This window comes from Azospirillum sp., assembly GCF_035627195.1.
In the GTDB taxonomy this organism is placed as follows: Bacteria; Pseudomonadota; Alphaproteobacteria; order Azospirillales; family Azospirillaceae; genus Azospirillum.
In genome coordinates, this window is sequence record NZ_DASPMG010000359.1 from 1 (window position 1) to 57,000 (window position 57,000).

A 57,000-nucleotide genomic window follows, 5' to 3' on the forward strand; every position below is an offset into this window, starting at 1 on the left:
CAGGTTCATCACGGCGCACTTGAAGGTCATCCAGAACGCCAGCGTGGTGACCTCCTCGACGCTGGAATTCGGGTGGTAGCGGATGCCGCCCTTGGTGGGGCCGCGCGTGTCGTCGTAGCGGCAGCGCCACGCCGGGAAGGACCGGCGCGAGCCGTCGTCCATGCGCACCGACAACCGGACGCTCAGGGTCTCCTTGGCGTACTTCAGCTTTTCGAGAACTTCGGTGTCCACATCGACGTACTTCGCCGCTTCGTCCAGGCGGCTCAGCGCCCCCGTCAACAAATCGTCCATCGTTCCATTCCTTGTGATCACGGTCCGGAGCGCCGAGGAGGGGAGCCCGTCCACCCGGCATAGTCCCGCCGTTGTAATCAGGGAAACCCCGGACCGGAATATCCGTACGAATACGGAGCGCTCTTAAATATTTGATTCCAATCATTAAATTTCCGGATGTGCAGGCCGTTCGCCGGGCTTCCGTAGTCATACGGATGGAAGCTCCCGGCTGATACGGGCAGCGTTGGCCGCGATGGGCGACACGACGGTCGTGCATAGGGGGTCGCGCATAGGGGGGGGATGCTGTTGATGAACGACAGGGATGAACTGCCGCCGATCTGGATCGGCCTCGCCGACTACGCCCGCCTGCTGCGGGCAATGGAGCATCTCGCGGCGCAGGCGCCCGAGGTGTCCGCCTTCCTGTGCAAGGAGCTGGACCGCGCCATCGTCCGTCCGGACGGGGAACTGCCCCGCGCGGTGGTGCGCATGGGAGCCCGCGTACTGTTCCGCCGCGCCGAAGACATGGACGCCGAATGGGGCGAACTGTCGTACCCCGAACAGCCGCCTGCGGGCGGGCGTGTGTCCATCGCGTCGCCCGTCGGGGCCGCACTGCTTGGCCTGCGCCAGGGCTCCGGAATGACCTATGTGGACGGCGGCGCGAGGCGGCAGCTCACCGTCGAACGCGTGCTGCCGCCATGATCACCCTGCCGCCCTACGCCTTACAGGACCGCGCCATGAATTCCTTGTCATCGTTCCTATCGCCTTCCTGCGACCTGCCGCCGATCACCCTGACCCGGACCGTTCATCAGCGCCTCTCCAGCCTGTCGGCGGTCGCGGCCGATCGTCTGCCGGAGGTGGCGGAGTACCTCGACCGTGAGCTGGACCGCGCCCGCGTGGTGGCGGACGACGCGCTGCCCGAGGCGACGGTCACCATCGGATCGCCGCTGGCGTTCCTGGACTGCGACACGGACCAGCGGCACGCCGTCACCCTCGTCTGGCCCGCGGAGGAGGATTCGGCGCACCAGCGCCTGTCCGTCATGACGCCGGTGGGCGCGGCGCTGATCGGGCTGCGCGCCGGCCAGGGCATCGCATGGCGGAACCGCGCCGGCGTCTGGCGCCGGCTGCGCGTCGAGCATGTCGGCTGTGTTCGGTAGCCGGGACCGCCGATCCAAGGCCGTCAAGACGATGGTGAAGCGGCGGCCGCCGGCTGGCGGCGCAGGACCAGCCGCCAGTCGCTTTCCATGACCGTCTCGCCGCGCTGGTTGACGGCGGTCCGGCGCATCAGCACGGCGCCCCGGTCGGGCTTGCGGGACACCTCCTTGCCGACGATCTCCAGCAGCACGTGGATCGTGTCGCCGATGAAGGTCGGCCGCGTCCAGCGGCACTCCAGCCCGGCGAGGCCGAGGATGGTCCGCTCCATGAACGTCATCAGCGGCAGGCGGCTGCACAGGCCGGACGCGATGGACAGCACCAGCAGCCCATGGGCGATGCGCTGCCCGTGCGGGGTCTCCCTGGCGTACTCCGCGTCGGTGTGCAGCGCGTTGTAGTCCGCGGACAGGGCGGCGAAGGACGCGATGTCGGCCTCGGTGACCGTCCGCCCGGCCGTCCGGAAGCGGTCGCCGACCGCCAGCGTCTCGAAATAGACGGTAAAGTTCTCCAGATCCTTCAGCATTCTCTTCCCCGATCCTTCACCAGGTGTCGATCATCGTGCGGCGCCGGGTTCCCGGTGGAACCGGGTCCGGCGGCAGGGTGCGCAGCGCCTGGGCCAGCCAGTGCCGCGTCTCGGCCGGGTCGATCACGTCGTCGATCTCGACGAAGGAGGCGACGTTGGTCGCCTTGCCCTGCTCGTAGAGTTCGGCCACCAGACGGTCGAACAGCGCCTTGCGCTCGCCCTCCGGCGCGGCGGCCAGTTCGCGGCGGTAGGCGAGGTGGACCGCCCCCTCGATCCCCATCGGCCCCATCTCGCCGGTGGGCCACGCCACCGTGAAGTGCGGGCTGTGCAGGTGCCCCGCCGTCATGCCCTGGGCGCCCAGGCCGTAGGCCTTGCGCAGGATCACCGTGAACACCGGCACGCTCAGGCTCGCCCCCGTCACGAACAGGCGGGAGAAGTGGCGGACGGTCGCCGTCCGCTCCGCCTCCGGCCCCACCATGAAGCCGGGCGTGTCGCACAGGCTGAGCAGCGGGATGCCGAAGGCGTCGCACAGCTGCATGAAGCGCGCCGCCTTGTCCGCCCCGTCGGCGTCGATGGCGCCGCCCAGGTGGGTGGGGACGTTGGCGATCACCCCCACCGGCCGCCCCTCGACGCGGGCCAGCGCCGTGACCATGCCGCACCCGAAGGCGGACCGCAGTTCCAGCACCGAATCCGTGTCGGCCAGCAGGGCCAGGACGGCGCGCACGTCGTAGACGCGCAGGCGGTTCTCCGGCACCGCGCGGCGCAGCAGGCGCTGGTCGGCGCAGGCATAATCGCGGGTCCGGCCCTGGAAGTAGGACAGGTAGCGCTTGGCGACCCGCACCGCCTCCGCCTCGTCCTCCACCACGATGTCGATGACGCCGTTGGGCGCCTGCACGCCGACCGGGCCGACCTCCTCGGCGGTGACGCGGCCCAGGCCGCCGCCCTCGATCATCGCCGGCCCGGCCATGCCGATGGAGGAGTTGCGCGTGGCGATGATGGCGTCGCAGGACCCCAGCAGGGCCGCGTTGCCGGCGAAGCAGCGCCCGTGGTTGATGCCGACCCGCGGGACGAGGCCGCTGAGCCGCGCGAAGTGGCTGAAGGTGGTGAATTCCAGCGCCGACACGCCGGTGTAGTCGGTGTCCCCCGGCCGGCCGCCGCCGCCCTCGCTGAACAGCACGAAGGGGGTGCGGTTGCGCTCCGCCATGTCCACCGCGCGGTCCATCTTGCGGTGCGCCATGAAGCCCTGGGTGCCGGCGAACACCGTGTAGTCGTAGGCCATCACCGTGCAGCGCGTGCCGGCTTCCCCGAACAGCGCGCCGTTCACCGTGCCGATGCCGGTGACCACGCCGTCGGCCGGCGCCACGCGCAGCAGTTCGTCCAGCGGGCGGCGGCTGCGCTGCATGGCGGTGGTCAGGCCGCCGAACTCGACGAAGCTGCCCTCGTCGCACAGGTCGGCGATGTTCTCGCGCGCGGTGCGCCCGCCCAGGGCGTGGCGCTTGGCCACCGCGTCCGGCCGCGCCGCGTCCGCCAGCAGGGCGCGGCGTTCCAGCAGGTGGGCGAGGTCGGGGCGGATGGCGTCCAGGTCGACGGATTCCGCCTCCGCCGCCGTGGCCCCGTCCGCCTCGGCCGGTTCCAGCAGCAGGATCGGCGCGTCCACCGCCACCGTGGCGCCGCGCCCGGCGAGCAGGCGGCGGACGATGCCGCCGGTCGCCGCCTGCACCGTCATCTCCACCTTCATCGCCTCGATGACGGCCACGGCCTGGCCGGCGCGCACGCGGTCCCCCGGCGCCACGTCCAGCGCCACGATGGTCCCCGGCATCGGCGCGCGCAGCGCCACCATGCCGACCGGCACGGTCTCCGCGTCCGCGCGGTCCGGGCCGGTCCAGCCGGCCGGCAGCCCGGCGTCGTCGAAGTAGAAGCGCGGGTGCGGCTCGCGCAGGGCCAGCAGGTCGGCGATGCGGGTCTCGACGAAGCGCGTGTCCACCCGGTTGGTCACCACGTCCGGATGCTTCAGCAGCGCCTGGAGGAAGGGGACGTTGGTCTCCGTCCCCTCGATCCGGAACTCGGCCAGCGCGTGGTACGCCTTGGCCAGCGCGTCGGCGTAGTGGGGCGAGCGGGAGTGGACGATCAGCTTGGCGAGCAGGGAGTCGAAGCTGCCCACCGTCGTGTAGCCGGCGTAGGCGAAGGTGTCGACGCGCACGCCCGGCCCGGAGGGAATGTCGAAGGCGCTGAGCGTACCGCCCGCCGGCAGGGCGCGGCCGTCGGCGTCCATGGTCTCCAGGTTGATGCGCAGCTGGATGGCGTGGCCGGCGGGGTGCGGGATGCGCGGCTGGTCGATCCCGGCCTCCGCCAGGGTAGCGCCGCGCGCGAGGCGCAGCTGGGCGACCACGAGGTCGACGCCGGTGACCTCCTCCGTCACCGTGTGCTCGACCTGCAGGCGCGGGTTCGCCTCGATGAAGATGAAGCGGCCGGTGCGGCCGTCCACCAGGAACTCGAACGTGCCCAGGCTGTCGTAGCGGGCCGCCTCGGCCATGCGCAGGGCGGCGCCGATGATGGCGCGGCGCAGCTCCTCGGGCAGGCTGGGGCTCGGCGCCACCTCGACCAGCTTCTGGTGCCGGCGCTGGAGCGTGCATTCCCGCTCCCACAGGTGGCTGACGCGGCCGGTGCCGTCGCCGGCCACCTGCACCTCGATGTGGCGGGCGTCGGCGACCAGCTGCTCCACGTAGACCTCGGCGTTGCCGAAGGCCGCCAGCGCCTCGGAGCTGCAGCGCTCGTACGCCTCCTCCAGCTCGGCCGGGCCGCGGACGATGCGCATGCCGCGCCCGCCGCCTCCGGCCACCGCCTTGATCATCACCGCACCACCGGGGCCGAGCGAGTCCAGGAAGGCCCGCGCCTCCTCAAGGCCCGTCGGCCCGGTGGTGCCGGCGGCCAGCGGCACGTCGCAGGCGGCGGCCAGCGCCTTGGCGCGGACCTTGTCGCCGAACAGGGCCAGCACCTCCGGCCGGGGTCCGACGAAGCGCACGCCGGCCTCGGCGCAGCGTTCCGCGAACGCGGCGTTCTCGCTGAGGAAGCCGTAGCCGGGGTGGACGGCGCCGCACCCGGTGTCGCGCGCCGCCGCCAGGATGGCGTCCATGGACAGGTAGGCGGCGGCCCCCCGGCCCGGCAGAGCCACGGCGGTGTTGGCCTTGCGCACGTGCAGGGAGCGGGCGTCCTCCTCCGCATAGACGGCGACCGTCCGCAGGTCCGCTTCGGACGCGGCGCGCGCGATGCGCACGGCGACCTCGCCCCGGTTGGCGATCAGGAGGCTGCTGAATGGCATGGAGTCATCCTGGTTTGAATCCTGCAAAGCTCCTCTCCCCTCGCTCTCGCCGGATCTTTGATCCGGCTGACGCGACAGGCGGGTCCTTTGGACCCGCTGAGAGCGGGAGAGGGGTTGGGGAGAGGGGGATAGCCGCCGGCAGGCGGGATAGCCGCCGGCAGGCGGAACATGGCTCTCTTCCGCCCTGCCGGGCGTAATCACCCTCTCCCCAACCCCTCCCCCGTCAAGGGGGAGGGGCTTTGCAGCGGTGCAGCCGTCACTTCGCCGCCACGTGGGGGCACTTGCCGTCCGCCAGGGGACGGTAGGCCTCCTCCCCCTTCGCGGTGCTGATCAGCCGGTAGAGATCCCACTCGCTTTTGGACTCGTCCGGGGCCTTCACCTGGAACAGGTGCAGGTCGCGCAGCACCTGGCCGTCCTCGCGCACCTTGGCGCCGTGGGTGAACATGTCCTCAACCGGCAGCGCCTTCATGGCGGCGGCGACCGCCTTACCCTCGTCCGTGCCGGCCTTGGCGACGGCCTTCAGGTAGTGGGTGACCGCGCTGTACACCCCGGCGTGGATGCTGTTGGGCATCATCTTCGTGCTCTCCATGAAGCGCTTGGAGAACGCCCGCGTCTTGTCGTCCAGGTCCCAGTAGAACGGTTCGGCCAGATAGAGGCCGCGGGCCAGCCTGGTGCCCAGCGCGCGGACGTCCTGGACGAAGACGACGACGCCGGCCAGCGCCTGCCCGCCGTCGGCGATGCCGAACTCGCCGGCCTGCTTGACGGTGTTGACGAAGTCGGCACCGCCGGCGGCGACGCCCACCACCTTGGCCTTCGACGCCTGCGCCTGCAGAAGGAACGACGCGAAGTCGGTGTTGCCCAGCGGCATACGCACCGACCCGGCCACGGTGCCGCCCGCGGCCTCCACGAACTTGGTCATGTCGGTCTGGATGGCGGTGCCGAAGGCGTAGTCGGTGGTCAGGAAGAACCACGTCTTGCCGCCGTTCTTCACCACGGCGGAGCCGATGACCTTGGAATTCGAATAGGTGTTGTAGGACCAGTGGAAGCCGGTGGGCGAGCACTGCTCCCCCGTCAGGGCCGGCAGGGCGGCGCCGGAGACGATGTCCACCTTGCCCCGCTCCCGCGACAGGGCGCGCACCGCCAGCGCCACGGCCGAGTTGCCGAGGCCGGTGATCATCTTGACGTCCTGGGCGTCGTACCAGCCGCGCGCCGTGCTCGACGCGATGTCGGCCTTGTTCTGGTGGTCGGCCGTCAGGAGTTCGATCTTGCGGCCCAGCACGCTGCCGCCGAAGTCCTCGACGGCGAGGCGGGCGGCGGTCACCGACCCCTGCCCGGTGATGTCGGCGTAGACGCCCGACATGTCGTCGATCAGGCCGATCCTGAACGTCCCGCCGGCGGTCTGGGCCAGCGCGGGCGCACCCGCGAACGCACAGCCGGCCAGCATGGCCATGGCCGCAAAAGCCCGTCGTTTCATTGCCGCTTCCTCCCCTTTGTTGTCCGTTGTCGTTCCATCAGGCGGTCACGCGTCCGGCGGCGTCTCCCCGGTGAGGAAGGCCGCCTCGGTGCCGCCGTAGGTCTTGCGCAGGGTGCGCTTCAGGATCTTGCCCGACGCGTTGCGCGGGAATTCCGCCGCGAAGATCACGCGCTTGGGCACCTTGTAGTAGGCAAGGCGCCGGCGGCAGTCGGCGATCAGCTCCTCCTCCGACGCCGTCTGGCCGGGGCGCAGGACGACCACCGCCGTCACCGCCTCGATCCACTTCGCATCGGGAAGACCGATCACCGCCACCTCGCTCACCGCCGGGTGCTCGAACAGGGCGTCCTCCACCTCGCGGGACGCGACGAGCACGCCGCCGGTGTTGATGACGTCCTTGATGCGGTCGACGATGAAGAGATACCCCTCCTCGTCCATGTAGCCGAGGTCGCCGGAATGGAACCAGCCGCCGGCGAACGCCTCGGCCGTCGCCTCCGGGTTGTTCCAGTATTCGGTCAGCAGGTGGGGGGAGCGGTGGACGATCTCCCCCACCACGCCGGGCGCCACGTCGTTCATCGCCTCGTCCACGATGCGCGTCTCCACGTTCAGCACCGGCCGCCCGGCCGAGGCGGGGCGGGCGTCGTGCTCCTCCGGCCGCAGCAGGGTGGCCAGCGGCCCCACCTCGCTCTGGCCGTAGCAGTTGTAGAACTGCACCCCCGGCAGGCGGCGGCGCAGCTCCTGCACCACCGGCACCGGCATGATGGAGGCGCCGTAGTAGACGTTGCGCAGGCACCCCAGGTCGCGCGTGCCGAAATCCGGATGGCGCAGCAGGCTGACCCACACCGTGGGCGGGGCGAAGAAGGAGTCGATGCGCTCGCTCTCGATCAGCCGCAGCACCACCGGCGGCTCGGGCCCGCGGATCAGCGTGGCGGTGGAGCCGACCAGCAGCGAGGGCATGGTGAACACGTGCATCTGCCCGGCGTGGTAGAGCGGCAGGGCCGACAGCACCCGGTCGCGGCCGGAGAAGTCGCACTCGTGGATGCAGCTCTGGTAATGCGTCATCAGGGCGTCGTGGGACATCGCGACACCCTTCGGCAGGCCGGTGGTGCCCGACGTGTAGATGATCTGCGCGATGTCCCCCTCCGCCACCGGCCAGACGCCGTCGCCGGGCAGACCCCCGTCGCGGGCCAGGGCCAGCACGTCGATCTCCCCGCCGCCCTCGAACCGGCCGCGCCGCACGGGGCGGGGAAGCTGGTCGAGGACGTGCAGCTCGCCCTCCATCTCCGGATCGGCGATGACCGCGGCGGCGCCGGACTGCTCCAGGATGAAGCGCAGCTCCTCCCCGGTCAGGCCGAAATTGACGGGGACGTGGATCAGCCCGGCGCGGGCGCAGGCCAGCCACAGCAGCAGGTAGGTGTCGGAATTGCGGCCATAGGCGGCGATACGGTCGCCGACGGCGAACCCCGCCGCCAGCAGGCCGTGCGCCACCCGCCCGGCCGCCTGCTCCAGCTCGGCGAAGGTCCAGCGCCGATCGCCGTAGAGGATGGCCGGCTTGTCCCGCCAGCGGCGGGTACAGCGCCGCAGCGCGTCGCCGATGGTGTTCCGGCGGATGAGCGGATCCGCGTCAGGCATCACGGATGTCTCCCTTGGATGGGCCCCTGGATAGGCCGGCGGCCCGTGACCGTCAGGCGATCGCCTGGCTGATGTACTTGGTGGTGAGGTAGGCGCTGATGGCCTCCTCCCCGCCCTCCGACCCGTAGCCGGAGTCCTTCACGCCGCCGAACGGCAGTTCGGGCAGGGCCAGCGTGATGGAGTTGATCGCCACCATGCCGCTCTCGATCCGCGCGCCCAGCGTGCGCGCGGTGCGCGCCGACCCGGTGAAGGCGTAGGCCGCCAGCCCGTAGTCGAGGCGGTTGGCCTCCCCGATCGCCTCGGCCTCGGTGGCGAAGGGGCGGATGGCGGCGATGGGGCCGAACGGCTCCTCGTTCATGATGCGGGCGGTCTGCGGCACGTCGGCCAGGACGGTCGGCTCGAACAGGAAGCCGCCGCCCGCGACGCGGCGCCCGCCGGTGACGAGGCGCGCGCCCTTCTCCAGCGCGTCGGCGACCAGCGCCTCCATCGCCTCGACCCGGCGGGCGTTGGCGAGCGGGCCCATGCGCGTTTCCTTCGCCATGCCGTCGCCCACCGTGTAGCCCTTGGCGGCAGCGGCGAACTTCGCCACGAACGCGTCGTACACGCCCTGCTGGACGAGGAAGCGCGAGGGCGACACGCAGGCCTGCCCGGCGTTCCAGAACTTCTGGATGGACAGCAGCTTGACCGCGAGGTCGAGGTTGGCGTCGTCGAAGACCAGGGCCGGGGCATGCCCGCCCAGCTCCATGGTTACCCGTTTCATGTGCCGCCCGGCCAGCGACGCCAGATGCTTGCCCACGCTGGTGGAGCCGGTGAAGGAGATCTTGCGGATCGCCGGGTGCGGAATCAGGTGTTCCGACACCTCCGACGGCACGCCGTAGACGAGGTTCAGCACGCCCTCCGGCAGGCCGGCGTCGGCGAAGACGCGCACCAGGGCGGCGACGCTGCCCGGCGTCTCCTCCGGTCCCTTCAGCACCACCGAACAGCCGGCGGCCAGTGCGGCGGAGATCTTGCGGACCGCCTGGTTGATCGGGAAGTTCCACGGCGTGAAGGCGGCGACCGGCCCCACCGGCTCGCGCACCGCGACCTGCGTGACGTCGGGCGAGCGGGAGGGGATGAGCTGGCCGTAGGCGCGGCGCCCCTCCTCGGCGAACCACTCGATCACCTCGGCGGCCGACTGCGCCTCCAGCCGCGCTTCGGACAGGCGCTTGCCCTGTTCCAGCGTCATGACGCGGGCGATCTCGTCGGCGCGCTCGCGCAGCAGGCCGGCGGCCTTGCGCAGCAGGTCGGAGCGCTTCAGGGCGGGCGTCTCCCGCCACACGGCGAAGCCGGCGACGGCGGCGGCCACCGCCGCGTCCAGGTCGGCCGGGCCGGCCAGCGGCACCGCGCCGATGGCCTCCCCCGTCGCGGGGTTCAGCACCGGCTGGGAGCCGCCCTCGGCCGCGTCGCGCCAGATGCCGGCGATGTAGAGCTGAATGGTCGGGTACACGGTCTGTCTCCACCCAAGGCGCACGGGCACGCCGGACCGGCCGCACCCGTGGGTCCGTTTCGTTGCAGAGTCGTTGGCGGGAGCGGTCGGAGCCCGGCGTTGGGTTTTCGGCTTCGCCTCAACCCAACCTACGAAGACGCCCGTAGGCTGGGTTGAGCCTCAGCGAAAACCCAACGTCAGCGCCCTAATCGACCAGCACGGCGCGGCCACGGATGCGGCCGGCGCGCAGGTCGTCCAGCGTGGCCTGCACGGCGTCCAGCGGCCGCGTTTCGATGGGCATCGGGCGCAGCGCGCCGGTGCGGGCGAGCGCCACCAGCTCGGTCATCTCCGCCAGCGACCCGACGTAGGAGCCGGCCACGCTGATCGCCCGCAGCGGCAGCGTCGGGATGGGCAGCGTCACCGCCCCGCCGAACAGGCCGACCACAATGACCCGGCCGCCCTTGCGCACCACCGACAGGCCGTACTCCACCGTCGCCTGGGCGCCGACGAAGTCCACCACCGCGGCGACACCGCCGCCGGTCGACTTCAGCAGCGCCTTGCGGGCGTCCTTGTCGTTGGGGTCCAGGGCGGCCGACGCGCCGGCCTCCAGCGCTGCGGCGCGCTTGGCCGGGTCGATGTCGGCAACCACCGGGCCGACGCCGAAACGGGCCCGCGCGATGGACACGGCCGCCAGCCCGACGCCGCCGGCGCCGATGATCAGGACCGGGTCCTGCTCACTCACCGTTCCGGCCTTGCCGAGCGCGCTGTAGGCCGTCAGGCCGGAGCAGGCGAGCGTCGCGGCGAAGCTGAGGGGCAGCGGGCTGGTGTCGAACAGGTAGCGCGGGTGCGGCACCAGGACGTAGGTGCTGAAGCCGCCGTCGCGCGTGGTGCCCAGCGTCTGCGTCTGGGGGCACAGGTGCTCCTCGCCGCGCAGGCACAGCGAGCAGGTGCCGCAACCGATCCACGGGAAGACCACGCGCTCGTCGCCGGGCGCGACGCCCTCGGCCTCCGGCCCCGCCGCCACGACGGTGCCGGCGATCTCGTGGCCCAGCGTGCGGGGCAGGGCGATGCCCTTGGACAGGTCCATCTTCTGGCCGCCGCCCAGGTCAAAGTGCCCTTCGGCGATGTGGATGTCGCTGTGGCAGACGCCGCAGGCGCGCACCGCCAGCAGCACCTCCGTCCCGGTGGGAACGGGCGTCGGCTCCAGCATCTCCTGAAGCGGCGCGGCGAACTGGGTGAGGCGGAAACTGCGCTGCTGACCGGTTGCGGTCATGAACTCTCCTCCCGTTTTTCCCTGGCCGTTTTCCCTTGGCCGTCTTTTTCCTGGCCGAACTTTTCCCTGGCCTTGTTTTCCCCGGCGATCCGGTCACAGATGATGCCGGTGGCCCGTGACGGGGGCCGTTTCGCGCGGCCGGTGCCCGGAACGCCCGGAGTCGATCGGTCTCGAATGATTTGTGTTCCAAACTTTGTCGGCATCATACATTCTTGATGGCGAATGGCAAGCGGAATAGAGAATGGATACGCTGAAGAAGGCGCCACAGCGCGACGTCGGGGCGGTGGTGCACGCCGTCCGCATCCTGCGCCATCTGGCCGGCACCACGACGCCGCAGGGCGTGGCGGCCATCGCGCGTGAAACGGGGATCAACACCAGCACCTGCTTCAACATCCTGCGCACGCTGGCGCGCGAGCGGCTGGTGGCGTTCAACGATCAGGCCAAGACCTACGCGCTGGGGCTGGCGTTCGCGGAGTTCGCCATCAGCCTGGTCGGCGTGCCGCCGACCGAGCTGGTGCGGCCGGAGCTGGAGCGCATCGCCCTGAACTTCGACGTGATGGTGGCGTTCTGGCGGATGTCGGACGACAACCACATCGTCCTGGTCGACCGCGCCTATCCGCAGACGGCCGTACGAATCGAACTGAAGCCGGGTCAGCGCCTGCCCATGTGGATCGGCGCCGTGGGGCGCTGCGCGGCGGCCGCCAGCGGCCTGTCGGAGGCGGAACTGCGCCGCCGCTTCGCCCAGCTGCGCTGGCAGGACGGGCCGAGCTTCGAGACCTACCTGCGCGAGGTGCGGGAGGCCGGCGAGAAGGGCTGGTCCGTCGACGCCGGCAATCTCTACCGCGGCGTCCTGATCGTCGCCGCCGTGGTGGTGGACGGCCAGGGGCGTCCACGGTTCGGCATCAGCGGCATCTCCATCGCCGGGCAGAGCGACCCGGCCTCCGTCGAGCGCCTGGGCGAAGAGCTGCGCGACGCAAGCCGGCTGATCGGCCAGTCGCTGTTCGCGCCGCGCGCGCAGGCCGCCCTGTCGAGTTTCCCCATTGAGAATGGCAACTCAAGGTGAGAATGCCGGGTTTGTCCCGTCTGCCTCAACCGGCCGCCGCGACGATGGGCTGGCCGAGCAGGCGGCACTGCCCGCGTACCACCGCCACCGTCTGCCCGTCCTGGTTGGTGATGCGGATGTCGTAGTAGGCCGTGCGCCCGCCCGCCACCAGTTCCACCGCCTCGGCCTCCAGCCGGTCGCCAAGGCGGGCCGGGGCGATGAAGGCGGTGTTCATGCTCTGCGACAGCGTGGCGACGTTGCGCGACGAGCAGGCGTAGGCGCACACCGTGTCGGCCAGCGTGAACAGGATGCCGCCGTGGCACAGGTCGTGGCCGCCCAGCATGTCGTCGCGCACGGTCAGCGCCATGCGGGCGCGGCCGGGGCCGATCTCCAGGAGGTCGATGCCGAGCTGCCGGCTGACCCGGTCGCGCTTGCGGATGGCCGCCGCTACGGCCTGCGCCAGGGTATCAGGCGAAACGGGTTCGCCGTCCACGGCGTCCACGGTCGTTTCCACGAAGGATCTCCTCAGGTCTGAAGCAGGGCGATGGTGCAGGATTTGGTGTCGCCGTCCTTGTCGCCGCCCATGCAGTGGGCGAGGCCGACGCGGGCGTCCGGCACCTGCCGCGCCCCGGCGCGGCCCTGCAGGTGGTGGGCGATCTCCACCACCTGCGCCACGCCGGTGGCGCCCACCGGGTGGCCGCGGCTGAGCAGCCCGCCGGACGGGTTGACCGGCGTGCGCCCGCCCAGGCCGGCGGCGCCGCATTCGACGAAGGCGCCGCCCTCGCCGGGCGGGCACAGGCCCAGCCCCTCGTAATGCAGGATTTCGGCGATGGTGAAGGCGTCGTGGCATTCGACGAGGTCGACGTCGGCCGGCCCCAGCCCGGCGCGATCGTAGGCCAGCGCGGCCGTCCGCGCGTCGGTGCCCCAGCGCGCCAGGTCGGGTGCGGCGTCGTAGGTGCCGGTGGTCAGCACCGACGCGGCGAGCCGCACCCGGCAGCCCAGGCGCCGCGCCAGCCGCTCGCCCACCAGCACCACGGCCGCCGCCCCGTCGGCGATCGGGCAGCACTGCAGGCGCGTCAGCGGCGTGGCGATCATCGGCGATGCCAGCACCTCGTCCAGCGTCACCGGCTGGCGGAACATGGCGACCGGGTTGTGGGCGGCGTGCGCGCGGTTCTTCACCGCCACGGCGGCGAGCTGGTCCGGCCGGGTGCCGTATTCGTGCATGTGGCGCGCCGCGCGCAGCGCGAAGCTGGCCGGCGTGACGAGGCCCAGCAGCGTGTCCACCTCCGTCTCGCCGGAGTTGATGAGGCCAAGCTGCGGCACGCACATCTTCTCCGCCCCCACGACCAGCGCCGCCTCCGCCTCGCCGGCGCGGATGGCGGTCCAGGCGACGTGCACGGCGGTGGAGCCCGACGTGCAGGCGTTCTCCACGTTCAGCACGGGAATGCCGGCGATTCCGACCTCCGCCAGCACGTTCTGGCCCAGCGTGGAGGCGCCGAACAGCCGCCCCGCCAGCGCGTTGGCGAAGACGCCGAGCCCGACGGCGGCCGGCGCCAGCCCGCTGTCCAGCAGCGCCGCGCGGGCCGCCTCCGCGCCCAGGGAGACGACGTCGCGCCCGGCGTGCCGGCCGAAGGGAAGGACGCCGGTGCCGGCGATATAGACGGCGGTCATGCGGCGTTCTCCAGGCAGCGGAAGACGGGGCGCAGGCACTCGTTGCCGTCGTTGCCGACGCCGAGGCGGCGGGCCACCAGCTCGACCCGCAGGCCGGGGACGAGGGCGTCGAGCGATTGCGGGTCGAACAGGCCGAAGACGCGCAGGCCCGTGCCGTCGATGTCGACGTAGCCGACGGCGTAGGGCGTGGGCAGCCCGTAGGGCGGCTTCACGCAGACCAGCGTGTGGCTGTAGACGCGGCCGGTGGCGGCGACCTCGACCGGCTCCACCGGGTCCAGGGTGCCGGCGCTCCAGGCGCGGCGCGGGAAGGCCAGCGCGCGCGGCACCCCGCCGCGCCCGGCCAGCAGCACGACCCGGTCGCCGTCCACCACGCGGTAGGCGCCGCCCAGTTCGGGGGGTAAGGCGGTGGGGGCGGTCATGCGCGTGCCTCCGCCTCTTCACGATCCCAGGTGTCGGCGGTCACGCCCTCGGCGCGCAGGCGGTACTTCTCCACCCGCTGCGTCGGCGTCTTCGGCAGCTCGGCCAGGACGCGGACGTAGCGCGGCACCATGAAGGCGGCCATGTTGGCGCGGCAGTGCGCGATCAGCTCCTCCGGTGCCAGGGCGGCCCCGGCCTTGGGCACCACGCACACCATCACCTCGTCCTCGCCCAGGTCGGAAGGGACGGGGAGGGCGGCGCTCTCCTGCACCGCCGGGTGGGCGTTGACGGTGCGTTCCACCTCGAAGGACGAGATGTTCTCGCCGCGCCGGCGGATGGCGTCCTTGCGGCGGTCGACGAAGCGGTAGAAGCCGTCGGCGTCGCGCGCCAGCACGTCGCCGGTGTGGAACCACAGGTCGCGCCACGCCTCCACCGTCTTGTCGGGCATCCGGCGGTACTCCAGCATCATGGCGTGCGGCTTCCTCGGACGGATCAGCAGCTCGCCCGGCGTGCCGTCCGCCACCTCCAGCCCGTCGTCGTCGACGAGGCGGACGTCGTAGTCCTCCGTCGGCACGCCGCAGCTGCCCGGCTTGCGCCGGTCGCGCGTGCTCATCAGCGGCAGGCCGATCTCGCTCATGCCGTAGCCTTCGACCAGCGTGACGCAGAAGCGCGCCTCGAACGCCTCGAACAGGCCGGGACCGGCGCCCGCCCCCATCATCAGGCGCAGCGGGTGGTCGCGGTCGGCGGGGGAGGGGTCGGCCTTCATCAGCACCGACAGGATGGTGCCGATGTAGTTGAACTCGGTGCAGCCGTGGCGCCGCACGTCGTCCCAAAAGCGCGTGGCGGAGAACTTCTCGGCCAGCACCATGCGGGCACCGGACAACAGTGCCGGCATGGTGGACAGCACCTGGGCGTTGCCGTGGAACAGCGGCAGCGCGTTGTACAGGCAATCGTCCGCGCCGTAGCCGGTGGCCTGGGCGATCAGCTCGCCCATGCGCACGGCGTAGTGGTGCGGCATCACGGCCCCCTTGGACGGGCCGGTGGTGCCGGAGGTGAACATGACGGCGTAGGGGTCGGACCACGTAACGCCGGGGTCGCGGTAGCCGCCGCCGTTCGCCATCAGGTCGTCCAGCCGGTGCACCGCGAGGCCGGCGGCGGGGCCGGCCGGCGGCTCCCCGGCCACCACGAGGTGCTTGAGGCGCGGCAGGCGGCCGGCGACGGCGAGCAGCGCCGGCACGAACTCGGCATCCGCCACCGCCACGCCGCAGTCAGCGATGTCCAGCATGTGGGCCAGCAGGTCGCCGCGGTGGGCGGTGTTGACCGGCACCTCGATGGCGCCGATCATCCCGCTGCCGAACCACAGCGCCAGGAACTCCGGCCGGTTGCCCATCATGACGGCGACCGTGTCGCCCTTGTTCAGGCCCAGCGCCTGCAGTCCGGCGGCGGCGCGGGCGCTGAAGTCCCAGAGGTCGCGGTGGGTGAAGGTCTGCTCGCCGAAGATCAGGAACGGGCGGTCGCCCGGACCTTCGGCGCGCGCGCGCAGCACGGCGTGCACCGTGCGTTCCTGCGGTCGGTCGCTTCGGAACACGGGAAGTCTCCTTTCTCGGCGGATCAGGCAGCCTGCGGCCGCGCCGGATCGGGGAAGGCGCCGTAGTAGCGCAGGATGTCCGCGGGCGGGCGCTTCTGCTCCCACTCGCGCACGAAGGCGTCGTATGGCTTGGCGCGGCGCAGCCGCTCGCGCCTAGCCTCGGCGCGGGCGGCCTCGGTGGCCGCCTCGTCGAGGTGCCCGGTGCGCGGATCGGCGATGACGCGGTAGACGTCGCGCGCGGCCTCCGGCGAGACGCGGCCGACGCGCAGGTCCTGCACCACTGCCGTGGGATCGCGCTGCAGCGGGTCGCCGTAGCCGGCCCCGCCGGTCACGGGCACGTAGTAGGTGTCGCCGGCCATGAACGGCCCCGGCGGGAAGGCGAGGTTGTGGAAGCTGCGCTGCCCCTCCTCCGGCGTGCCCTGGTGGTAGAGGGCGCCCATGGAGTTGGGCAGGCCCGGATCGGCGGCGCGCATCAGCGCGTCGACGTTGGAGCCGTGCACTGCCTGCACGAAGGCCGGGGGTGCCGCCCGCCCGCCGAAGATGCCGAGCGTCGCCGGGAAGTGCGCGCCGAAGCCCATGCTGCCCAGCCCCACCCACGGCACGCCGTGCACCTTCAGCCCGAAGCCGACGCCGGAGCCGCCGCGGTGCTTGCCGTGGCCGTAGGAGTTGTCGAAGAAGTTGCGGAACAGGTAGAGGAACGGGCGGTCGGCCTCGGTGCTCTCGACATCGCCGCAGTCGCTCATGGTGGCGAAGAAGGCGCCGGCGCAATCGACGCCGTCGCGCCCCGGCCGCCCGCCCGCACCGGTGGCGTTGATCTCCGGCGTGATGTCGGCCATCGGCTCGCCCCACTGGTTGACGCCGCCGAACACCGTCACCGCGAAGCCGGTGTACCACGCGCCCACCGCCCGGCTGGGGTCGGTGGCGTAGGTCATGCGGGCACCGGCCATGAACATGCCCTGGGTGAACGCCACCTGCGTGGCCGGCGCGTAGGACACCGGCACGTCGCCCTTGGCGTTGACGAAGCTGTCGTCGGGGAAGCGCCAGTCGATGGCCTCCAGCAGGCCGTTGTTGGCCGGCAGGTCGTGGAACAGCCAGCCGCAGAAGTACACCATGGCGAGGCCGATGATGCCCTGGAAATAGGTGTTGACCGGCCGGTCCGGCAGCAGCGGGGAGGAGCCGTCGAGCACCAGGGTGATGCGCTCCCCCTTCTTCTCGACCGCGAGGTTGATCCGGAGCAGCTGGGATTCCGGCCCCGTGGTGTCGATGAAGCGCGGCTGGCGGTAGACGCCGTCGTTGAGCGCCGCGACCTTGCGCCGGGCGGCGGCGCCGGTGACGGTCAGCACCTTGCGCAGCGCGCCCACGAAGAAGTCGGCCCCCTTCTCGTCGATGAAGTCGCGCACCCGGCGCTCGGCGATGCGGGCGGCGGCGAGGCGGGCCTTGAGGTCGAGGATCATGGTCCGCGGGTCGCGGGTCATGGTGGCGAGCATCGCCAGCAGATCCTCCTTCAGCGTGAAGTTCTCGCCGATCTTGATGGGCGGCACCAGCAGCCCCTCGTCGTAGCGGGACTTCGCACCGTTCACCATGCCGCCCGGCTCGGAGCCGCCGGATTCACCGGTGTGGACGGCCGCGCCGATGAAGCAGACCAGTTCGCCGTCGACGACGACCGGCACGCACAGCCCCATGTCGGCGTTGTGCACGCCGCCGTAGTAGGGGTCGTTGTAGAAGAAGGAATCGCCGTTGCGGATGCCCACCGACGGGTCGTCCTTCAGGTGCTTGACCAGGTACTTGACGGGAAGCTGGCTGAGCACCGCGTGGTGGTAGATGCCGGTGGCGCAGACGGCGAGGTCGCCCTGTGCGGTGTAGATGCCGAAGGCCACGTCGCCCCACCGCATGGCGGTGGAGGCGCCGAGCTTCATGGTCGTCTCCTTCCCCTCCAGCGCCACCATGTGCATCTTGTGCTGGAAGATCTCGAAATCGAGGTCGCCGACGGCCGCCTGCGCGGCCTGTTCGCGGGCGGTTGCCGGTTCGGGGCGCAGGCGGTGCACCACCTCGGCGTCGCGGCCGTACTTGACGGTGGGGGTGGGGGCCAGGGTCGTCGTGGACATGGCGTTTCTTCCCGTATCTCGTTGTTCGGACGGCGTCAGGCGCGTTCGAGGATGCCGTTGCGCAGCGCGTCCATGCGGTAGGTCCAGCCCGGCTCGACCACGTAGGTCGTGTCCTGCGCCTCGATCAGCGCCGGGCCGTCGATGGCGTTGCCCGGCCGCAGCGCGGTCCAGCCGAACACCGGCGTGTCGCGGTGGCCGTCCGCCGGGTCGAAGCAGGCCGGGCGGCTGCCCAGCCGCGCCGCCGCCGGCGGCTCCGTCCCGTCCGTTTCGGCGGGGGCGAGCGGCGCTTCCTCCGTCACCACGCTGGCGGTCAGGTAGAAGCACTCGACGTTGACGCCGCCGGCCGGGAACGCGGCTTCGGGCGAGTAGATGCGCGAGTATGCTTCGGTGAAGGCGGCGCACAGCGCCTCGACGTCGGTGGTGTTGTCCAGCGTCAGCTTCGGCGCCGTCACCTTGGTCAGGTTGTACTGGCTGCCGTAGCGCATATCGAGGTCGAGGCGCAGCCGCACCCGCTCCGCCCCGAAACCCTCCAGGCGCAGGTCGCGCAGCGCCTGATCGCGCAGGCTCTCCACCACGCCGTTGAAGGCGCCGAGGTCGGCCAGGTAGGCCTGCTGGTCGTAGCGGAACAGCTTCAGCGTGCGCGACTGCTCCCACACCTGGCTGATCTCCATGCTCGACGCGCCGAACGCGCCGGAGACGGAGGAAACGGCCGGCACCACCACCGTCCTGGCGCCGATGTAGGGGGCGAAGCCGCAGGCGTGCGTGGCCCCGGCCCCGCCGCAGGCGAAGACGACGAAGCGGCGCGGGTCGTGGCCCTTCAGCGCCACCTCGTTGAACACCTCCTGGCCCATGCGGGCATCGACCAGCCGGCGGATGCGCCACGCCGCCTCGACCGTGGAGATGCCCAGCGGTTTGGCGACCTTCTCGCTGATCACCCGCTCCGACGCCTCGGCGTCCAGCGGCATGTCGCCGCCCAGGTAGTTGTCGGGGTTGAGGTAGCCCAGCACGAGGTCGGCGTCGGTCACCGTGGGTTCCGTGCCGCCCTGGTCGTAGCAGGCCGGGCCGGGCATGGAGCCGGCCGACTGCGGCCCCACCTCCAGCTGCCCGCCCATCAGCGCGTTGACCCAGGCGATGGAGCCGCCGCCGGCCCCGATCGACTTCACCTCGATGGCCGGGATGTTGGTGCGCCAGCGGTCGATGACCGGGATGAAGTCCTGCGCGCGCAGCTCGCCCCCGGCCACCACGCCGATGTCGAAGGACGTGCCGCCCATGTCGGTGAAGACGATGTCGCGCCAGCCGGCCAGTCCGCCCAGCCGTGCGGCGCCGTGCATGCCCGCCACCGGGCCGGCGTTGTGCGTCAGCACGGCGCGGGTGCGCGACACCTTCTTGGTGCCGCCGGTGTTGTGGACGAGGATGACGGGCTTGGCGTAGCCGGCGGTGCGCAGCTCGGTCCCCAGCTTGCTGAGTTCCTGGGCCATGATGCCGTGGATGTAGGCGTTGACCACCGCCGTCATGGTGCGGGTGTACTCGCCGGACTTGGGCGACACTTCGCTGGACAGGGTGACCGGCAGGGCGCCCAGGTAGTCCTCCGGATACTCCTCCTCGATCACCTGTTTGATCAGGCGCTCGTGCACCGGGTTGACGAAGGACCACAGGGTGGACACGACGAAGCCCATGGCGCCGCGGTCGACCAGCGTCTGCAGCTTCTCCAGGATCTCCTCGCGGGTCAGCGGCATGACGACGGTGCCGTTGCAGTCCAGGCGCTCGCGCACGCCGACCACCATGTCGGGTGCGATCAGCGGCAGCGGCTTCTCGATGGTGGCCATGTCGCGCGCCTCGTGCACCGAGGCGCCGTCGGCCCAGCTGCGGCCGCGGCCGATGAAGATGGTGTCCTCGAAGCCGGCGGTGGTGATCAGGCCCAGCTTCGGCCCGGTGCGCTCGATCAGCGCGTTGGTGCCGACGGTGGTGGAGTAGCGCAGCGCCTCCACCCGCTCCAGGTACTGCGGCATGGACAGGCCGCAGCGGCGCGCCAGCTCGCGCACGCCGCGCATGAAGCCGACGGACAGGTCGTAGTGCGTGGTCGGGGTCTTGCAGGTGACGATGCGGCCATCGGCGCCCACCGAACAGAGGTCGGTGAAGGTGCCGCCGATGTCGATGCCGACGTTGAAGCCCATGGGTGTCTCCTCCGGTAGCGGCCGTTCAGCGGTGCAGGGCACCGAGGGCCGTCTTCGTCGCGATGATCCGTTCCAGGTCGGCGTCCGCCGCCAGCGGCCCGGCCGAGGTGAGCGCCAGGATCGCCAGTTTCGCCGCCGCAGCGGCCAGCGCCGCCGCGGCCGGCGGGTCGTCCAGCGGCAGGGGCAGCACGGCGCCGCGCCAGTTCCCTTCGCCCAGCGCCGCCGCCACGGCCGCCGCATCGGCGGTGCCGCCCGACCCGAGCCACAGGAAGTCGAGGCCGAGCGGTGCGAGGCGCCGAGCCTCCTCCACGGCGTCGGTCCAGCCGGACACGTGCACGGCGGTGCCGGCGTCGTAGTAGGCGGCGACCTTGCGCGCCGCCGCGTAGGCGCGCTTCAGGGCGCCGTCCACCGGCACGGCGCGCGCGGCGGCGTCCTCGACGAACACCAGCAGGTCGGGGCGGGTCTGGCAGACGGCCTCGGCCATGCGGGTGAGCACCGGCCGCGCGGCGTCGAGCGCCTCCTTGTCCACGCTCCCCGACAGCCGCCGCGCCAGGGTCGCCGGGCCGGGCAATGCGGCGACGCAGCCGAGGCCGCTGCGCGCCGGCTCGAACGCGCGTTTCAGCGTGTCGGCGAAGCGGGCGAACCGCTCGTCATCCGCATCGAAGGCGTCCTCGAAGCCGAAGCACAGGGCGTCGCCGCCGACCAGCGCCGTGGCCTGCCGCACGGCGCGGGCGCGCAGGTCGGGGTCGGCCTCCAGCGCCGCCGGGTCGGAACCGGCGACGCGGGCGCCCAGCCCTTCCGCCAGCGGCAGGAACAGGGGGCGCGGCGGCGGCTCGCCGCGCGCCAGCGCCGTGAACAGGGTGCGTCCGTCCGCCATCAGGACACCCCGTGCCGCGCTTTCAGCGCGTCGATGTCCAGTTCGATGTCGTGGGTGATCGGGTGGCCGGGCGGCAGGTACTCGTTCTCGATCAGCGCGCCGCAGCCGGGGCAATAGAACTCCAGCAGGCGGCAGAAGTCGGGATCGGGGGTGAAGCGATAGGCCTGCCCCTCCACCAGCGGCGGGTGCGCCTCCTCCAGCGGCACTTCGGCGACCACGCAGCCGGTCTTGTAGCTGGCCCTGGCACTGGTCAGCGCGTGGCCGCAGGCGTGGCAGCACCAGCTCTCGCGCGGCAGGTCGATGTCCAGGTTTTCGGTGATCCGCACCTTCATGGCTCAGGCCCCCATCTCCAGCACGAGGTTATCGAAGCGGTCCACGGCGGCCGACCAGCCGGCGGGCACGTAGACGGTGGTCTGCTCGGATTCGACGATGCAGGCGCCCTGCAGCGCGTGGCCGTGGCCGAGTTTGGCGCGGTCGAAGACCGGCACGGTCACCCGTCCGGCCTGCGGCCCCAGGTAGACGGAGCGCCGGCCGCGCGCCGCGTCCTCCACGCGGGTGCTGGCGACCGGCACCGGGCGCAGACGGAAGTGCGGCACCGGCGCGCTGGCGAACAGCCCGGCGGTGGTGACGATCAGGTCGTCCTCCACGTCGCCGCCCAGCGCAGCGGCAGCCTGCCGCGACAGCTCCTCCAGCGCCTGCAGGTCACGGTGGAAGCCGGGCGCGGTGGTGAGGCGCGTCTCCGCCCCTGAGGTGCCGGACTGCACGATCAGCTCGACCGCCCAGTGCACCTGTTCCGCCGCGAAGCCCTCGCCGCGCATGTCGCGCTCGGCGCGGGCGCGCATGTCGTCCAGCGCTGCGGCCAGTTCGGCCATGTCGCCGGCCGGGCGCAACGTCGTGGACACCCGCGTGTGGTAGAGGTGGCCGACGTCCATCAGCGACGAGGAATAGGCGGAGAACACCGCCGAGAAGGGCGTCACGACGATGCGGCGGATGCCCGCCGCCTCGGCCACGGCGCAGGCGTGCAGCGGCCCGGCACCGCCGTACACCACCATCAACGGGTCGCGCCCGCCGACTTCCTCGCACAGGTGCCGGGTGGCGCGGCCCATGCCGGCGTCGACGGCGGCGCGCACGCGCCACGCGGCTTCCTCCACCGGCACGCCCAGCGGGCCGGCGATCCGCGATTCCAGCGCCGCCGCCGCCTTGGCGGCGTTGAGCCGCTTGTGCCCGCCAAGGAAGTACTCGGGGTCGAGCAGGCCGAGGACGAGGTTGGCGTCGGTCACCGTCGGCTCCGTCCCGCCCAGGTCGAAGCAGGCCGGGCCGGGCAGGGCGCCGGCCGAGCGCGGGCCGACCTGCACCGTGCCGCCCGTTGCCGTGGCGATGGAGCCGCCGCCGGCACCCAGCGCGCGGATCGCCAGCATGGGCAGGCTGCAGCGGAACCCCTCGACGTCCGGGCGCAGGGCGTGGCTCGTCTCCCCGGCGCGGACGAAGCCGATGTCGAAGGAGGTGCCGCCCATGTCGCCGGACACCACCAGCTCCGCGCCGTACAGCGCGCCGATCTCGCGGGCACCCAGCAGGCCGGCGGCGGGGCCGGAGTTGTAGGTGTTGATGGCGCGCGTCTTGGCGACGCGGGCCGCCGCCCCGTTGTTGTGGCCGATCAGCAGCTGCCCGGGGAAGTCGCTGCGCCGCAGGTCCTCGCCCGCCTTGTAGAGCAGGCGCGTCAGCTTGCCGTGGATGTAGGCGTTCAGCACGGCGCTGTTGATCCGCTCCTGGTAGCCGGAGCGGCGGGTGACGTCGGTCGACAGGAACACCGGGACCGAGCCCAGGTAGTCGCGCGGGTATTCCGCCTTGATGGCGGCGCGCACCGCGCGCTCCGCCGCCGGGTCGGCGTCGGCGCCGTGCAGCGCCACGACCAGACAGTGGGCGCCGCGGTCGATCAGCGTCTGCGCCGTCTCCAGCACGTCGTCGCCGTCGCCCAGGCCCAGCACCATGTCGGGGGCGACCAGCGGCGCCTTGCCCTCGGCGTCCGTGGCGGGGGCGAGGGTCTCGCATCCCCTGGTGACGATCAGGCCGACCTTGGCGCCGGTGCGTTCGATGATGGCGTTGGTGCCGATGGTGTTGGAGAAGCGCACCACCTCCGCCTCGCGCAGCAGGCGCGCCGCCGGGACGCCGAAGGCGTCGGCGCCGGCGCGGATGCAGTCGAGGAAGCAGGATGTGAGGTCGTGCGGGGTGGTCGGCACCTTCACCGTGCGGAACTCCTCGCCGTGCGCGAAGAAGCCGTCGGTGAACGTGCCTCCGGTGTCGATGTCGATGGTGTAGCCCATGGCGTGCGTATTCCTCCCGGGGGGCGCGATGGCCCCGGACCTTGCTCATGCGCCGCGTTGTGGCCGCGGCGTCCTGGCGGGTGGTGGGTGCCGGCTCAGCCGGGCGTGGGCCCGTGCAGGCCGTGCAGGATGAAGTCGATGATCTCGCGGTGCACGTCGTCGGCCGGCAGCGGGCCGTCGCCGCGGTACCAGCGAAGCTGCCAGTTGACGACGCCCAGCACGTTGAAGGCGAGGATCTTCAGGTGCCTGGTGCGGACGATGCCGGCGGCGCGCAGCGCCTCCAGCTCGCGGATGTAGATGGCCAGCACCTCGCGCTGGACGTCGTGGTTGACCTTGTCGCCGCCGACCGTCAGGCGGTCCTGCTCGATGAAGATCATCCGCAGTTCGCGCTGGTGGCTGGTGGAGACGGTCAGGTGCGCCTTGACCAGCGCCTCGACCCGCGCCAGCGGGTCTTCGAGGCCGGCCAGGGCGCTTTCGAGGCGCTGGGGCAGGGCCTTGACCGAATACTCCATGATCTCCAGCCAGAGACCTTCCTTGCTGCCGAAGTAGTGGTAGATGTTCGACACGCTGACGCCCAGCGCGTTGGCGATGTCGCGGATCGACGTGCCGCTGAAGCCGCGCGTCGAGAAGAAGTCCAGCGCCGTCTGCAGGAGCACGTCGCGCGAGCTGGCGCCGTCCTCGCCCGGACGTGCCGGCCCGGCGGCGGTCCGCCGATTCCTGGTGCTGGCTGCGGTCATCCTCGTCCTCCCGGTGTTCATTCTTGTCGTTTCGCCCCGGCGGTGCCGCCGCGCCGCGGGCCGGCCGCGGCTTCTAGAGCGATCGTTCGATTCAAACCCAACCACATGTAAAAACGCTTGTCAAACGGATTTGTGTGCGCTCTAATTGTCCCAACGCCAATTGAACGAACGTTCGATGCATGGCCCGGCGAACGGTGCGCCATGCGGACGGACGTCGCATCCTCGGGAGGAAACCACCATGACCCGTCTGAAGGACAAGGTCTGCATCGTCACCGGCGCCGCCAACGGAATCGGCGCCGCCACCACCCGCGCGCTGGTCCGCGAGGGGGCCCGCGTCACCCTGACCGACATCGACGATGCGGCCGGCGAGGCGCTGGCGGCGGAGCTGCGCGACGGCGGCGCGGACGCCGCGTTCCTGCACCATGACGTGGCCGACGCCGCGCAGTGGGACGCCGTGTTCGAATCGGTGCTCGGCCGGCACGGCCGGCTGGACGTGCTGGTCAACAACGCCGGGCTCGGCACCTACAACGACATCGAGACGGTGTCGCTGGAGGACTGGCGCCGCATCATGGGCATCAACGTCGACGGCACCTTTCTCGGTACCCAGAAGGCGATCCGCGCCATGAAGGAGACAGGCGGCGGCGCCATCGTCAACGTCGCCTCGGTCGCCTCCTTCATCGGCGCGCCGTCGCTGGCCGCCTACAGCGCCAGCAAGGGTGCGGTCCTGATGCTGACCAAGAGTGCCGCCACCTACTGCGGCCAGCGCGGCTACAACATCCGCGTCAACGCCATCCACCCCGGCCTGATCGACACCCGCGCGGGCGTGGAGATGGCGCGCAAGGCCACCGGTGCGGCCAGCAACGAGGAGGCGGTCGCCTTCTTCACCCAGCTGCACCCCATCGGCCGCATCGGGAAGCCGGAGGAGATCGCCGACGGCATCGTCTTCCTGGCGAGTGCCGAATCGAGCTTCATGACCGGCTCCTCCCTGGTCGTCGACGGCGGCTACACCGCGCTCTGACGCCGGGGGGCCGCTTCCCGAAGCCCCTCTCCCCGTGCGGGAAAGGGGCTTCGCAGCGACGCTCATGCCCATTTCTGGAACGAACGTTCGCACTGGATTCCTGTCCGGGAGCACGCGCATGCGACGCGCCTTGGGGCTGCTGGCGAAGGCCGGCCCCTTCCTCATCATCGCCGGCCTGATCGGCGCCGTGTTCGCCGTGAAGCTGGAGCCCGTGGTCCACGCCGTGGCCGAACCGGCGCTGGCCCCGCGCGACCTGTTCCTCGGCGCCGCCGCACCCGCCGACGGCGTGCTGTGGCTGGCCGGGTCGGAGGGCAAGATCGTCCGCTCCGACGACGGCGGGCGGAGTTGGCAGGTCCAGCGCTCCGGCACCACAGGGATGCTGCAGGCCATCGTCGCGTGGTCGGCCTCGGAAGGTGTGGCGGTGGGCGCCGACGGCGCCGTGGTGGCGACCCGCGACGGCGGCGCGGCGTGGCGGCGGGTGTCGCTGCCGATCGACAAGCCGCACCGCCTGCTGGCCGCCGCGCTGGACGGTGCCGGCCGGCTGTGGGTGGCGGGGGAGATGGGCACGCTGCTCGTCTCCGCCGACCGCGGCGGCAGCTTCGCCGTGGCCGCCGCGCCGCGCGACGTCGGCCTCAACGGCATCGCCTTCGCCGACGCGGCCACCGGCTGGGTGGTCGGGGAGTTCGGCGAGGCCCGCGCCACCACCGACGGCGGCCGCACCTGGACGACCGTGGAGGCCGCACCCCGCAGCCTGACGGCCACCGCCGCCTGCGGCGGCGCCACCGGCGTCGCCGTCGGGCTGGAGGGCACGGTGGTGCTGACCGCCGACGGCGGCGCCAGCTGGACGCCGGTCGCCACCCCGACGCGCGAGCCGCTGTTCGCCGTGACCTGCGCCGATGGCCGCTGGACCGCCGTGGGCGACCGCGGCGCGGTGCTGGCCGGCACGATCAAGGCCGGCGACGCGCACGCCGTGCCGCTGGCCGGCGGCGTGCCGGCGTGGCGGGCGGCGCTGCTGCGCGTCGGCGACCGCCTGCTGGCGGCCGGCGCCGGCGCCGGCTGGATCGCCGCCGGCCACGACACGCACCGTTTCATCCCCTTTCCGGGCTGATGGCCCGCCGGAGCACGTGACGCCATGGAGCGCATCGCCGCCCTGATCATCCGTTTCCGCCTGCCGCTGCTGGCGGCCATGATCGCCGCCTCGACGGTGGTCGCCTGGTTCGCCACGCAGATCCAGGTGCGCACCGACCTTGCCGACCTGCTGCCGCGCGACCACGCCTACGTCGCCGTGGACCGCGCCTTCCGCACCTCCTTCGGCAGCGCCAACATGGTGTCGGTCATGCTGGAGGTGGAGGAGGGCACCGTCTTCCGCGCGGACGTGCTGCGCGCCGTCCAGGGCATCACCCGCGACCTGGAGTACGTGAAGGGCGTCAACCCCTTCCAGATCAACTCGCTGGCCGCGCGCAAGATGACCGAGGTGCGGGCCGACGACAAAGGCATCGAATCGCGCCCGCTGATGTGGCCGGAGGCACCGCAGGGCGCGGAGGCCGTCGCGGCGCTGCAGCGCGCCGTGGTCAGCAACCCGCTGGTCTTCGGCCGCTACGTCTCCGCCGACCTCAAGGCGGCACTGGTCACCGCTGACTTCTACGAGAACGCCGTCGACCACAAGGCGGTGTTCGAGCAGGTGGCGGAGATCGTCGAACGGCACCGCGTCCCCGGCGTCACCGCCCACGTGGTGGGCGAGCCGGTGCTCTACGGCTGGGTGGCGCAGCACCTGCCGGAGACGGTGGCGGTGTTCCTGGCCACCGTGCTGCTGACGGCGCTGATCCTCTTCGTCACCGCGCGCTCGGTGCGCGGCACGGCGCTGCCGCTGCTGGCCGGGCTGGCGAGTGCCGTGTGGGCGCTGGGCTTCGCGCGGATGCTGGGCTTCTCCTTCGATCCGCTGGTCGTGGTGGTGGCCTTCCTGATCTCGGCGCGGTCCGTGTCACACTCCGTGCAGGTGGTGGCGCACTTCGACGACCGCGTGCTGATCGACGGGCTGAACCCGCTCAAGGCCGCCGAGCGCACCATCGTCGAGCTGTTCAAGCCCGGCACGCTGGGCGTGCTGACCGATGCCGGCGGCATCGCCATCGTCGCGCTGACGCCCATCCCGCTTCTGGAAAAGGTGGCGATCATCGGCTGCATCTGGGTCGCCACCATCCTGGTGACCAGCGTGCTGCTGACGCCGATCCTGCTGTCCTACGTGCCGGCCCCGGTGGGCTTCCGGCTGCGCGCCGACGTCACACCGCTGCTCGACCGGTTGCTGGACGGCTGCGCGCGGCTGGCGCTGGGGCGGCGGCGCGGCTGGGTGGCGGCGGCGGCGGCGGCGGTCTTCGCCGGCTCCTTCGCGTACTCGTTCCACCTGTCGATCGGCGACGCCTCGGCCGGCTCGCCCATCCTGTGGCCGGATTCCGCCTACAACCGCGCGGCGGCGGCGATCAACGCCAAGTTCCACGGGGCCGACCGCATGTTCATCGTCGTCGCCGGGAACGAGCCCGACGCGATCAAGCGGCCGGACGTGCTGCGCGCCATGCGCGACCTGCAGCGCTTCATGGAGGCGCAGCCGGAGATCGGCGCCACGGTGTCCATCGCCGACCTAATCCCGGCCATCAACCGCACCATCCACGAGGGCAACCCGCGTTACCAGGACCTGCCCGACGACCGCATGGCCATCGGCGAGATGCTGTACTTCTTCGGCACCGGCCTGGACGCCAGCGACACGGCGCTGTTCTTCGACGCGCAGTACCGCAACGCCTCGATCACCGCCTTCTTCACCGACCGGCGCGGCGACACGGTGGCGACGGCCATCGGCCGCATCAAGCGCTACCTCGCCGAGCACCCGGTGCCGGGCGTGGAGTTCCGGCTGGCCGGCGGCGTGGTCGGCAACACCGCCGCCATCAACGAGATCATCCTGGCCGACCAGATCCGCTCCATCGCGCTGGCGCTCCTGGTGGTGGTGGCCTGCTGCCTGTTCGCCTACCGCGACGCGGGATCGGGCATCGTCTTCATGGTGCCGGTGATGCTGTCCAACGCGGTCACCTTCTGCCTGATGGCGGCGGTGGGCATCGGCATGAACATCAACACGCTGCCGGTGGCCGCACTCGGCATCGGGTTGGGCGTCGACTACGCCTTCTACGTCGTCGACCGCATGCGCGAGGAGATCGCGCGCGGCCGGCCGCTGCCGGCGGCCGTGCACGCGTCCCTGCGCGGCTCGGGCCGGGCGGTGCTGATCACCGGCGTCACGCTGTGCCTCAGCGTCTTCGTGTGGGCGGCGTCGTCGCTGAAGTTCCAGGCCGAGATGGGGCTCTTGATGGGCGTGTGGCTGATGGTGTCGGCCACGGCGGCGCTCGTGCTCATGCCGGCGCTGGTGGTGATCTTCAAGCCGGAGTTCGTGGTCGGCGTCCGCCCGCACGCGGGCGGCGCCGGCAAGGTGCCGGCCCACCCCGACGGGGGCGGGCTGGCCTGGAAGTGCGCGGGGGAATGACCCGCCGGCCCCGGACGGGCCGGGGCCGAGGGGCACGCTTGGGAGGAAACACCAAATGAAGGGTACGTCTGGGAAGAGGGTGCTGGCCGGCGCGGCGGTCGCGCTGGCGCTGGCGACGGGAGCCGGCCCGGCGGGGGCGGCCAGCTGGGAACTGGGCGGCGACGCCCGGCTGTCGGTCAACGGCTACGTCCGGCAGTGGGTGTCGTTCAACCTGAACGACATGCCGGACACGGCGGACGGCGACCGCGGGCGGCTGAGCATGGCGCGCTCGCAGCTGCGCCTGGACACCACGCTGTCCACGCCGGGGCTGAAACTGTTCGCCAGCGGCCGCGCAGCGGGCGAGGTCGAGACCGGCTGGATGCACGACCTGGAGCGCCAGGGGGCGGCCGGCGGCAGCGACCTGATGAAGAAGTACAACACGCTCGACCTGCGTGAATTCTGGGCCGAGACCACGCTCGACCGGCTGACGGTGCGGTTGGGCAAGCAGCAGGTGGTGTGGGGCGAGACGGACTTCTTCGTCGCCTCCGACATGGTGCACGGCTTCGACTACAGCTGGCGCGCCATGCTGGAGACGGAGAACGAGGAGTTGCGCAAGCCGCTCATCCTCGCCAACGCCATCGTGCAGGTGCCGGAACTGGACGGCTCGCTGCAGGCCTTCGTGCGGCCGGGCCTGGACCGGGGGCGCGACGTCGGCAACACCTTCGACACCTGGGGCGGGCGCTGGTCGCCGCAGCCCTACCGCGGCTTCTGGCGCGACGGCTTCGTCGGCCGCGACCCGCGCCACCCCGACGGCGACGTGCGCGACCCGACCTACGGCGGGCGCTGGCGCGGCATGATCGCCGGGGACATTAACTACTCGCTGCTCTACCTGCGCACCTTCCGGCCCGACCCCATCGTCAACCCGGCCGCCAACCCCTACGGCGGGCGCACGCCGGGCGGCATGCTCGGCGACGACTTCCACCCCACCGTGAACGTCTTCGGCGCCACGGCGTCCAGCTACGTGCCGGCCATCGACGCGGTGCTGTCGACCGAGGTCGCCTACATCCCGGACATGCCCTACAACTACGACAACCTGGGCGGCACCGGGCTCTACCCGGCCTTCCTGGTCAGCGCCGGGGCCATCCCGCGCGACGCGGTGGGCATCCGCAAGACCGACCTCGTGCGCTGGATGGTGCGCAGCGACTTCAACGTCGACCTGCGCGACGTGCTGGGCACCGACGGCAGCTCCTTCCTCTCCTTCCAGCTGTTCGACAGCTGGCACCCGGGGCTGAAGGACAGCGACAACCTGCTGTACTGGCCGGGCTTCCAGACGAAGCTGAAGCAGCACGCCTTCACCCTGACCGGCGTCCTCCAGCTCAGCTACTTCAACGACACGGTGAAGCCGGGCCTCGCCGCCGGCTGGGACATCAGCTACGGCGGCGGCTTCGTCATCCCCAGCGTGGACTTCGTCATCGGCGACCACCTGCGCATCCGCGCCGAGGCCGACCTGTTCTTCGCCCGCGGTGCCCAGTCGTCGCAGGCCGACCGCTCCAGCGACGTCGGCTTCATCAGCTTCTTTGACAACAACTCGCAGTTCGTGGTGCGCGCCACCTACCAGTTCTGACCCGACCCAGCCACGGAGGAAACGACATGAGACAGTTGGCCAAGCTGTGCGCCGCCGGCGTGCTGGCCTGCGCCGCCGCGGCCGGCGCCGCGGGCGCCGCCGAGCTGACGCCCGGCACGGTGATCGACGCGCGCAACCTGGATGCGCGGATGAAGGACACCTTCCAGGGCAAGACGATTGCCAGCCTGCTGCCCGACCGGCTGGCCTGGCAGGTGCGCGAGAAGGGGCTGACCATCACCCTGAAGGCGGCGCAGCCCTGGACGGTGGACCGCCGCTACCAGGAGTGGACGGACAAGAACCGCGCCGGGCAGGTGAAGATCGCCGACGGCAAGGGGCTGGAGAACTGGCAGGCCGGCGTGCCGTTTCCGGCCATCGACGCCAATGACCCGCAGGCCGGGACGAAGGCGGTGTGGAACCTGCTGGTTGGCCAGCCGGTCGGCTGCTACTGGAGCCAGCCGCGCTACACCTTCGTCACCTTCGACGGCACCAGCGGCATCGAGCGCGAGATGCTCTGGCGCTTCAGCCGCATCAACATGGTGGGCCGCTACTGCGACCCGCAGGGCAAGCTGACGCTGGGCGACGGCACCGTGCGCGCCAAGGAGATCCTGGTGGCGCTGGAGCCGTTCGACATGCGCGGCACCGGCATGCTGAGCGCCCAGTTCATGACCGGCGACGTGGCGCGCAGCTGGGCCTACGTCCGCTCCGTGCGGCGCGTGCGCACCATTTCGGGCTCCAGCTGGATGGACCCGGTCGGCGGCGGCACCGACATGGTCAACGACGACGTCGACACCTTCAACGCCCACCCCAGCTGGTACAAGGGCCTGAAGTACCTGGGCAAGCGCTGGGTGCTGGCACCCGCCAACACCGACGCCGTTCTGTGGCGCCCGGACGCCGGCAACCGCAAGGACATGTACCCCGCGCTCGACCTCACCAAGGCGCCGTACTGGTACCCGACCGTCGCCTACGAGCCGCGCGAGGTGCACGTGGTGGAGACGACGCCGCCGCCCGAGCACCCCTACGGCAAGAAGATCCTGTACATCGACGCGCAGTACCCGCTGCCCCGCTTCACCGAGATCTACGACAAGCGCGGCGAGTTCTGGAAGTGGGGCACCTGGATCAGCAAGAACGAGCGCGACATGGAGGGCAATCCCGTCGTCGGCACCTACGCCGGCGGCATGTACGACTTCAAGCGCAACCACGGCACGCTGTTCCTGTCGACGCCGCAGCCGGTCTACAACGACCCGAAGGCGACGGAGAACGAGCTGAGCGTCGGCGTGCTGGAAGCGATCGGCGGCGGCTGATCCCGCCGGTCCCGCGGTTCTCTCCCCCGGCGCCATCTGGGCGGCGCCGGGACTCGGGCCCGGCACCGCGCCGGGCCCGCCTTTTTTGGGGCTCCCTGATTTCGGAAACGGCCCAAGGCCGGCGGACACGCGGAACCTCCGCAGCACTTTCCGCCATGTGCGCAGCCGGCTTATTATTTCCATAATATATCTTATGAGACATGACGCCTGTAGACGCAAAGCTAGAATGTCGCGGTCTGGCAAAGCAGAAATGTCAGTTCTCCGTCGTGTGAAGCGCGGCTGAGATGGTGGCGCATGGCCGGCCGGTGGCCTTCTACCCCGACAAGCACACGGTGTTCCGGGTCGCCCATCAAACGGCTGATCGGCTGGTAGCCAGAGCGCAATGTCAACAAACCATGTCTCAGCTCGTCCGATCATGGCGCCAGCACGACCAGCAGGTCCTTGGTCTCCACGTTGCGGCCGGTTTCGGCGACGACGCGCTCCACCGTGCCGGCACGTTCGGCGCGTACGGTGGTCTCCATCTTCATGGCCTCCAGCGACACCAGCGCGTCGCCCGCCTCCACCCGCTGGCCCGGACGCACCAGGATGGCGCCGACCAGACCGGGCATGGGTGCGCCGATCTGGTTGGCGTCGTGGTCGTCCGCCTTGGGGTGCGCCGGCCGCGCCGGGGTAACCGAGCGGTCCGCCACCTTGATCGTGCGCGGCTGGCCGTTCAGCTCGAAGAACACGGCGCGCCGGCCCTGCTCGTCCGCCTCGCTGGTCGCCAGATAGCGCACCAGCAGCGCCTTGCCCGGCTCCAGTTCGATGCTCACCTCCTCGCCCGCCTCAAGGCCGTGGAAGAACACCGGCGTGGACAGCACCGATACGTCGCCGTAGGCGGCGCGGTGCCGGGCGAAGTCGGCGAACACCTTGGGGTACATCAGGTGCGAGGCGAGGCGCCGTTCATCCACCGGCCCGCCTGCGGCCTTCGCCGCCTCCGCCCGCGCGGCGTCGAGGTCGAGCGGTGGCATCGCGGCACCCGGCCGCACGGCCAGCGGCGCCTCGCCCTTCAGCACCTTGCGCTGCAGTGCCTCCGGGAAGCCGCCCGGCGGCTGGCCCAGTTCGCCGCGCATCAGTTGCACGACGGACCCGGGGAAGGCGATCTCCCGGGCCGGATCGAGCACGTCGGCCTCCGTCAGCCCGCCGCTCACCATCATCAGCGCCATGTCGCCAACCACCTTGGAGGTCGGCGTCACCTTGACGATGTCGCCGAACAGCCGGTTCACCGCGGCGTAGGCGCGCACCACCTCCTCCCAATGCTCCTCCAGGCCGAGCGAGCGCGCCTGCTCGCGCAGGTTCGTGTACTGGCCGCCGGGCATCTCGTGCACGTACACCTCCGACGAGCCGGCGCGGACGTCGCTCTCGAAGGGCGCGTAGCCGCGCCGCACCTGCTCCCAATAGTACGACAGCCGGGTAATGGCGGCGTCGTCCAGACCGGTGTCGCGCGCCGTGTGCTTCAGCGCCGCGACGATGGAGCCCAAGGGCGGCTGCGAGGTCAGGCCCGACAGGCTGTCCATGGCGGCGTCCACCGCGTCCACCCCGGCCTCCACCGCCGCCAGCACGCTGGCCGCCGAGGCGCCGGAGGTGTCGTGCGTGTGGAAGTGGACGGGCAGGCCCACCTCCTCGCGCAGGGTGCGCACCAGCAGGGCGGCGGCCGCCGGCTTGCACAGGCCGGCCATGTCCTTGATGCCCAGGACGTGGGCGCCGGCCGCCTCCAGCTCCCTGGCGAGGCCCACGTAGTACGACAGCCCGTACTTCGGCCGGCGCGGGTCCAGCAGGTCGCCGGTGTAGCAGATCGCCGCCTCGCAGATGGCGCCGGTGCCGCGCACCGCATCGATGGCGACGCGCATGTTGTCGACCCCGTTCAGGCTGTCGAAGACGCGGAACACGTCCACCCCGCCGGCCGCCGCCTGTTTCACGAAGTGGCGCACCACGTTGTCGGGGTAGTTGGCGTAGCCCACCGCGTTGGAGGCGCGCAGCAGCATCTGCAGCAGCAGGTTGGGCATGGCGGCGCGCAGCCGCTCCAGCCGCTCCCACGGGTCTTCCCGGAGGAAGCGCATGGCGACGTCGAAGGTGGCGCCGCCCCAGCACTCCACCGAGAACAGCTGCGGCAGCAGGCGCGCGTAGGCCGGCGCCACGGCGGTGAGATCGTGCGTGCGCACGCGGGTGGCCAGCAGCGACTGGTGGGCGTCGCGCATGGTGGTGTCGGTGACCAGCACGCGCGACTGCTGGCGCATCCATTTGGCCACCGCCTCGGCACCGTCCAGCGTCAGGCGCTGCTTGAGACCCGGCGGCGGCGGCTCCAGGGGGACGACGGGGGCCTTCGGCTCGGCCGGGCGGGGCACGGCCTTCCCTTTGAGTTCCGGGTTGCCGTTGACCATCACCTCGGCGATGAAGCTCAGCAGCTTGGTGGCGCGGTCGCGGCGCGGCGGGTGCTGGAACAACGCGGGCGTGGTATCGATGAAGCGGGTGGTGTAGGTGCCGGCACGGAACTGCGGGTGCGCGATCAGCGTCTCCAGGAAAGCGAGGTTGGTGGCGACGCCGCGGATGCGAAACTCGCGCAGCGCCCGGTCCATGCGGGCTATCGCCTCGTCCGGCGTCGGCGCCCAGGCGATCACCTTTTCCAGCAGGCTGTCGTAGTGGCGGGTGATCAGCGCGCCGGAGAACGCGGTGCCGCCGTCCAGGCGGATGCCGAAGCCGTTGGCGCCGCGGTAGGCGGTGATGCGGCCATAGTCGGGGATGAAGCTGTTGTCCGGGTCCTCGGTGGTCAGGCGGCACTGGATGGCGTGGCCGGTGATGCGGATGTCGGCCTGGGACGGGACGCCGCTGTCGGGCGTGCCGATGGCGGCGCCGGCGGCTATCCGGATCTGCGCCTTGACGAGGTCGATGCCGGTGGCGACCTCGGTGATGGTGTGCTCGACCTGGATGCGGGGGTTGACCTCGATGAAGTAGAAGGCGCCGGTCTCGGCGTCCATCAGGAACTCCACCGTGCCGGCGTTGCGGTAGCCGGCCGCCTTGGCGAGCTTGAGGGCGGCGTCGCACAAGGCGGCGCGCTCGTCCGCGGTGAGGTAGACGGCCGGCGCACGCTCGACGACCTTCTGGTTTCGGCGCTGGATGGTGCAGTCGCGCTCGAACAGGTGGACGAGGGTGCCGTGGGCGTCGCCCAGCACCTGCACCTCCACGTGGCGGGCACGGCGGACGAGCTTTTCCAGGTAGACCTCGCCGTTGCCGAAGGCGGCCTGGGCCTCGCGCCGGGCGGCGGAAAGGGCGTCGGGCAGGTCCTTGGCGGTCTCCACGATGCGCATGCCGCGCCCGCCGCCGCCCCAGCTGGCCTTGAGCATGAGGGGGTAGCCGACGGCCTCGGCCATTCGGGCGGCCTCCTCCACATCGTCGGGCAGGGCGCCGGTGGCGGGCATGACCGGGACGCCGGCCGACACCGCCAGATTGCGGGCGGCGACCTTGTTGCCGAGCAGGCGCATGGTGTCGGACGAGGGGCCGACGAAGGTGATGCCGGCGTCATGGCAGGCGTCGGCGAAGGCCGGGTTTTCGGAGAGGAAGCCGTAGCCGGGGTGGATGGCGTCGGCACCGGTCCGCTTGGCGACGGCGATGATGGCGTCGGTGTCCAGGTAGGCCTCGATCGGTCCCTTGCCTTGGCCGATCAGGTAGCTCTCGTCGGCCTTGAAGCGGTGCAGCGCGAAGCGGTCCTCGGTGGAGTAGACCGCCACCGTGGGGATGCCCAGCTCGGTCGCGGCGCGGAACACGCGGATGGCGATCTCGCCGCGGTTGGCGACCAGAAGTTTGCGGAAGCGGACCGTTTCGAAGCGGACTTGGGGGGAAACCATGCCTTGTTCCTGTCGAGGCCCGGACGCGGTGCCGGGTGAAACACGGAAAAAAAGCGCCGCTCCCGTCGTGCGGGAACGGCGAGTGGGGAGGACGCACGCAAGGAACGGCGGTGGTTACGTCACGACCGACAGGAAGGCGTCGTTGAGGCGGCGCTCGTAGTAGAAGATGCCGCGACCCAGTTCCTCCGGACCCCAGGAGCGGATGGGGTTGTCGGGGTAGTGGATGTAGCCGCCGGCGAACACCTCGTTGCGGTTGCCCGAGGGGTCGAAGAAGTAGATGGTCTGCCCGCGCGTGATGCCGTGCCGCGTCGGCCCGACGTCGATGGAGATGTCGTAGCGCGCCATGATGTCGGCGGCGTGGCCCACGTCCATCCAGCTTTCCAGGTGGAACGACACGTGGTGGAACCTGCCGGGCTCTGCGTGGCGGACGAAGGCGATGTCGTGCGCCTTGTTCGAGCAGGTCAGCCAGATCCCCAGCACGCCGTCCGGCGTGTCCACTTTCTCGGCCAACGCGAAGTCCAGGGCCTCGGTGAAGAAGGCGAGGTTCTTCTCGATGTCCGGGCCGTAGAGCAGCGCGTGGTCGAAGCGCGTGGCCTTCATGCCATGCGGCTCCTTCGGCCACACGTGCGGGTTCTCGATGGGGGGATGGGTTTCCGACAGCTCCATCGACGCATAGAGTTCGATCCGGTGGCCGGACGGGATGGTGAAGCCGATGCGGCGGCCGACGCCGGGCTGCTCGCCCTCCGGCACATGGTCGACCGTCAGGCCCCAATCGGTGATGCGCTTTTCAAATCCATCCAGGTCGGCATCGGAGGCGACCTTGAAGCCCATCACGTCCATGCCGGCGGTGTCGGCCTTGCGCAGGATGATGGAATGGCGGTCGAACTCGTCCCACGCCTTCAGGTAGAGGCGACCATCGGCGCCGGTGCCGACTTTGTTGAGGCCGATGCGGTCGACGTAGTGGGCCTCCGCCGCCGCAAGGTCGAGGACGCGGATCTGGATGAAGCCGGGGCGCAGCACGCCTGTCAGTGCCATGGGTGTTCCCTCCTGGTTCTGGTGTTTGTGTCGGCTCAGAAGAACCGGTCGAAGCGCAGCCGGTCGACCGGCAGGCCCGCCTCGCGGACGAGCAGATCCTCCAGCGCCAGGGTCATCGGCGGCGGCCCCGCGCAATAGACGTCGCAGCCGTCGAAGCACCGGCCGAGGTCGTCCGCCATGACCTCGTGGATGAAGCCACGGCGGCCAGCGAACCCGCCGTCCTCCGGGTCGGACACGGCGGGGACGTAGCGGATGCGGGTCCCGAAGCCCGGCAGCGCCGCCACTTCCGCCTCGCCGCACACGTCCCGCGCCGCCCGCGCGCCATAGTACAGCGTCAGCCGCCGCCCGTCCGCCGGCCCTTCGGCGAAGGCGCGGGCGATGGACAGCATCGGCGCCAGCCCGGACCCGCCGGCGACGCAGACCACGTCGCGCGGCGACGGGCGCAGGTAGGCCTGCCCGTACGGCGCGTCGAGGGACACGCGCGCACCCGCCGCCATCGCGAACAGCGCGGCCGTTCCAGCACCGTCCGGCACCCGCCGCACGATGAACTGCCAGACGCCCTCGCCGTTCGGCGTGTTCGCCATGGAATAGGCACGCGGCGCGGCAAGGCCGGGAAGCTGGAGCAGCGCGTACTGCCCCGGCAGGAAGTCCGCCGCTCCGTCCGTGCGGAATGTGAACTCGCTCAGGTCGTGCGTCAGCCTCCGCGCCGCCTCCAGCACGGCGGACCGGCGCTGCGGCCGCACCGGCGGACGGATGGCGTCGTCCAGGCGCATGGCGACGGTGCAGTCCCCGGCCGGCCGCGACTGGCAGGCGAGCCGCCGGCCCTTGCGGCGGTCGCGCTCCGACAGGCCCGGCGCGTCGGGGCGCAGGTCCTCCACCGCCCCGTCCACCAGTTCGAACTTGCAGACCCCGCAGGAACCGACGCTGCACTCGTACGACAGGCCCAGCCCCTCGCGCAGGCCGGCGCGCAGGATGGTGTCGCCGTCGGCGCACGGGAACGCGGGGCCGCCGGCCAACCGGATGGTGTGCATGTTCATTCCTCCAGGAACACCTTGCCGTCCGACACCACCGCCCGGTGCGTGCGCAGCGGGATGGTGCAGGGCGCGCCGCACGGCTTGCCGGTGGCGATGTCGAAGGCGCCCTGGTGCCAGGGGCACTCGACCACGCCGTCGTCGATCTCCCCTTCCGACAGCGACGCCAGCCCGTGGGTGCAGGTGTCGTCGGTGACGAAGATGCCGGCGGGCAGGCGGAACACCGCCAGCGGCGGTCGTTCCGGCAGGTCGATGCGCTTGGCAGCACCCTCGGCGACGTCGCTCACCTCGCACAGGTACATCATGGCCGCCTACCCCATCAGGGCGGCGATGGCCGCCTCGCCGCGCTCGGGCCCGATCGCCCCATAGCCGCCGTCCACCGCCAGATCCGTCCCGGTGACGAAGGACGCCTGATCCGAACACAGGTAGAGCACGGCGTTGGCGACCTCTTCGGCCAGCCCGATGCGCCCCAGCGGATGGAAGGGCGCGGCCACCGCGTTGACCTTGTCCATGTCGCCCTTCGACAGCTGGTCGAGGATGGCCGACCACGTCCAACCCGGCGATACGGAGTTCACGCGGATGCGGTCGCGGGCGAGGTCCAGCGCCTGGCTGCGCGTCACCTGCATGACGGCCGCCTTGCTGGCCGGATAGGTCCAGCGGCCGGCCTGCGCCACCCGGCCGCTGACGCTGCCGAAGTTGACGATGGCGCCCCCGCCGGCCGCCACCATGTGCGGGTGGACGGCGCGGGCCATCATGACGCCGCCGATCAGGTTGACGTCCAGCGCCGTCCGCCACTCCGCGCGCGTCGTCGCGAAGCCCTGGTCGACGTAGGCGCAGGCCACGTTGACCAGGAAATCGATGCGCCCGAACCGCTCAACGGTGGCGGCGACGCAGGCGTCGATCTGCGCGTCGTCGGTCAGGTCGGTGGCGACGAACTGCGCGTCCGTCCCCAACTCTTCGGCCAGCCGCCGGCCGGCGTCGGCCTGGATGTCGGCGATGGCGACGCGCCCGCCCGCCCCGGCGAAGGCGCGGACCACGGCGGCGCCGATGCTGGTGGCGCCGCCGGTGATGATGGCGACCTTGCCCGCCAAGCCCGGCAGAACTGCTTTCGACATGGTTGTCCTCCTTGGCTCAGGCGGCCGCGACGGCGGCGGGCAGGGTGCGCAGCGCGCCGTTGCAGAAGAGCAGCGGCGTCCGCTCGCTCCAGCGGTAGCGCGCGATGCGGCCGATGAAGATCTCGTGGTCGCCGCCGGGGTGGGAGGTCTCCGTCACGCATTCGAACTGCGCGACCGCCCCCTCGATCACCGGCACGCCGCCGATGCCGGGCCGCCACGCCACGCCGGCGAAGCGGTCGGGAACCGGGGCGGCGAATTGCCGGCACAGCGCTTCCTGCACGTCGGACAGGATGTTGACGGCGAAGTGCGGGGCGCTGCGGAACACCGGCAGCTGCGGCGACTTCAAAACAAGGCTCCACAGCACCAGCGGCGGCTCCATCGAGACGGAGCTGAAGGAGTTGACGGTCAGGCCGATGGGCTGCCCGCCCTCCCCCACCGTCGTCACCACGGTGACGCCGGTGGCGAAGGTGCCCAGCGCCCGGCGCAGGTCGCGGGAGTCGTCGGGGGCGCTGTCGCGGACCCAGGGCCCGGCGCTGGTCTCATGCGGCATGTTCGGCGCTCCTCTCGGCGATGAAGGCGCGGGCCGCCGCCTCGTCCTCGATCCAGGGGAAGAAGTCGGGCGGGTTGTTGAAGGCGCCGACCACCGCGTCCGCGATGGTGGCGTTCTGCGACGCCGCACCCAGCACCTGCATGGTGGCCGGCGGCGGCGGATTGAGGAGAAGGTTGGTGAAGCGCGTGGTGTGCTTGCCCGAGCTTTCCCAGAAGCGGTCGAACACCTCGGTCATCCAGTCCGCCTCGAACGGGGCGGAGCCGTGCGCGACGATGGCCTTCAGGATGGCGTCGGCCATGCGCGAGGCGTTGTTGGCGCCCTGCCCGGCGATGGGGTCGTTGAGGCAGACCGTGTCGCCCACGCCCATCACCACGCGGCCCGACGCCAGCCGCAGCGCCGGCTTGCGCACCACCGGCGTGAAGGAGCCCTTCAGCCATGCGCCCGGATCGGTGATCTCGATACCCTCAAGGTGCTCCAGATCGTCGGGGGTGAAGCGGGCGACGACCTCGCGCATGGCGGCCAGCATCTCGTCGCCGTCGCGCACCCCGCCGAACACGTCCATCGGGCCGTCGGGGATCGCTTCGAACAGGAAGCTGCGGCACTCGCCCGTGGTGTGGGTGTAGAAGGGCAGCGAGAAGTACTCGCCCACACCGGCGATGAAGTTGAAGCGCAGCGGGCGGAACGGGATCTCCGGCCACGGGCGGTCGCCCGTCAGCTTCGGCCCGGTCGCCAGCACCGCCGCCAGCTGGCGCGGTGGCCGGGCATGGACGGAGCGCTCCTCGTCGCGTTCGAACAGGCCGGTCACCGCACCCTTGCCGGCCACCACCATGGTCAGGTCGTGCCGGCCGGCGATCTCGTCCAGTTCGCTCACCCCGACCGAGCCGTAGACCAGTTCGCCGCCGCGCCGGGCGAACTCCTCCATCCAGCGGGAAAACTTGGTCCGCTGGTCCAGCGCCTGCCCGCGGTTGCCGTGCAGCCGCCCCTGCACGGTCAGCATGGTCTGGCCGGTGGGGTCGCGGAAATCGACGTGGATGCCCTCTCCGTAGGGCGCCAGATCCTCCCAGAAGTTGAGGCCCAGCGCGCGCTCCATGCGCAACGTGCTCTCGAAGATGAAGGCGGTGCTCGGCAACCGCCCGTGCAGCACCTGCTCGGGCGTGCGGTCGCTGTGGATGGTCACCCGGTAGCCCTTGTCGAGCAGGCCGAAGCCCAGGTGGAGGCCGGCTTGCCCGGCCCCGATGATCGCGATGTTGCGCATGTCCCCTGCCCTTTTGTGATCGTGTTGGGAGGTATCAGCGGAGCGGACGCCAGTCCTGGTTCCGGGGATTAAGGAGCTTCACCGTCAGCGTGACGCGGGTGAAGACCCAGCGCTCGCCCTCGCGGCGCAGCTCGGCGTCGTAGACGCCGGCGATCCAGTGGTCGGCTGCCTCGGCTCCGGCTCCGGGGCTGGCGTCGGCGATCCGCGCCAGTTCCCACAGGGACCAGCCGGCGCGGGCGGTCCGGCCGTCGGCGGCGGGCGCGACAGTGGGCGAGACCATGTAGTGCATGGTCCAGATGATCTGCTCGCGCCCGATGCGGCCTAATTCCGCGGCGATGGCGTCGCCGCCGGTGAAGCGGCCGAAGCCGGCCGCCTCCCACACCGCGTCGTCGGCGAACAGCGGGCGCATCAGCGCCGGATCGTTGCGCCGGTCCGCCCCCTCGGCGTAGCGGCCGATCAGCGTGCGGATCGCCTCCGCCGCCTCCAGCCGCGCCAGGCGCCGTTCCAGGTCCTGCGTCATGCGGTGCCTCCTGGCGAGCGCCGCCGGGGTTCGCCCGGCGGCGGCACCGTTAGTTGACGAACTCGCCATGCTCGGCGACGAAGCGGTGCTCGTCGAAGCTGTGCGGCACCTTGGGGTCGCCGCCGTACAGCTCCACGTGCGGCGCCACCTCGGCCAGGGCGAGCGCCATGTGGTAGAGGGGCTTGGCCTCCGCCGGGATCTCGCCCAGCGGGAAGCGGTCGATGTAGGCCATGATCTCCGGCAGCAGCGGCAGCATGGCGTTGTAGAAGGCCCGCAGCTCGCCGGTGGTGGAGCGGATGCGCTTGCCCTGGCGGGCGTTCTGCGTCGGCAGCGCCCACTCGGCGGCCAGCGGTTCGAGCGTTTCGAAGGACTTGGGGAAGTGAATGTTCATGTCGGCGTCTCCCGGCGCTCAGCGCGCGGCCATGTATTGTTCGATGGCGTGGTAGCCGTGGCGGATCAGCACCTCGTCGTCCTGCAGGTGCATCACCGACTTGGCCCCGGATTCCAGCGCCGTCTGGGTGTCCTCCATGGTCGCCGTGTCCTCCAGCCAGGCGTTGCGCTGCAGGACCTGGGCGAACTCGATGGCCCAGCGCTGGCTGTTGGTCTGCGGCGCGCGGACGTAGTACTTGCCCTCCCAGCGGGTGCGGTTGTGCGCCAGCGGCCAGAACTGGTGGGTGAACCAGATCCCTTCGGAGACGTGCAGCAGCAGGTTGGGGAAGGCGACGCTGAGTTCGAAGGAGAAGTCGTCGCGCCGGTCGGGGTTGACCGTCGGCGGCAGCATGGAGGCGCCGCGCTGCGCCACCAGCGACGCGCCGGCCAGCGAATTGGCGAGCTTGGCAACCGGCGTCGGCTCGTTGTCCATGCTCAGGCACACCGCGCTGGTGCGGTGGGGTCCGAACAGCTCGACGTTCTGCAGGCCCGAGGAGAAGACGTTCGGGAACGAGCCGGCGTGGATCGTCGCCACGTGGTAGGCCTCGGCGAAGGCGTCGTGCGCGACCTTCCAGTTGCAGTTCAGCTCGGTGTAGTAGCTGAAGCACTGCGTCATCTGGTCGTACGGGAAGCCCGACAGGTGATGGCCCAGACCGCCCAGGAAGTCGGCCAGGCCGACACCGTCGTCGTCCTGCAGCTTGATGAAGACGAAGCCTTCCCACACGTCGGTGAGAACCGGGGTCAGGCCGTTTTCGCCCTTCACGAAGCAGGCGTGGAACTTGTCCTCCTCCGGCACGGCCAGGAGGTCGCCCTTGGCGTCGTAGACCCAGCCGTGGAAGCGGCAGGTCATCACCGCCGCCCGGCTGCTGCCGAACGTCTCGTCGCCGGTCTCCACGATCACCTTGTTGCCGCGGTGCGAACAGGTGTTGTGGAAGCCGCGCACCTTGCCGTCCTTGCCGCGCACCAGGATGACGGAGGTGTCGGCGAACGCCAGCTTCTTCACCTTGAAGTCGCCGGGCTTGGCGATCTCCTCGACGCGGGCGACCTTCAGCCAGCTCCTCTTGAAGACCTTGTCGATCTCCCTGGCGTAGAACTCGGGTGAGACGCAGGGCTCGACGGGAATGGGGCCGGTGCCGAGTTCGGGGAACTTCTCGGCCCACTTGATCTTGGCTTGGGCGTTCATGCGCTCCTCACGGGTGTTGTCTTGTTCGGTTGGGGGCGGGTTGGTCAGCCGAGGCCGTACTGCGCGCGCACCAGATGCGCGATCCCCAGCTTCTCCAGGATGGCCATGGGGCACAGGAAGGTGACGCGCACCGTTCCCGGCAGGCGGCTGATCTCGATCGAACCGGCGATGGTCGCGCGGTTCAGGATTTCGTCGTACGGCAGCCCGGTGACGGCGGCGGCGCGCGCCAGGCCGTTGTGGGTGGCGTCGTTCAGGTTGGCGCCGCTGCCGATGAAGGTGATCGGGCCGTTGTCCTCGACGAAGGTCTGGCCGTAGCGCTTGGCCAGCGCCTGGACGTCGGCGCGCTCCCGCGCGCTCAGCGGCCGGGCCAGCGTGGGCAGGTCGTCGGGGCGCTGGAGCAGGATCGGGCCGTCCAGGGTCAGGCCCTTGATCACCTCGACCGACAGCTCGACCTCTCCGGCCACGTCGGTGGCGTGCCCGGCGATCTCGCCGTTGCCCTGCTGGGCGTGCATGTCGCCCATGTAGACGCCGCCGCCCGGCACCTTGACCGGGCAGATCAGGATGGCGCCCTCGCGGACCGAGTTGGTGTCCATGTGGCCGTCGGTCTTGTGCCGCTCCAGCTCCTCCTTCGACAGCGCGTACTTGTGCGGGGCATCGATCAGGAAGGCGCCGAAGTCGCCGCAGTTGTGCGAGTCCGGCAGGTCGCGCGACGGCGTGGTGCCGATGTTGCCGAGGAAGGGCTGCATGCGGGTGGCCAGGCCGGCCAGATCCGCCCGGGCCAAGGCCAGGATGGAGTGCTGCTTGGACAGGGCGGGCAGTTGGGCGGCCTGACCGGCTTGGCGGGCGATGTCGTCGGCGACCTCCTTCGACACGGTCAGCGCCACCCCGGCGGCGCGGTCGAGGACGATGACGTAGCCGTTGGTGAAGCGGAAGGCGTTCACCTCGGCACCGCAGACGTCGCAGTGCACCGCGTTGTCGCCGATCCCCTCGATGTGGCTCTCGGGGCTGTGGGTGCCGCAGACCGGGCACAGCTTGGCGACGAACGGGTCGCCGATGTAGCGGCCCTCGACGAAGCTCATGACACCCGACGAGGTGGCGAGCGAGGTGACCTGCATCTTGTTCAGCTTCAGCGCGATGGCGTCGCCGATCTCGGCGCCCTCCACCGCCACCGGTTGGGTGACCTCGTGGCCGCCCTGGAACTTCGGGGTGATCATCGGCCCCCAGCAGCCCGGCGGCGTTCCGGTGCGGATGGTGCCGCCGTCGGCGACGGGGCCCAGCATGCCCAGGCTGGGGCCGATGACGCCCCCGGTGTACTCGTGGACCTCGACGACGGTCTTGGCCGGGCTCTTGGTGATGGCTGTCATGTGCTTTCCCCTGGCTTTTCAGCGGTGCCGCCGACAATCGGCAGGGGAAATGATGGCCTGTCGCCCGGTTGCGGGTAAATTCGTGAAAGTTCCGTAAGGACCTAGGGGAAATCACCTAGTCGGCGGGGCTTGGCACCGCTCAGCCGCCGGTGGACAGCACCATGCGCACCATCTGCGCCACGGAATCCGTCGCCAGTTTCTCGCGGATGTTGGTGCGGTAGATCTCCACCGTCTTGGCGCTGATGCCCAGCTCGAAGGCGATGATCTTGCTCGACTTCCCTTCGACCAGCTTGGCCAGCACGGCGTGCTCGCGCGGGGTCAGGGCCGCCAGCCGCTCCCTGGCTTCGGTGCGCTGCCGCGCGCGCTCCAGCGCCTCCGCCCCGGCGCGCAACGCCGCCTCGATGGTGTCCAGCATGTCCTGGTAATTGTAGGGCTTCTGGACGAAGTCGAACGCGCCCTTCTTCATCGCCCGCACCGACATCGGCACGTCCCCGTGCCCGGTGATGAAGATGATCGGCAGGGGACAGTCCAACTGCCGCAGCCGTTCCTGCAGGTCCAGGCCGCCGATGACCGGCATCCGGATGTCCAGGATCAGGCAGCCGGGCTGCGCCGGGTCGTAGGCGTTCAGGAACTCCTGCGCGCCGCGGAAGGCCAGCGCCCGCCGCCCCACCGATTCGACCAGCCAGACCAGCGATTCCCGCACCGAATCATCGTCGTCGACCACGTAGACGACGGGTTCGCGCGGATCCGGCGTGGGGGATGAAGGCTGCATGTCACACCCGATGGGCCGCCGCCAGGGCTGGCAGCAGCACGTGGAAGACGGTCCCCTGCCCGGCCGGCGCGGTGACCCAGACGTGCCCGCCGTGGCTGTCGATGATCGAGCGGCACAGCGACAGCCCGATGCCCAGCCCGTGCTTCTTGGTGGTGTAGAAGGCCTCGAACAGGCGGTCCGGGTTGATTCCGCCCAGGCCCGGCCCGGTGTCGGCGATCGACAGGCGCGCCCCGTCCCCGGCCAGCGCGGTGGACAGCGTCAGCCGCCGGTCGCCGTGCCAGTCCGTGTCCATGGCCTCGATGCCGTTGAAGGCGATGTTGAGGATCACCTGCTCGATCAGCACGCGGTGGCAGGCCACCGGCGGCAGGTCGTGGCGCAGGTCGTAGGTGACGTCAACCGCCGCCATCTCCGCCTTCAGTTCGATGAGCTGCGCCACCTCCGTGACAAGGTGGGTGAGGTTCGTCTCCTCGCGCTGGTGGTCGCCGCGGCGGGTGAAGCTGCGCAGCCCGGCGATGATCCGCCCGGCGCGCAACGCCTCCGCCTGGGCGCGGTCGAGCCCGTGCAGCACGCTGGCCAGCGTCCCCCGGCGCTTCGACAGCCGTTCGACGCTGCCGCCGATGTAGTTCGCCACGGCGGCGATCGGCTGGTTGAGTTCATGCGCCAGCGACGCCGCCAGTTCGCCCAGCGTGCTCAGCCGGGCCAGATGCTCCACCTGCCGTTCCTGCGTGCGGGCGGCGTTCTCGGCGCGCAGCAGGTCCGTCACGTCGCGGAAGTTCACCAGAAAGCCACCGATGGCCGGGTCGTGCCGCAGGTCCTTCACGAAGGCATCGTGATGGCGCCAGCGCCCGTCACGGTGCAGGATGCGGTAGCTCAACCGCCGCACCTCTGCGCCCTGGGAACCGTCGCCCGCGCCGCGCAGCAGCGCCCGCGCCGCGCCGACGTCGGACGGATGCAGGAAGGGCAGCACGCTCCGCCCCAGGACCTGCCGCTCGGTGAAGCCGAGGACGGCGGTGATGGACGGGCCGACGTAGCGGACCCGCCCGTCGCCGGACAGGATGGCGATGCCGTCCACCGCGTTCTCGATCAGCGTGCGGTAGTAGCGCTCTCGTTCGACGAGGCGGCGTTCGGCCGCCTGCCGGTCGCTGACGTCGCGAAAGGCGGCCAGCACGCGCCGCCCGCCCGGCCCGCCGATGGGCTTCAGGCGGACCTCCACCGGGAACTCGCACCCCTGCCGGCGCAGCCGCCATTCGAAGGTCTGTGGCCCCTGCGTCAGCGCCGACCGGATGCGCGACAGCGCGGCCTGGGCATGGAACTCGTTCGCCGGAGCGCTGATCACGTCGACGGTGCGGCCCCTCAGCTCCTCCCGCGCCCGCCCGGTCAGTTCGCACGCCTGCCGGTTCATCGCCAGGATCCGCCCGGACCCGGCGTCGTGAACAAAGATCGCGTCTGACGAAGCATCGAAGACGCAGCAATCCTGGTTGACGACGCAACGGCTGGAGAAAAACGCGTTGACCTGCCCGCACGGCGCCGCGCCGAAGCGCCGGCCTCGCCTTCCTGATCCACGATGCGGCTTTGCCATCAACGGCGAATTCTCCAATCCCTAAGTATTAACTGTCATTACATTGACGGATTACCACTATGTGTCGGGACAAAGGCTTGGTCAACACTTATCGCGACCTGAGCCGGACTTGGCCGGACCGGCAACGACATGGAGAAGCGGGCACCGGCCCCGGGTGCCGAATCCACCCGAAGCTGCCCGCCGTGGGAGTCGAGGATCGAGCGGCACAGCGACAGGCCGATGCCGAATCCCTCGGGTTTGTCCGTGTAGAAGGCGTCGAAGATGCGGGCGATCTGCTCGCCGGACAGCCCGCAGCCGTTGTCGGCGATGATCACGACGGCCTCGTCACCCTGGCGCGCGGTTTCGATGCGCAGCCAGCGGGCGGCCTCCGGGGTATGCTCCATCGCCTCGATGCCGTTGACGGCGATGTTCAGGATGGCCTGCTCGATGAGGACGCGGTCGCACTCCACCGGCAGCATCTCCGGCCACAGCGACAGCGCGACCGACACGCCGCTGTCCCGCGCCCGCAGTTCCACGAACTCCAGCATGGCACCGGCCAGTTCGTTGAGGTCGGCGGGCTCGTGCTTGACCTCCGTGCGCCGGGTGAAACCGCGCAGGCTGGCGATGATGCGCCCGGCCCGCTCCGCCTCGCGCAGCGTCTTCTCCAGAACGGGGACGAGATCCTGCGGCTCCATCACCCCCGCACGCAGCCGCGCCAGCACCCCGCCGACGTAGTTGGACACCGCGGCGAAGGGCTGGTTCAGCTCGTGCGCGGTGGCGGAGGCCATCTCCCCCATCACGCCCAGGCGCGCCAGATGCTCCAGCTCGCGCTGGTGCCGCCGCTCCCTGGCCTCGGCCTCCACCCGTTCCGTCACGTCGCGGAAGTTGACGAGGATGCCGGCGATGTTCGGATCGGCGCACAGGTTCTGGAAGGACGCCTCGTGGACCCGGCACCGCCCGTCGCGGCCGATCACGCCGTAGTTCATCCGCGTGGCCGGGCCGTCGGCCGCGAGCTTGCGCAGGACGGCGCGGACCTGGGCCCGGCAGGCCGGATCGACCACGTCGAGGAAGCTGCGCCGGACGAACTCCGCCTCGTCGTAGCCGGTGAGCTGAAGGATCGACGGACCGACGTACTTCACCCGGCCGCCCGGCTCCAGGATGGCAATCCCATCGTCGGAATTCTCGATCAGTTTGCGGAAGTGCAGCTCCCGCTCCGACAGCCGCCGTTCGTGCTCCTTCCGGTCGGAAATGTCGCGGGCGATCGAGATCACGCGGGGCCGGCCGCACATGGTGATGCTCTTCAGCTCCACCTCGACCGGGTATTCGCGCCCGTCGCGGGTGCGGTTCATCCATTCGATGCGCATGGCGCCGCGCCGGATGGTCTCCCGCATCACGCGGCGCACCGCCTGGTTGTTGTAGCGGGGGCCGCGGGCGCTGATGTCCTGGACGCTCAGCCGCTTGAATTCCTCGACCGTGTAGCCGTTGACGCCGGCGGCGCGTACGTTGGCGTAAATGATCGCGCCGTCCTCGTCGTGGACGACGATGGAGTCGGTAGCGTTCTCGCAGATGACCTGATAGTCGATGTCGCTGCTCATGGTCCTGCCGGATGAGGGGGCCGGGCGCCAGTCAAGGTTGAAGCGTAGCGCGGCGGACGGCGCCCGGACAAGGCGGTTCCGGGCCGCCGCCCGCCCCTTTCGGACGGCGGCCCGGAACGCGGCCGGCCTTACGCGGCGGGAGCCGGGGCGAGCGCCGGCCTGGGCTGCAGCACCGACAGGCGGAGCAGCGGGTACAGCGTCGCCGACACGCCCAGCGACGTGAAGAATTCGATGGGTACGGCATCCCGCAGGACGTAGTGCGCCAGTACGAAGCCGGCGCACAGCGACAGCACGCCGGCCCAGTTCACCGCCTCCTGCCGCGGGGTGCGGCCGCGGCGCGCCAGCGCCGGCGCCACGACGAAGTAGTCGGCGATCATGATGCCGGTGAAGCACGTCGTCAGCACGCCCAGGATCGTCAGGAAGGAGTTGAACCAGACGAGCATGTCGCCGCTGAGGAAGACCAGCGAGAACAGGTTGGCCAGCACGACGAACAGCAGCCGGCCGGGCCGCCAGGCGAACACCGAGTCCGCCAGGTTGGTGAGGGCGAGCGAGCTGCTGTAGGTGTTGAGCACCTGCGCCTTGGACTGGGCGAGCACCATCAGCACCGTCCCGACGACGCCGCCGAAGATGATGAAGGCGGCGGCCACGCGATCCGGGTTCTCCAGCGCGATGCGCCCGGCGGCGTCGGCCGACATGCCCTCGACGTTGACATAGTACTCGATGAGGCTGGGCATGCCCGCGTACATGGCGATGCCGCCGAAGGCCACCATGCCCACGTCCATGAACAGGTTGCCCAGCACCGCCGCCACGCCGATGTCGCGCGAGCTGCGCGCGTAGCGGCCGAGGTCCGCGTCGACCAGCGCCAGGGCGCCGGCCGTGCCGATCAGCAGGTTCACGCAGAAGGCCAGCTTGCCGCCCGCCGTCTCGGCGCCCAGCAGCGCCAGCTGTTCGGGTGGCAGCTGCGACTGGAAGGTCAGCACGCCCACCCAGGACTGGCCCGAGGCGTCGACGATCCGCACCATCATGTAGGCCAGCACCGCCAGGAAGCCGATCAGGGTCACCGAGGCCACGCGCGTCACCAGATCGAACCCGTAGGCGGTCAGCCCGATCCACGCCAGGGTCATGACGCCATAGGCGACGACCTGGTTGAGGAGCGTGTCGGAGGCGCCGAAGAAGAACAGGAAGCCCTTGTACAGCAGCACGTTCTCCGCCGCGATCAGGCCGATCATCATGAAGGCGAGGATGGAGGAGGTGATGACCGCCCCCTTGTCGCCGAAGCCGTGGCGCCGGGCGATCATGGTGCTGGACAGGCCGGTGCGGCAGGCGATGTGGCCGAGCGCGGCGCCCAGGGCGGCGCCGACCAGCATGACGAGGAAGCCGGCGGTCAGGCCGATGACCATGCCGCCGACGAAGGTGACCAGCGCGCCGATGAAAAGCTGGATCAGGGTGGTGACGATGCCGACCGTGCTCCACGAGATGTCGAGCCAGGTGTGGCGGTCGCCGTCGGGTACGCGCTCCAGGGCGTGATCGTCGCCGAGGTCGTGAAGCGTGCTTGGACTGTCCATCATGGTGCACACCTTTCCGTGTGTCTGTCCGCGCCCGGATTCCGAAGGCGCGGGATCGTGGAGTGTCGATGGAGGAAGACCGCCCGCGCTCAGAGCGTGATGGCGAGCTTGAGCCAGATCCGGTCGCCCTGCGGCTTGTTCACGGCGCCGAATTCGCGGGTGTACTTGGCGTCGACCGAAAGCCCGCCCTGCTGGTAGCGGAGGTTCGGGCCAAGGGCGAAGACGCGGCCCTTGAAATCCCCCAGCACGGCGCCGCTGCCATAGTCGCCGGTGACCTGCTGGTAGGCGTATCCCGCCACCCCGGCGGCGAAGTTGCCGAAGTGCTTGCCCACCAGGAAATCGGCGTGCAGCTCGTTGCCCGAGCCGTAGCCGGTGTCCTTGTTCTTGAAGTTGAAGTCGTACATCAGCTTCACCGACGCCTCGAACCCCGCCTCGTTCAGGTAGGTGACGGCGACGACCGGCTCGATCGCCCAATGGTTGCGGCCCAGGTTGGCGATGTCGGTCTTGCGGTAGCGTCCCGTGGGCGCCACGATGTCCACGCCCACCGCGTAATGCCAGTTGCCCCGGTGCCAGCCGAGGATCGCCGGGCTGAAGACGATGTCGCCCAGGCCGGACTTGTGCTGGCTCATCCCGTTCACCTCGGCGCGGGCGTCGACGAACGGCAGGACGAGGTGGATCGCCCACACGCCGCCGATGAACGGCGCGTCGAACACCGGCAGGAAGCGGGTGGCGTTGGCCATCACCGTGGCGTCGAAGCTGGCAATGCCGGCCTTGTCGCCTTTGAATTTCCCGGCGTGGTAATACTGGTCGTAGTTGATCACGTAGGTGCCGGGTGGCGGCAGCGCGCCGGCAAGAAAGCTCTCCGACCCCTGGCCGTACACGCCGCCCCCGCCCTCCGTCGCGACGGCCGGGGTGGACAGCGCGGCGAACGCCGCCATGCAGGCGACCGCACACGCACCATGCGCAAAAATCTTCATGATGGGCTCTTTCGGTATGAATTTGCGTGATGCGGCCGATGCCGGGACCGGCGGCACGGGGACCGCGGCGCGCGCGGCGTCCATGGCCGGCGCGCACGGGGCCGACGCCCGGCACGGCCGCTGCAATGTCGCTTGTTGACTTTTCGACCCGATGATTTGGCCGGCCCCTTGTTTGGCCGGCCAACATCCTGAGATTACGGAAATTCGACGCCGCCGGAAATCGGGGGTGTTTCTTAGTACCCTAGGTGTTTTCACCTATCCCTGGCCGGCACGGCTGGCGGATCGGGCGCCGAAATCAAGACCGGCTTCCAGCCGATTTGCACGACGCCCGGGTGTTCATAGGCGCCCAAGTGCAGACCACGGTTCGGCAAAGCCTACAGGGCTGATTTCATTCGCAAATCCGCATAACGAGGTTGGCCTTCTGTAGGCGCCGATAGAAGGCCAGCTTGACCGCCTGATTCCTCAATGAAATCAATAGCGTGATCTGCTCCGCAGTTCGGCCCGCGTTGGACGCCGATCCACAGCCACCACGCCAGTGTCTCCATGCTCGCCGACCGGGCCACCATCGCCGACGCGCTCTCGACCGCCATGTTCCTGTCGCCGCCAGCGGCCGGCAGGCCCTGCTTCTCGACGCCTCGGGCACCGCCCGGACCATCGCCGCGACGCCGGGCTGACGCCGCCGGGGCAAGCCCCCTTTGCCCGGTCATCCCCCGACGATGGCCCGCAGCCCGGCGAAGGCCGGCTCCAGGACGCTGGCGTCGGCGTCGGCGGGGTGGATCGCGTAGATCGGCAGGCTGTAGGGCCGCTCCTCCGACACGACGCGCGCGATGCCGGCGTCCAGCAGCGGCTGCGCGAGCGCCTTCGGGAAATGGCCGGTCCCGCCGCACTGGGTAAGGTAGTCCAGGCCCAGCGTGCCCATCGAGATGGACAGGGGCGGCATCGGCGCGTCCACGTTGTGCAGCCGGTACTGGCGTCGGAAGTCCTCGCCCCAGTCGATGAGAACGTAATCATCGTCCGCGGCACCGCTGTCCCGGCCCTCGACGCTCAACAGTACCAGCTCCTCCTCGCACAGCAGCCGGACGCGCAAGCCCGGCAGGCTGCGCGCCGAATAGCAGACGGCGAGGTCCAGCACCCCCTCGCGCAGGGCATTGGCCAGGCCGTCCGGCAACCCGACCTCGCAGCGCAGGGCGATGTCGCGGGCGTTGCGCCGCATCCAGGGAATCCAGCGGTGCAGCAGCCGGTTCCACAGGCCGGCCTCGCTGCCGATGCGCAGCATCGCCCGATGGCCGGGGGGCAGAGCCGCCTCCTGCCGGGCCTGTTCCCAGATGCGCACCATGGCGACGGCGTGGCGCTGGAACTGCGCGCCCGCCGGCGTGAGGCTGGCGCCCGCCTTGTTGCGCACGAACAGCCGGCCCCCCAGCAGCTCTTCCAACTGGCGGATGCGGGTGCTGACCGTCGACTGGGTGACGTGCAGCCGCTCCGCCGCGGCGACGAAGCTGCCGGACTGCGCCACCTCCAGGAAGGTGCGGGCCAGATCGATGTCCATGATCGCGCCTGTTGCTTCATATCGGATTTAGCGATGGCATCCATCGAACAAATTCGCTGTTTCGAAGTCAAGCCGCCAACTATGGTGGCTTCGCGCCCGGCGAGGCTGTTTCCCGCCGGTGTCCTCTCAGGGCTCCGGCCCAGGCTGACGGTGCAGGTGCATGATGTCGCCCGTATCGATCTTCGCCATCGCTTGGTACGCGGCGGGTGTGGCCGGCTTCCTCTGGTGGTGGACGCAGGACGGGCCCCTCGACCGCCACGCGTTGGCCGAGGCCTGCATGGCCGGGGTGCTCGGGCCGGTCACGCTGCTCCTGGGCCTGTGCGTCCACCGCCTGATGGACGCCGACCCGATCGCCGCAGACCCGATCGCCAAGGCCGGGGAGGCACCTCCGCCGGGCCCTTCCATCCCTCTGCAAACGAGACCCGTGAACCATGTCCATCCGATCGCTGGAAGCCCCGATCACCGCGCCGACCGTCCTTGATGAGCCGGACGCGGACACGGAGGCCCACCGCCCCGAATCCCCTTACGTGGTGTTTCCGGCGCTCCTCCTCCTGCTCATCATGCCGCTGGGCATCGTGTTCCACCCCACGTGGCTGCCGGTCGTCGCCGAGGTGGGCGCGCTCGTCATGTTCGGCGTGATCTTCCGCCTGACGCGGCTGTGACCGGGGATGGGGAGGCCGGCGATAGGGAAACCGCCATGACCAATTTGACCCTCGACCGGACGCACGAGGACGGGTTCGCCGGCCTGCCGGGGAACCTGATGATGTGGATCCTCATCTTCAGCGAACTGGCGGTGTTCGGCGCCGCGCTGGTGGGGTTCGCGGTGGCCCGGACGCTGGACCCGGCGACGTTCGACGCCGGGCAGGCGCACCTGGACCGGCTGCTGGGCGGGCTCAACACGCTGGTGCTGGTGACCAGCGGCTACGTCGCCGCGCTGGGCGTGGAGGCCGGGCGGCACGGGCTGGGCGGCCGGGCACGGCGGCTGTTCTGCGGGGCGGCGGCGGTGGGGTGCGTCTTTCTGGTCATCAAGATGATGGAGTACTCGGCGACGCTCAGCGCCGGGTACACCATCGACAGCGACGCCTTCTTCGGGTTGTACTTCATGCTGACCGGCTTCCACGCTTTGCACGTGGTGTTCGGTATCGGCCTGCTGCTGGTCGTGGCCTGGAAGAACAGCGTGGAGAACCTGGAGACGGGGGCCGCCTTCTGGCACATGGTCGACCTGATCTGGGTGCTGCTCTACCCCATCGTCTACCTGATCCGTTGAGGGGGCTGCCGTGGTGAGAGGCATCAACCGCCTGACGCTGGCGTGGGTCGTGCTGCTGGCGCTGTCGGTCACCGCGCTGGTGGTCGGCGGGGCGGCTTCGCAGGAGTCGCTGGGCGTGGCCGGCACGGCCGGCGTGCTGCTGACCGCGCTGTTCAAGGGGCGCGAAATCCTGCTGCATTACCTGGAGCTGAAACACGCCGGGCGGGTCTGGCGGGTGGTGCTGACCGCCTACCTGCTGCTGATCGCGGCACTGGTTCTGCTGGCCTACGCTGCCGAACATCTGGGATGGACCACGTCGCGATGAACACGGGACTTGATGTCGACGACCAACAACGCCTCTGCCTCGCGCTGCTGGACAGCGCCGCCGAGGCCATTATCTACGCCGACCGCGACGGCATCATCCGCTTTTGGAACGCGGGCGCCGAACGCGTCTTCGGCTTCGGCGCGGACGAGGCGCTCGGCCGATCCCTCGACCTCATCATCCCGGAAAAGCAGCGGGCGCCGCACTGGGACGGCTACCGCCGGGTGATGGAGAGCGGGCGGAGCCGCTACGGCAGCGGCAGCCTGCTGTCGGCGCCGGCCGTCCGCAAGGACGGCGGCCGCATCTCGGTGGAGTTCACCATCGTGCCGCTGCTGGACGAATCCGGTGCCCTACTGGGCATCGCCGCCTGCCTGCGCGACGTCACCGCGCGCTTCGCCGAGATGAAGGCGCTGCGCTGCCGGGTCGCGGAGCTGGAGGGCCGGTGAGCCGGGTGCGCTTCAGCGCGCCTTGGCCGGATCGCCGTACTGCACCGCCTGCCCCTCCGCCGGCGCCCGAATCCCGAAGGTGCCGGCCAACCGGCGCAGGGCGTCGCGGTCCTTCTGGATGCCCACGAGGCTGGTGATGGCGAAGGTCGCCAGCTCGCGGTCCGGCGTGTGCGACGCCTGCGTCTGGTAAAGGTCGACGATGCGGTCGTGCAGGCGCAGCTGCGCCTCCACATAGCCTTTGCCGAACGCCGCCCCGCTCGCCCCGGTCAGCGCCTGCACGGCCTCGCGCGCCATGCCCTCATGCGCGTTGGCCGGGTTGGTCACCGCCCCGGCGGCGCCCAGCGCGTCGGCCCGTTCCGGCTTCAGCTGCTCGGCCGGCGGCAGGCTGCGGCCGTCCGACAGACGCTTCAGCTGCCCGGCGAGCGTCTGGTGGTGCTCGGCGATGGCGCGGGCGGCCGATTTCAGCGCCTCGTCCTCCACCTTCCCGGCGGCGAGCCGGCCAAGCTCCGCCTGCCCCTGGCTGGCGGCGGCGGCTTCCTTGAGGAACAGCGCGTCCTCCATCGGCAGCGCCTGGCCGGGCTGCGGCGGCACGCGCGGGGTGGGATCGGGCCGGATGTTGGCCTGCGACCACGCCGGGCCGGACAGCACGGCGAGGCCGGTGAGAACGATGGCGGCGAACTTGCTCATGCCAAACTTGCTCATGGGGCCTCCTTCAGCCGGTCAACTGGCGGTAGATGGCGGGCAGCGCCGCGGGCAGGCGCGCCACGTGCGGGAAGATCGCGTAGGTGCCGGGCCCGAACAGGTACGGCAGGTAGTCGCGCCCCTTCTCGTCGACGGTCACGCCGAACAGGCGCAACCCGGCGCGGCGCGCCTCCTGGACCGCGGCGCGCGTGTCCTCGATGGCGTAGCGGCCCTCGTAATGGTCGGTGTCGTTGGGCTTCCCGTCGGTCAGGACCAGCAGCAGGCGGTGCGTGTGCGGCCGGTCCTTCAGGCAGGCCGTGGCGTGGCGCAGCGCCGCCCCCATGCGGGTGTAGCTGCCGGGCTTCAGCGCCCGGATACGGCGCACCACGCGGGCGTCCAGCCGCTCCTCGAACGCCTTCACGGTGCGCACGCTCACCCGGTGCCGCCGGTGCGAGGTGAAGGTCAGGATCGCGTGCTCGTCGCCGCAGGCAGACAGCCCGTGCGTCAGCGCCAGCAGCGCCTCCTTCTCCACGTCCAGCACGCGGTGATCCTCGATGAAGGCGTCGGTGGAGAGCGAGACGTCGACCAGCACGCACACCGACAGGTCGCGCGCCACGGTGCGCACCGCGGTGTACACGCGCTCCGACCCGGGGCCGCCCGCCCGCCGGTCGGCGACCGCGCGGACCAGGGCGGAGAGGTCCAGTTCGTCCCCGTCCGGCTGGGCCGGCATCACCCGGCGGCGCGGGCGCATCGCCTCGAACTGGCGGCGCACCAGCCGGATGCGGCGCAACGCGTCCTCGTCCGGGCGCCAGTCCTCGCCCTCGATGGCGGCGGGCTCGGCGATGACGCGGCAGTGGTCGGGCAGGTAGCGGCGACGCTTCCAGTCCCATTCCGGATAGGTGATTTCGGCGCGCAGCGGCTTCGCCTCCACCTCCGCCGCCGGCAGGTCGAGGTCGAGGCGCAGCTTGGTGGGCGCCGTGCGCTCGTGCCGGCTCAGCGCGATCTCGTCCAGGTCCTCGGCGGCCCGGCGGGCGTTCTCCGCGTCGTCATCCTCGGTCTTGCGGTTGAGGTTCACCATCTCCGCCAGACCCAGGATCTTCTCGAAGCGGTTGAGCATCAGCGGGTCGTCGCGCTGCGTCTGGTCGCTCTCCCGCCGCCGCGCCTTGTGCCGCTTGCCGTCGCCCTCGGCGCCCGCCCCGTCCCCGGCGTCCGCCTCATCGGGCGAGATCCCGGCCGGCGCCTCGTCCACCGTGCCCCAAAGCGGCACCGGCAGGAACGGGCGGTAGCCGGGCGGTGCGCGGAAGCGGCCGGGGGGCACCGCCTCATCCAGCATCGGGTGAGCGGCGGCGTTGGGATCGGCCAGCAGCGCCGCCACCGCGTCCTCCACCGTCCGCTCCTCCTTCGGCAGGCGCCGCGCCGGCCGCACGGCGGCGACCGCGCCCGCCAGCCGGGCGTACAGCGTACACAGCCCCGGCCAGCCGGCAAGCGCCCGCAGCGTCGCCGCGCGGGCAGCGCGCAGGCGGATCACGTCGGCCTGCAGCGGATCGTCTGGCAGGGCCGACGGCGGCCCGGCGTGGACGAAGAAGGCGGCCAGCCACTCGTACAGTGCCGCGTTGTCGGCGCGGTCAGGAAACACGCCGATCCGCTCGGGCAACTGCAGCGTGACGTGGTCGTACCGGGCGATCGGCATCTTCTCGGTGCCCAGGCCCAGGCGCTGCTTCAGCCCCAGCCGATGGCCGGACGCCTGCGCCGCGGCCCCTGTGACGCGCACGGCGCCGGGGCCGCCCAGCGCGCGGAACAGCACGCCGACGCGCCCGCGCACCTCCTCCAGCGTCACCACCGCATCCGCATGGTGCGGGTAGGAGGCGGCATCGCCGACCAGGCGGTGCCACAGCTGGCCGACGAACTCCTCGGGCTCCCAGAACGCCGCCATCGCCTCACCCCAGCGTCAGCTCGGCGACCCGCAGCAGCGCCTTGCGCACCTCCGGGTCGTCGGTCAGCGGCTCGATCATGGCCGCCAGGATGGCCTCGTCCCGCGGCACGCCCGAGCGGATCAGCGCCGCGCAATAGACCAGCAGGCGCGTCGACACCCCCTCCTCCAGGTCCTGCCCCTTCAGCGCGCGCAGCGCGTTGCCCAGCCGCACCAGCGGCGCCACCCGCTCCGCCGGCAGGCCGCTTTCGCGGGCGACGATGGCCGTCTCGGCGTCCGGCTGGGGGAAGCCGAACTCGATGGCGACGAAGCGCTGGCGGGTGGACGGCTTCAGCGCCTTCAGGATGTTCTGGTAGCCGGGGTTGTAGGAGACGACCAGCATGAACTCCGCCGGCGCCTCCAGCACCTCGCCCGTGCGCTCCAGCGGCAGGATGCGGCGGTCGTCGGTCAGCGGGTGCAGCACGACGGTGACGTCCTTGCGCGCCTCCACCACCTCGTCCAGGTAGCAGACGGCCCCCTCGCG

The 57,000-nt window shown here is 70.9% G+C and carries 49 protein-coding genes (1 of these 49 only partly in view); 12 read left to right on the plus strand and 37 right to left on the minus strand.

Features of this window, described 5'->3' with window-relative positions:
- Positions 1–291 (minus strand): Glu/Leu/Phe/Val dehydrogenase dimerization domain-containing protein (locus VED21_RS31720; protein WP_324889675.1); only part of this gene is annotated, 291 nt, incomplete at its 3' end.
- A gap of 288 nt (positions 292–579) precedes the next feature.
- Here VED21_RS31720 and VED21_RS31725 point away from each other — a divergent pair.
- Positions 580–969 (plus strand): GreA/GreB family elongation factor, encoded by a 390-nt coding sequence (locus tag VED21_RS31725; protein WP_324889677.1) that lies wholly within the window; start codon positions 580–582, stop codon positions 967–969.
- A gap of 35 nt (positions 970–1,004) precedes the next feature.
- Positions 1,005–1,424, plus strand: a complete 420-nt coding sequence (gene rnk, locus VED21_RS31730; protein WP_324889678.1) for a nucleoside diphosphate kinase regulator — start codon at positions 1,005–1,007, stop codon at positions 1,422–1,424.
- A gap of 23 nt (positions 1,425–1,447) precedes the next feature.
- Here rnk and VED21_RS31735 read toward each other — a convergent pair whose 3' ends face one another.
- The 6 genes from VED21_RS31735 to VED21_RS31760 all read right to left on the minus strand — a co-directional run bounded on the left by VED21_RS31735 (position 1,448) and on the right by VED21_RS31760 (position 11,102).
- On the minus strand, positions 1,448–1,942 hold the full coding sequence (locus VED21_RS31735; protein ID WP_324889680.1) for a MaoC/PaaZ C-terminal domain-containing protein: 495 nt from the start codon (positions 1,940–1,942) through the stop codon (positions 1,448–1,450).
- A 16-nt stretch (positions 1,943–1,958) separates the two neighbouring features.
- Positions 1,959–5,261 carry a carboxyl transferase domain-containing protein gene (locus VED21_RS31740; protein WP_324889681.1) on the minus strand — a complete coding sequence of 1,101 codons (3,303 nt, stop codon included), beginning with the start codon at positions 5,259–5,261 and terminating at the stop codon, positions 1,959–1,961.
- 256 nt (positions 5,262–5,517) lie between these two features.
- On the minus strand, positions 5,518–6,735 hold the full coding sequence (locus VED21_RS31745) for an ABC transporter substrate-binding protein (protein WP_324889683.1): 1,218 nt from the start codon (positions 6,733–6,735) through the stop codon (positions 5,518–5,520).
- Positions 6,736–6,780: 45 nt separating this feature from the next.
- The gene (locus VED21_RS31750; RefSeq protein ID WP_324889685.1) at positions 6,781–8,364 is read right to left on the minus strand and encodes an acyl-CoA synthetase; all 1,584 of its coding nucleotides are present in this window, start codon (positions 8,362–8,364) and stop codon (positions 6,781–6,783) included.
- A 52-nt stretch (positions 8,365–8,416) separates the two neighbouring features.
- Positions 8,417–9,850: an NAD-dependent succinate-semialdehyde dehydrogenase gene (locus tag VED21_RS31755; protein ID WP_324889687.1), complete on the minus strand. Its 1,434-nt coding sequence runs from the start codon at positions 9,848–9,850 to the stop codon at positions 8,417–8,419.
- Positions 9,851–10,034: 184 nt separating this feature from the next.
- Positions 10,035–11,102: an alcohol dehydrogenase gene (locus tag VED21_RS31760; protein ID WP_324889689.1), complete on the minus strand. Its 1,068-nt coding sequence runs from the start codon at positions 11,100–11,102 to the stop codon at positions 10,035–10,037.
- Positions 11,103–11,343: 241 nt separating this feature from the next.
- Between VED21_RS31760 and VED21_RS31765 the strand changes: the two genes are divergently transcribed.
- Positions 11,344–12,165 carry an IclR family transcriptional regulator gene (locus tag VED21_RS31765; protein WP_324889691.1) on the plus strand — a complete coding sequence of 274 codons (822 nt, stop codon included), beginning with the start codon at positions 11,344–11,346 and terminating at the stop codon, positions 12,163–12,165.
- 25 nt (positions 12,166–12,190) lie between these two features.
- Here the strand turns inward: VED21_RS31765 and paaI are convergent, their stop codons facing one another.
- From paaI to VED21_RS31815, 10 genes are all read right to left on the minus strand, one after another.
- A complete protein-coding gene (gene paaI / locus VED21_RS31770) occupies positions 12,191–12,658 on the minus strand; it encodes a hydroxyphenylacetyl-CoA thioesterase PaaI (RefSeq protein WP_324889693.1) in 468 nt (155 codons plus the stop codon).
- 11 nt (positions 12,659–12,669) lie between these two features.
- Entirely contained in the window at positions 12,670–13,815 is a 1,146-nt protein-coding gene (locus VED21_RS31775; RefSeq protein ID WP_324889695.1) for a thiolase family protein, read from the minus strand.
- Complete coding sequence (locus VED21_RS31780; protein WP_324889697.1) at positions 13,812–14,234, minus strand: Zn-ribbon domain-containing OB-fold protein; 423 nt, start codon at positions 14,232–14,234, stop codon at positions 13,812–13,814. The genes VED21_RS31775 and VED21_RS31780 overlap by 4 nt, the downstream gene beginning before the upstream one ends.
- Entirely contained in the window at positions 14,231–15,820 is a 1,590-nt protein-coding gene (locus VED21_RS31785) for an AMP-binding protein (protein WP_324889699.1), read from the minus strand. The genes VED21_RS31780 and VED21_RS31785 overlap by 4 nt, the downstream gene beginning before the upstream one ends.
- A 23-nt stretch (positions 15,821–15,843) precedes the next feature.
- Positions 15,844–17,925 (minus strand): hydantoinase B/oxoprolinase family protein, encoded by a 2,082-nt coding sequence (locus VED21_RS31790; RefSeq protein ID WP_324889701.1) that lies wholly within the window; start codon positions 17,923–17,925, stop codon positions 15,844–15,846.
- A 35-nt stretch (positions 17,926–17,960) separates the two neighbouring features.
- Complete coding sequence (locus tag VED21_RS31795; protein WP_324889703.1) at positions 17,961–20,099, minus strand: hydantoinase/oxoprolinase family protein; 2,139 nt, start codon at positions 20,097–20,099, stop codon at positions 17,961–17,963.
- A 25-nt stretch (positions 20,100–20,124) separates the two neighbouring features.
- Entirely contained in the window at positions 20,125–20,976 is an 852-nt protein-coding gene (locus tag VED21_RS31800) for a hypothetical protein (RefSeq protein ID WP_324889705.1), read from the minus strand.
- Positions 20,976–21,308 carry an acetone carboxylase subunit gamma gene (locus VED21_RS31805; protein ID WP_324889707.1) on the minus strand — a complete coding sequence of 111 codons (333 nt, stop codon included), beginning with the start codon at positions 21,306–21,308 and terminating at the stop codon, positions 20,976–20,978. The genes VED21_RS31800 and VED21_RS31805 overlap by 1 nt, the downstream gene beginning before the upstream one ends.
- A gap of 3 nt (positions 21,309–21,311) precedes the next feature.
- A complete protein-coding gene (locus VED21_RS31810) occupies positions 21,312–23,297 on the minus strand; it encodes a hydantoinase/oxoprolinase family protein (RefSeq protein WP_324889709.1) in 1,986 nt (661 codons plus the stop codon).
- A gap of 95 nt (positions 23,298–23,392) precedes the next feature.
- Positions 23,393–24,034, minus strand: coding sequence for a TetR/AcrR family transcriptional regulator (locus VED21_RS31815; protein WP_324889711.1), 642 nt, complete (start codon positions 24,032–24,034; stop codon positions 23,393–23,395).
- A 238-nt stretch (positions 24,035–24,272) separates the two neighbouring features.
- Here VED21_RS31815 and VED21_RS31820 point away from each other — a divergent pair, with 238 nt between their 5' ends.
- The 5 genes from VED21_RS31820 to VED21_RS31840 all read left to right on the plus strand — a co-directional run bounded on the left by VED21_RS31820 (position 24,273) and on the right by VED21_RS31840 (position 31,476).
- Entirely contained in the window at positions 24,273–25,052 is a 780-nt protein-coding gene (locus VED21_RS31820) for a glucose 1-dehydrogenase (RefSeq protein ID WP_324889713.1), read from the plus strand.
- A gap of 118 nt (positions 25,053–25,170) precedes the next feature.
- Positions 25,171–26,160, plus strand: a complete 990-nt coding sequence (locus VED21_RS31825) for a hypothetical protein (RefSeq protein ID WP_324889715.1) — start codon at positions 25,171–25,173, stop codon at positions 26,158–26,160.
- Between the two features lie 24 nt (positions 26,161–26,184).
- Positions 26,185–28,572 (plus strand): efflux RND transporter permease subunit, encoded by a 2,388-nt coding sequence (locus tag VED21_RS31830; RefSeq protein WP_324889717.1) that lies wholly within the window; start codon positions 26,185–26,187, stop codon positions 28,570–28,572.
- Positions 28,573–28,627: 55 nt separating this feature from the next.
- A complete protein-coding gene (locus tag VED21_RS31835) occupies positions 28,628–30,175 on the plus strand; it encodes a DUF1302 family protein (RefSeq protein WP_324889718.1) in 1,548 nt (515 codons plus the stop codon).
- A 26-nt stretch (positions 30,176–30,201) separates the two neighbouring features.
- On the plus strand, positions 30,202–31,476 hold the full coding sequence (locus tag VED21_RS31840) for a DUF1329 domain-containing protein (RefSeq protein ID WP_324889720.1): 1,275 nt from the start codon (positions 30,202–30,204) through the stop codon (positions 31,474–31,476).
- 413 nt (positions 31,477–31,889) lie between these two features.
- Here VED21_RS31840 and VED21_RS31845 read toward each other — a convergent pair whose 3' ends face one another.
- From VED21_RS31845 to VED21_RS31925, 17 genes are all read right to left on the minus strand, one after another.
- Positions 31,890–35,357, minus strand: a complete 3,468-nt coding sequence (locus VED21_RS31845) for a pyruvate carboxylase (protein WP_324889722.1) — start codon at positions 35,355–35,357, stop codon at positions 31,890–31,892.
- A gap of 114 nt (positions 35,358–35,471) precedes the next feature.
- Positions 35,472–36,392 carry a catechol 2,3-dioxygenase gene (locus VED21_RS31850; protein WP_324889724.1) on the minus strand — a complete coding sequence of 307 codons (921 nt, stop codon included), beginning with the start codon at positions 36,390–36,392 and terminating at the stop codon, positions 35,472–35,474.
- 35 nt (positions 36,393–36,427) lie between these two features.
- On the minus strand, positions 36,428–37,423 hold the full coding sequence (locus VED21_RS31855; RefSeq protein WP_324889726.1) for a 2Fe-2S iron-sulfur cluster binding domain-containing protein: 996 nt from the start codon (positions 37,421–37,423) through the stop codon (positions 36,428–36,430).
- 2 nt (positions 37,424–37,425) lie between these two features.
- Positions 37,426–37,728 carry a non-heme iron oxygenase ferredoxin subunit gene (locus VED21_RS31860; protein ID WP_324889728.1) on the minus strand — a complete coding sequence of 101 codons (303 nt, stop codon included), beginning with the start codon at positions 37,726–37,728 and terminating at the stop codon, positions 37,426–37,428.
- A 6-nt stretch (positions 37,729–37,734) separates the two neighbouring features.
- Positions 37,735–38,538 carry a glucose 1-dehydrogenase gene (locus VED21_RS31865; RefSeq protein WP_324889730.1) on the minus strand — a complete coding sequence of 268 codons (804 nt, stop codon included), beginning with the start codon at positions 38,536–38,538 and terminating at the stop codon, positions 37,735–37,737.
- Positions 38,539–38,554: 16 nt separating this feature from the next.
- Positions 38,555–39,088 (minus strand): flavin reductase family protein, encoded by a 534-nt coding sequence (locus VED21_RS31870; protein WP_324889732.1) that lies wholly within the window; start codon positions 39,086–39,088, stop codon positions 38,555–38,557.
- Positions 39,078–40,343 (minus strand): styrene monooxygenase/indole monooxygenase family protein, encoded by a 1,266-nt coding sequence (locus VED21_RS31875; RefSeq protein ID WP_324889734.1) that lies wholly within the window; start codon positions 40,341–40,343, stop codon positions 39,078–39,080. The genes VED21_RS31870 and VED21_RS31875 overlap by 11 nt, the downstream gene beginning before the upstream one ends.
- 34 nt (positions 40,344–40,377) lie before the next feature.
- Positions 40,378–40,863 carry a nuclear transport factor 2 family protein gene (locus VED21_RS31880; protein WP_324889736.1) on the minus strand — a complete coding sequence of 162 codons (486 nt, stop codon included), beginning with the start codon at positions 40,861–40,863 and terminating at the stop codon, positions 40,378–40,380.
- A 49-nt stretch (positions 40,864–40,912) separates the two neighbouring features.
- On the minus strand, positions 40,913–41,254 hold the full coding sequence (locus VED21_RS31885; RefSeq protein WP_324889738.1) for a hypothetical protein: 342 nt from the start codon (positions 41,252–41,254) through the stop codon (positions 40,913–40,915).
- Positions 41,255–41,272: 18 nt separating this feature from the next.
- Positions 41,273–42,475: an aromatic ring-hydroxylating dioxygenase subunit alpha gene (locus VED21_RS31890; protein ID WP_324889740.1), complete on the minus strand. Its 1,203-nt coding sequence runs from the start codon at positions 42,473–42,475 to the stop codon at positions 41,273–41,275.
- A 44-nt stretch (positions 42,476–42,519) separates the two neighbouring features.
- The gene (locus VED21_RS31895; protein ID WP_324889742.1) at positions 42,520–43,839 is read right to left on the minus strand and encodes an acetamidase/formamidase family protein; all 1,320 of its coding nucleotides are present in this window, start codon (positions 43,837–43,839) and stop codon (positions 42,520–42,522) included.
- 139 nt (positions 43,840–43,978) lie between these two features.
- Positions 43,979–44,611: a response regulator transcription factor gene (locus VED21_RS31900; RefSeq protein WP_324889744.1), complete on the minus strand. Its 633-nt coding sequence runs from the start codon at positions 44,609–44,611 to the stop codon at positions 43,979–43,981.
- 1 nt (position 44,612) lies between these two features.
- On the minus strand, positions 44,613–46,190 hold the full coding sequence (locus VED21_RS31905; RefSeq protein ID WP_324889746.1) for a PAS domain S-box protein: 1,578 nt from the start codon (positions 46,188–46,190) through the stop codon (positions 44,613–44,615).
- Positions 46,191–46,228: 38 nt separating this feature from the next.
- Positions 46,229–47,764 (minus strand): PAS domain S-box protein, encoded by a 1,536-nt coding sequence (locus VED21_RS31910; protein WP_324889748.1) that lies wholly within the window; start codon positions 47,762–47,764, stop codon positions 46,229–46,231.
- 128 nt (positions 47,765–47,892) lie between these two features.
- Entirely contained in the window at positions 47,893–49,332 is a 1,440-nt protein-coding gene (locus VED21_RS31915) for a hypothetical protein (RefSeq protein WP_324889750.1), read from the minus strand.
- A gap of 86 nt (positions 49,333–49,418) precedes the next feature.
- Entirely contained in the window at positions 49,419–50,306 is an 888-nt protein-coding gene (locus VED21_RS31920) for a SphA family protein (RefSeq protein WP_324889752.1), read from the minus strand.
- Positions 50,307–51,009: 703 nt separating this feature from the next.
- Positions 51,010–51,852 carry a LysR family transcriptional regulator gene (locus tag VED21_RS31925; protein WP_324889754.1) on the minus strand — a complete coding sequence of 281 codons (843 nt, stop codon included), beginning with the start codon at positions 51,850–51,852 and terminating at the stop codon, positions 51,010–51,012.
- Between the two features lie 431 nt (positions 51,853–52,283).
- Between VED21_RS31925 and VED21_RS31930 the strand changes: the two genes are divergently transcribed.
- Genes VED21_RS31930 through VED21_RS31945 form a run of 4 tightly spaced genes read left to right on the plus strand, consistent with a single transcriptional unit; the run spans position 52,284 to position 53,866 of the window.
- Positions 52,284–52,514 carry a hypothetical protein gene (locus tag VED21_RS31930; RefSeq protein WP_324889756.1) on the plus strand — a complete coding sequence of 77 codons (231 nt, stop codon included), beginning with the start codon at positions 52,284–52,286 and terminating at the stop codon, positions 52,512–52,514.
- A gap of 35 nt (positions 52,515–52,549) precedes the next feature.
- The gene (locus VED21_RS31935) at positions 52,550–53,119 is read left to right on the plus strand and encodes a cytochrome c oxidase subunit 3 family protein (protein ID WP_324889758.1); all 570 of its coding nucleotides are present in this window, start codon (positions 52,550–52,552) and stop codon (positions 53,117–53,119) included.
- A 13-nt stretch (positions 53,120–53,132) separates the two neighbouring features.
- Positions 53,133–53,423, plus strand: a complete 291-nt coding sequence (locus VED21_RS31940; protein ID WP_324889760.1) for a cytochrome C oxidase subunit IV family protein — start codon at positions 53,133–53,135, stop codon at positions 53,421–53,423.
- Positions 53,420–53,866 carry a PAS domain S-box protein gene (locus VED21_RS31945; protein ID WP_324889762.1) on the plus strand — a complete coding sequence of 149 codons (447 nt, stop codon included), beginning with the start codon at positions 53,420–53,422 and terminating at the stop codon, positions 53,864–53,866. Before VED21_RS31940 ends, VED21_RS31945 begins: the two co-directional genes overlap by 4 nt.
- Positions 53,867–53,878: 12 nt before the next feature.
- On the opposite strand, the gene VED21_RS31950 is transcribed toward VED21_RS31945, so the two are convergent.
- The 3 genes in view from VED21_RS31950 to VED21_RS31960 are tightly spaced (at most 10 nt apart) and all read right to left on the minus strand, a layout consistent with a single transcriptional unit that may run on beyond the window.
- On the minus strand, positions 53,879–54,568 hold the full coding sequence (locus VED21_RS31950; RefSeq protein WP_324889763.1) for a DUF4142 domain-containing protein: 690 nt from the start codon (positions 54,566–54,568) through the stop codon (positions 53,879–53,881).
- Positions 54,569–54,578: 10 nt separating this feature from the next.
- Positions 54,579–56,480, minus strand: a complete 1,902-nt coding sequence (locus VED21_RS31955; RefSeq protein ID WP_324889765.1) for a nitric oxide reductase activation protein NorD — start codon at positions 56,478–56,480, stop codon at positions 54,579–54,581.
- A 4-nt stretch (positions 56,481–56,484) separates the two neighbouring features.
- On the minus strand, positions 56,485–57,000 hold the 3' portion of the coding sequence (locus VED21_RS31960) for a CbbQ/NirQ/NorQ/GpvN family protein (protein WP_324889767.1). Its footprint extends 306 nt past the window's final position; 516 of the gene's 822 nt are visible here — the last part of the coding sequence; the start codon falls outside the window, past its right edge; it ends in the stop codon at positions 56,485–56,487.

Excerpts from the sequence above, each read along its gene's own strand:
- VED21_RS31910 (WP_324889748.1), bottom strand. The coding sequence starts at position 47,764 with ATGAGCAGCGACATCGACTATCAGGTCATCTGCGAGAACGCTACCGAC.
- VED21_RS31860 (WP_324889728.1), bottom strand. The coding sequence starts at position 37,728 with ATGATGTACCTGTGCGAGGTGAGCGACGTCGCCGAGGGTGCTGCCAAG.
- VED21_RS31810 (WP_324889709.1), bottom strand. The coding sequence starts at position 23,297 with ATGGGCTACACCATCGACATCGACACCGGAGGCACGTTCACCGACGGC.
- VED21_RS31815 (WP_324889711.1), bottom strand. The coding sequence starts at position 24,034 with ATGACCGCAGCCAGCACCAGGAATCGGCGGACCGCCGCCGGGCCGGCA.
- VED21_RS31780 (WP_324889697.1), bottom strand. The coding sequence starts at position 14,234 with ATGACCGCCCCCACCGCCTTACCCCCCGAACTGGGCGGCGCCTACCGC.
- VED21_RS31830 (WP_324889717.1), top strand. The coding sequence starts at position 26,185 with ATGGAGCGCATCGCCGCCCTGATCATCCGTTTCCGCCTGCCGCTGCTG.
- VED21_RS31955 (WP_324889765.1), bottom strand. The coding sequence starts at position 56,480 with ATGGCGGCGTTCTGGGAGCCCGAGGAGTTCGTCGGCCAGCTGTGGCAC.
- VED21_RS31915 (WP_324889750.1), bottom strand. The coding sequence starts at position 49,332 with ATGATGGACAGTCCAAGCACGCTTCACGACCTCGGCGACGATCACGCC.
- VED21_RS31930 (WP_324889756.1), top strand. The coding sequence starts at position 52,284 with ATGTCCATCCGATCGCTGGAAGCCCCGATCACCGCGCCGACCGTCCTT.
- VED21_RS31865 (WP_324889730.1), bottom strand. The coding sequence starts at position 38,538 with ATGTCGAAAGCAGTTCTGCCGGGCTTGGCGGGCAAGGTCGCCATCATC.
- VED21_RS31835 (WP_324889718.1), top strand. The coding sequence starts at position 28,628 with ATGAAGGGTACGTCTGGGAAGAGGGTGCTGGCCGGCGCGGCGGTCGCG.
- VED21_RS31935 (WP_324889758.1), top strand. The coding sequence starts at position 52,550 with ATGACCAATTTGACCCTCGACCGGACGCACGAGGACGGGTTCGCCGGC.
- VED21_RS31725 (WP_324889677.1), top strand. The coding sequence starts at position 580 with ATGAACGACAGGGATGAACTGCCGCCGATCTGGATCGGCCTCGCCGAC.
- VED21_RS31790 (WP_324889701.1), bottom strand. The coding sequence starts at position 17,925 with ATGTCCACGACGACCCTGGCCCCCACCCCCACCGTCAAGTACGGCCGC.
- VED21_RS31885 (WP_324889738.1), bottom strand. The coding sequence starts at position 41,254 with ATGAACATTCACTTCCCCAAGTCCTTCGAAACGCTCGAACCGCTGGCC.
- VED21_RS31880 (WP_324889736.1), bottom strand. The coding sequence starts at position 40,863 with ATGACGCAGGACCTGGAACGGCGCCTGGCGCGGCTGGAGGCGGCGGAG.
- VED21_RS31825 (WP_324889715.1), top strand. The coding sequence starts at position 25,171 with ATGCGACGCGCCTTGGGGCTGCTGGCGAAGGCCGGCCCCTTCCTCATC.
- VED21_RS31750 (WP_324889685.1), bottom strand. The coding sequence starts at position 8,364 with ATGCCTGACGCGGATCCGCTCATCCGCCGGAACACCATCGGCGACGCG.
- VED21_RS31805 (WP_324889707.1), bottom strand. The coding sequence starts at position 21,308 with ATGAAGGTGCGGATCACCGAAAACCTGGACATCGACCTGCCGCGCGAG.
- VED21_RS31870 (WP_324889732.1), bottom strand. The coding sequence starts at position 39,088 with ATGCCGCATGAGACCAGCGCCGGGCCCTGGGTCCGCGACAGCGCCCCC.
- VED21_RS31820 (WP_324889713.1), top strand. The coding sequence starts at position 24,273 with ATGACCCGTCTGAAGGACAAGGTCTGCATCGTCACCGGCGCCGCCAAC.
- VED21_RS31845 (WP_324889722.1), bottom strand. The coding sequence starts at position 35,357 with ATGGTTTCCCCCCAAGTCCGCTTCGAAACGGTCCGCTTCCGCAAACTT.
- VED21_RS31875 (WP_324889734.1), bottom strand. The coding sequence starts at position 40,343 with ATGCGCAACATCGCGATCATCGGGGCCGGGCAAGCCGGCCTCCACCTG.
- VED21_RS31760 (WP_324889689.1), bottom strand. The coding sequence starts at position 11,102 with ATGACCGCAACCGGTCAGCAGCGCAGTTTCCGCCTCACCCAGTTCGCC.
- VED21_RS31740 (WP_324889681.1), bottom strand. The coding sequence starts at position 5,261 with ATGCCATTCAGCAGCCTCCTGATCGCCAACCGGGGCGAGGTCGCCGTG.
- VED21_RS31925 (WP_324889754.1), bottom strand. The coding sequence starts at position 51,852 with ATGGACATCGATCTGGCCCGCACCTTCCTGGAGGTGGCGCAGTCCGGC.
- VED21_RS31840 (WP_324889720.1), top strand. The coding sequence starts at position 30,202 with ATGAGACAGTTGGCCAAGCTGTGCGCCGCCGGCGTGCTGGCCTGCGCC.
- VED21_RS31745 (WP_324889683.1), bottom strand. The coding sequence starts at position 6,735 with ATGAAACGACGGGCTTTTGCGGCCATGGCCATGCTGGCCGGCTGTGCG.
- VED21_RS31945 (WP_324889762.1), top strand. The coding sequence starts at position 53,420 with ATGAACACGGGACTTGATGTCGACGACCAACAACGCCTCTGCCTCGCG.
- VED21_RS31765 (WP_324889691.1), top strand. The coding sequence starts at position 11,344 with ATGGATACGCTGAAGAAGGCGCCACAGCGCGACGTCGGGGCGGTGGTG.
- VED21_RS31795 (WP_324889703.1), bottom strand. The coding sequence starts at position 20,099 with ATGGGCTTCAACGTCGGCATCGACATCGGCGGCACCTTCACCGACCTC.
- VED21_RS31850 (WP_324889724.1), bottom strand. The coding sequence starts at position 36,392 with ATGGCACTGACAGGCGTGCTGCGCCCCGGCTTCATCCAGATCCGCGTC.
- VED21_RS31800 (WP_324889705.1), bottom strand. The coding sequence starts at position 20,976 with ATGGCGGACGGACGCACCCTGTTCACGGCGCTGGCGCGCGGCGAGCCG.
- VED21_RS31855 (WP_324889726.1), bottom strand. The coding sequence starts at position 37,423 with ATGCACACCATCCGGTTGGCCGGCGGCCCCGCGTTCCCGTGCGCCGAC.
- VED21_RS31900 (WP_324889744.1), bottom strand. The coding sequence starts at position 44,611 with ATGCAGCCTTCATCCCCCACGCCGGATCCGCGCGAACCCGTCGTCTAC.
- VED21_RS31735 (WP_324889680.1), bottom strand. The coding sequence starts at position 1,942 with ATGCTGAAGGATCTGGAGAACTTTACCGTCTATTTCGAGACGCTGGCG.
- rnk (WP_324889678.1), top strand. The coding sequence starts at position 1,005 with ATGAATTCCTTGTCATCGTTCCTATCGCCTTCCTGCGACCTGCCGCCG.
- VED21_RS31775 (WP_324889695.1), bottom strand. The coding sequence starts at position 13,815 with ATGACCGCCGTCTATATCGCCGGCACCGGCGTCCTTCCCTTCGGCCGG.
- VED21_RS31890 (WP_324889740.1), bottom strand. The coding sequence starts at position 42,475 with ATGAACGCCCAAGCCAAGATCAAGTGGGCCGAGAAGTTCCCCGAACTC.
- VED21_RS31920 (WP_324889752.1), bottom strand. The coding sequence starts at position 50,306 with ATGAAGATTTTTGCGCATGGTGCGTGTGCGGTCGCCTGCATGGCGGCG.
- VED21_RS31895 (WP_324889742.1), bottom strand. The coding sequence starts at position 43,839 with ATGACAGCCATCACCAAGAGCCCGGCCAAGACCGTCGTCGAGGTCCAC.
- VED21_RS31950 (WP_324889763.1), bottom strand. The coding sequence starts at position 54,568 with ATGAGCAAGTTTGGCATGAGCAAGTTCGCCGCCATCGTTCTCACCGGC.
- VED21_RS31905 (WP_324889746.1), bottom strand. The coding sequence starts at position 46,190 with ATGGCAAAGCCGCATCGTGGATCAGGAAGGCGAGGCCGGCGCTTCGGC.